General features: G+C 70.6%; 48 protein-coding genes and 2 tRNA genes (1 of these 50 running past the window's edge). 43 read left to right on the forward strand and 7 right to left on the reverse strand.

Annotated features, from left to right (window positions below; genetic code table 11):
* Positions 1–838 precede the first annotated feature (838 nt).
* The gene (locus tag IF46_RS32515; RefSeq protein WP_084597899.1) at positions 839–2611 is read right to left on the reverse strand and encodes a beta-N-acetylhexosaminidase; all 1773 of its coding nucleotides are present in this window, start codon (positions 2609–2611) and stop codon (positions 839–841) included.
* Positions 2612–2835: 224 nt separating this feature from the next.
* Here IF46_RS32515 and ppdK point away from each other — a divergent pair, with 224 nt between their 5' ends.
* A complete protein-coding gene (ppdK, locus tag IF46_RS0113460; protein WP_030488663.1) occupies positions 2836–5544 on the forward strand; it encodes a pyruvate, phosphate dikinase in 2709 nt (902 codons plus the stop codon).
* 42 nt (positions 5545–5586) lie between these two features.
* On the opposite strand, the gene IF46_RS0113465 is transcribed toward ppdK, so the two are convergent.
* On the reverse strand, positions 5587–6087 hold the full coding sequence (locus IF46_RS0113465) for a roadblock/LC7 domain-containing protein (RefSeq protein WP_036392092.1): 501 nt from the start codon (positions 6085–6087) through the stop codon (positions 5587–5589).
* Between the two features lie 250 nt (positions 6088–6337).
* Here IF46_RS0113465 and IF46_RS0113470 point away from each other — a divergent pair, with 250 nt between their 5' ends.
* Genes IF46_RS0113470 through IF46_RS0113480 form a run of 3 tightly spaced genes read left to right on the forward strand, consistent with a single transcriptional unit; the run spans position 6338 to position 8863 of the window.
* On the forward strand, positions 6338–6691 hold the full coding sequence (locus tag IF46_RS0113470) for a VOC family protein (RefSeq protein WP_030488665.1): 354 nt from the start codon (positions 6338–6340) through the stop codon (positions 6689–6691).
* 42 nt (positions 6692–6733) lie between these two features.
* Positions 6734–7999: a deoxyguanosinetriphosphate triphosphohydrolase gene (locus IF46_RS0113475; protein WP_030488666.1), complete on the forward strand. Its 1266-nt coding sequence runs from the start codon at positions 6734–6736 to the stop codon at positions 7997–7999.
* Positions 8000–8014: 15 nt separating this feature from the next.
* Positions 8015–8863 carry a siderophore-interacting protein gene (locus IF46_RS0113480; RefSeq protein WP_030488667.1) on the forward strand — a complete coding sequence of 283 codons (849 nt, stop codon included), beginning with the start codon at positions 8015–8017 and terminating at the stop codon, positions 8861–8863.
* Positions 8864–8870: 7 nt separating this feature from the next.
* Here the strand turns inward: IF46_RS0113480 and IF46_RS0113485 are convergent, their stop codons facing one another.
* Entirely contained in the window at positions 8871–10076 is a 1206-nt protein-coding gene (locus tag IF46_RS0113485) for a low temperature requirement protein A (protein WP_030488668.1), read from the reverse strand.
* Positions 10077–10211: 135 nt separating this feature from the next.
* On the opposite strand from IF46_RS0113485, the gene dnaG reads away from it, so the two are divergent.
* Positions 10212–12092: a DNA primase gene (gene dnaG, locus IF46_RS0113490; protein WP_030488669.1), complete on the forward strand. Its 1881-nt coding sequence runs from the start codon at positions 10212–10214 to the stop codon at positions 12090–12092.
* A complete protein-coding gene (locus IF46_RS0113495; RefSeq protein WP_030488670.1) occupies positions 12093–12629 on the forward strand; it encodes a hypothetical protein in 537 nt (178 codons plus the stop codon).
* Between the two features lie 10 nt (positions 12630–12639).
* On the opposite strand, the gene IF46_RS0113500 is transcribed toward IF46_RS0113495, so the two are convergent.
* Both IF46_RS0113500 and IF46_RS0113505 read right to left on the reverse strand, forming a co-directional pair.
* On the reverse strand, positions 12640–13647 hold the full coding sequence (locus IF46_RS0113500; RefSeq protein ID WP_030488671.1) for a TAXI family TRAP transporter solute-binding subunit: 1008 nt from the start codon (positions 13645–13647) through the stop codon (positions 12640–12642).
* Entirely contained in the window at positions 13644–15905 is a 2262-nt protein-coding gene (locus IF46_RS0113505) for a TRAP transporter fused permease subunit (protein WP_030488672.1), read from the reverse strand. The genes IF46_RS0113500 and IF46_RS0113505 overlap by 4 nt, the downstream gene beginning before the upstream one ends.
* Positions 15906–16046: 141 nt before the next feature.
* On the opposite strand from IF46_RS0113505, the gene IF46_RS0113510 reads away from it, so the two are divergent.
* The 23 genes from IF46_RS0113510 (at position 16047) to IF46_RS0113620 (ending at position 43262) form a co-directional block, all read left to right on the forward strand.
* Positions 16047–16979 carry an ABC transporter ATP-binding protein gene (locus IF46_RS0113510; protein WP_030488673.1) on the forward strand — a complete coding sequence of 311 codons (933 nt, stop codon included), beginning with the start codon at positions 16047–16049 and terminating at the stop codon, positions 16977–16979.
* A gap of 194 nt (positions 16980–17173) precedes the next feature.
* A complete protein-coding gene (locus IF46_RS35165) occupies positions 17174–17533 on the forward strand; it encodes a Scr1 family TA system antitoxin-like transcriptional regulator (RefSeq protein ID WP_232234032.1) in 360 nt (119 codons plus the stop codon).
* Positions 17524–17715: a DUF397 domain-containing protein gene (locus tag IF46_RS0113520; protein WP_030488675.1), complete on the forward strand. Its 192-nt coding sequence runs from the start codon at positions 17524–17526 to the stop codon at positions 17713–17715. The genes IF46_RS35165 and IF46_RS0113520 overlap by 10 nt, the downstream gene beginning before the upstream one ends.
* A gap of 257 nt (positions 17716–17972) precedes the next feature.
* Positions 17973–18761 carry an ABC transporter permease gene (locus tag IF46_RS0113525; protein WP_051723892.1) on the forward strand — a complete coding sequence of 263 codons (789 nt, stop codon included), beginning with the start codon at positions 17973–17975 and terminating at the stop codon, positions 18759–18761.
* A gap of 26 nt (positions 18762–18787) precedes the next feature.
* A complete protein-coding gene (locus IF46_RS0113530) occupies positions 18788–19597 on the forward strand; it encodes an ABC transporter permease (protein ID WP_030488677.1) in 810 nt (269 codons plus the stop codon).
* Positions 19598–19660: 63 nt separating this feature from the next.
* Positions 19661–20680 (forward strand): YihY/virulence factor BrkB family protein, encoded by a 1020-nt coding sequence (locus tag IF46_RS0113535; protein ID WP_030488678.1) that lies wholly within the window; start codon positions 19661–19663, stop codon positions 20678–20680.
* A gap of 265 nt (positions 20681–20945) precedes the next feature.
* On the forward strand, positions 20946–22124 hold the full coding sequence (locus tag IF46_RS0113540) for an ROK family protein (protein ID WP_030488679.1): 1179 nt from the start codon (positions 20946–20948) through the stop codon (positions 22122–22124).
* A 133-nt stretch (positions 22125–22257) separates the two neighbouring features.
* Positions 22258–23766 carry a sugar ABC transporter ATP-binding protein gene (locus IF46_RS0113545; RefSeq protein ID WP_030488680.1) on the forward strand — a complete coding sequence of 503 codons (1509 nt, stop codon included), beginning with the start codon at positions 22258–22260 and terminating at the stop codon, positions 23764–23766.
* Positions 23763–24890, forward strand: coding sequence for an ABC transporter permease (locus tag IF46_RS0113550; protein WP_030488681.1), 1128 nt, complete (start codon positions 23763–23765; stop codon positions 24888–24890). Before IF46_RS0113545 ends, IF46_RS0113550 begins: the two co-directional genes overlap by 4 nt.
* Positions 24891–24987: 97 nt before the next feature.
* Positions 24988–26040 (forward strand): substrate-binding domain-containing protein, encoded by a 1053-nt coding sequence (locus tag IF46_RS0113555; protein WP_030488682.1) that lies wholly within the window; start codon positions 24988–24990, stop codon positions 26038–26040.
* 54 nt (positions 26041–26094) lie between these two features.
* Positions 26095–27270, forward strand: a complete 1176-nt coding sequence (locus tag IF46_RS0113560; protein WP_420063565.1) for a Gfo/Idh/MocA family protein — start codon at positions 26095–26097, stop codon at positions 27268–27270.
* A 573-nt stretch (positions 27271–27843) separates the two neighbouring features.
* Positions 27844–29010 carry an inositol-3-phosphate synthase gene (locus IF46_RS0113565; RefSeq protein WP_030488684.1) on the forward strand — a complete coding sequence of 389 codons (1167 nt, stop codon included), beginning with the start codon at positions 27844–27846 and terminating at the stop codon, positions 29008–29010.
* Positions 28994–29848, forward strand: a complete 855-nt coding sequence (locus tag IF46_RS0113570) for an SCO3242 family prenyltransferase (RefSeq protein ID WP_030488685.1) — start codon at positions 28994–28996, stop codon at positions 29846–29848. The genes IF46_RS0113565 and IF46_RS0113570 overlap by 17 nt, the downstream gene beginning before the upstream one ends.
* A complete protein-coding gene (locus IF46_RS0113575; RefSeq protein ID WP_051723893.1) occupies positions 29845–30789 on the forward strand; it encodes a sugar phosphate isomerase/epimerase family protein in 945 nt (314 codons plus the stop codon). Before IF46_RS0113570 ends, IF46_RS0113575 begins: the two co-directional genes overlap by 4 nt.
* A 55-nt stretch (positions 30790–30844) precedes the next feature.
* On the forward strand, positions 30845–31453 hold the full coding sequence (locus IF46_RS0113580; RefSeq protein WP_030488687.1) for an EboA domain-containing protein: 609 nt from the start codon (positions 30845–30847) through the stop codon (positions 31451–31453).
* Positions 31454–32311: a TatD family hydrolase gene (locus IF46_RS0113585; RefSeq protein WP_030488688.1), complete on the forward strand. Its 858-nt coding sequence runs from the start codon at positions 31454–31456 to the stop codon at positions 32309–32311.
* A complete protein-coding gene (gene eboE / locus IF46_RS0113590) occupies positions 32311–33510 on the forward strand; it encodes a metabolite traffic protein EboE (protein ID WP_030488689.1) in 1200 nt (399 codons plus the stop codon). The genes IF46_RS0113585 and eboE overlap by 1 nt, the downstream gene beginning before the upstream one ends.
* A complete protein-coding gene (locus tag IF46_RS0113595; protein WP_030488690.1) occupies positions 33507–34922 on the forward strand; it encodes an alkaline phosphatase family protein in 1416 nt (471 codons plus the stop codon). Before eboE ends, IF46_RS0113595 begins: the two co-directional genes overlap by 4 nt.
* Positions 34919–35986, forward strand: a complete 1068-nt coding sequence (locus IF46_RS0113600; protein WP_030488691.1) for a polyprenyl synthetase family protein — start codon at positions 34919–34921, stop codon at positions 35984–35986. Before IF46_RS0113595 ends, IF46_RS0113600 begins: the two co-directional genes overlap by 4 nt.
* Before the next feature lie 219 nt (positions 35987–36205).
* Positions 36206–39061: a PQQ-dependent sugar dehydrogenase gene (locus tag IF46_RS0113605; RefSeq protein ID WP_030488692.1), complete on the forward strand. Its 2856-nt coding sequence runs from the start codon at positions 36206–36208 to the stop codon at positions 39059–39061.
* A 75-nt stretch (positions 39062–39136) separates the two neighbouring features.
* Positions 39137–41242, forward strand: a complete 2106-nt coding sequence (locus IF46_RS0113610) for a ThuA domain-containing protein (protein ID WP_030488693.1) — start codon at positions 39137–39139, stop codon at positions 41240–41242.
* 294 nt (positions 41243–41536) lie between these two features.
* Entirely contained in the window at positions 41537–42043 is a 507-nt protein-coding gene (locus tag IF46_RS0113615) for a sensor histidine kinase (protein WP_051723894.1), read from the forward strand.
* Between the two features lie 211 nt (positions 42044–42254).
* On the forward strand, positions 42255–43262 hold the full coding sequence (locus tag IF46_RS0113620) for a sugar phosphate isomerase/epimerase family protein (RefSeq protein ID WP_030488695.1): 1008 nt from the start codon (positions 42255–42257) through the stop codon (positions 43260–43262).
* Positions 43263–43326: 64 nt separating this feature from the next.
* Here IF46_RS0113620 and IF46_RS0113625 read toward each other — a convergent pair whose 3' ends face one another.
* Complete coding sequence (locus IF46_RS0113625; protein WP_030488696.1) at positions 43327–43731, reverse strand: hypothetical protein; 405 nt, start codon at positions 43729–43731, stop codon at positions 43327–43329.
* A 262-nt stretch (positions 43732–43993) separates the two neighbouring features.
* Between IF46_RS0113625 and IF46_RS0113630 the strand changes: the two genes are divergently transcribed.
* From IF46_RS0113630 to IF46_RS0113645, 4 genes are all read left to right on the forward strand, one after another.
* Positions 43994–44066, forward strand: a tRNA-Asn gene (locus tag IF46_RS0113630).
* Positions 44067–44225: 159 nt separating this feature from the next.
* Positions 44226–46343, forward strand: a complete 2118-nt coding sequence (locus IF46_RS0113635) for an MMPL family transporter (RefSeq protein WP_030488697.1) — start codon at positions 44226–44228, stop codon at positions 46341–46343.
* Entirely contained in the window at positions 46333–47571 is a 1239-nt protein-coding gene (locus IF46_RS0113640; protein ID WP_157562974.1) for an FAD-dependent oxidoreductase, read from the forward strand. The genes IF46_RS0113635 and IF46_RS0113640 overlap by 11 nt, the downstream gene beginning before the upstream one ends.
* A gap of 122 nt (positions 47572–47693) precedes the next feature.
* Positions 47694–47770 (forward strand) — tRNA-Ile (locus tag IF46_RS0113645).
* A gap of 540 nt (positions 47771–48310) precedes the next feature.
* Here the strand turns inward: IF46_RS0113645 and IF46_RS0113655 are convergent.
* Positions 48311–48745, reverse strand: coding sequence for an NUDIX hydrolase (locus IF46_RS0113655; protein ID WP_030488700.1), 435 nt, complete (start codon positions 48743–48745; stop codon positions 48311–48313).
* 96 nt (positions 48746–48841) lie between these two features.
* On the opposite strand from IF46_RS0113655, the gene IF46_RS0113660 reads away from it, so the two are divergent.
* The 10 genes from IF46_RS0113660 to IF46_RS0113710 all read left to right on the forward strand — a co-directional run.
* Positions 48842–49348 (forward strand): DUF402 domain-containing protein, encoded by a 507-nt coding sequence (locus tag IF46_RS0113660; RefSeq protein WP_084597900.1) that lies wholly within the window; start codon positions 48842–48844, stop codon positions 49346–49348.
* Between the two features lie 171 nt (positions 49349–49519).
* Entirely contained in the window at positions 49520–50083 is a 564-nt protein-coding gene (locus IF46_RS0113665) for a hypothetical protein (protein WP_030488702.1), read from the forward strand.
* A gap of 295 nt (positions 50084–50378) precedes the next feature.
* Positions 50379–50567 (forward strand): DUF397 domain-containing protein, encoded by a 189-nt coding sequence (locus IF46_RS0113675; RefSeq protein ID WP_030488703.1) that lies wholly within the window; start codon positions 50379–50381, stop codon positions 50565–50567.
* Positions 50568–50584: 17 nt separating this feature from the next.
* A complete protein-coding gene (locus IF46_RS0113680; protein ID WP_232234033.1) occupies positions 50585–51349 on the forward strand; it encodes a cytidylate kinase family protein in 765 nt (254 codons plus the stop codon).
* A gap of 129 nt (positions 51350–51478) precedes the next feature.
* On the forward strand, positions 51479–52027 hold the full coding sequence (locus tag IF46_RS0113685) for a hypothetical protein (protein ID WP_157562977.1): 549 nt from the start codon (positions 51479–51481) through the stop codon (positions 52025–52027).
* Positions 52017–52571, forward strand: coding sequence for a hypothetical protein (locus IF46_RS0113690; protein ID WP_157562980.1), 555 nt, complete (start codon positions 52017–52019; stop codon positions 52569–52571). The genes IF46_RS0113685 and IF46_RS0113690 overlap by 11 nt, the downstream gene beginning before the upstream one ends.
* A 78-nt stretch (positions 52572–52649) precedes the next feature.
* On the forward strand, positions 52650–55424 hold the full coding sequence (locus IF46_RS0113695; RefSeq protein WP_030488707.1) for an AfsR/SARP family transcriptional regulator: 2775 nt from the start codon (positions 52650–52652) through the stop codon (positions 55422–55424).
* 94 nt (positions 55425–55518) lie between these two features.
* Positions 55519–56238 carry a hypothetical protein gene (locus tag IF46_RS0113700; protein ID WP_157562983.1) on the forward strand — a complete coding sequence of 240 codons (720 nt, stop codon included), beginning with the start codon at positions 55519–55521 and terminating at the stop codon, positions 56236–56238.
* Between the two features lie 43 nt (positions 56239–56281).
* Positions 56282–57166, forward strand: a complete 885-nt coding sequence (locus tag IF46_RS0113705) for a hypothetical protein (protein WP_030488709.1) — start codon at positions 56282–56284, stop codon at positions 57164–57166.
* A gap of 234 nt (positions 57167–57400) precedes the next feature.
* A protein-coding gene (locus tag IF46_RS0113710; protein WP_157562985.1) for a hypothetical protein crosses the window boundary here: on the forward strand, positions 57401–57671 show its 5' portion. 38 nt of this gene lie beyond the right edge of the window; the window shows 271 of its 309 coding nt (coding positions 1–271); the start codon lies at positions 57401–57403; its stop codon lies beyond the right edge, outside the window.

Consider the following 57671-nt stretch of genomic DNA (forward strand, 5'->3'; position numbering starts at 1 on the left):
ATGGCGCCGCCGGTGAACGCGAGGCCAGCAGCGGTCAGTGCGGTCTTACGGATCAGATCGGTACGCATGATGGCGTGCTCCTCTGCATCGGGGGTGCCCGCGACGGCATCCGGGGGGTGGCCGTGCGGGGGAAAGTTCGAGGGGTGCCCGGCGACCCGTGAAGGGGGGTCGGCGTCGGGTCAGGGTGTAACGGTCTCGGCCGGCGGATCATTCCGCGTCCGGCGGGAGCGGTACTCGGTGGTGCGGGGTGTGTAACCGGGGCGGGCCAGCGGATCATTCGGCCGTGCGGGGTGTGTAACCGGCCGAGCCAGCGGATCATTCCGTGGCGGGAGCCGGTGTGGTGCTTGGCGGTGCGGGGGAGGTAACCGGGGCGGGCTGCCGGATGTTCCCGGCGGCTGCCACGCACCCGACCACCCCACACCAACGCTCAAACCGGACAACCCACCCCACCCGCGGCCCTCCGCCCCGCATGATCCACCCCGGTTCCAGGAAGTCGCGGTGTCCCACGGTCGAGGATGCCCCGACTTCATGAAACCCGAGCCGATCATGCCCAGCTGGGCTGATTGCGCCCACAGACCAGTCCCGGCCCAAGGGCAGCGCACCCGGGCTCCCCCGCAAGCCGCCAAACCGGACAGCCGGCCGGCGAGCACCGAGCACCGGACCGCGCACCAGGCAGGACCGCGTATCGGCCCGTGTACCGGACCGCGCACTGGCCCCAACGAGCACCGAACCCCTCCAAGATCGTGCTCGATCCAGGAAAGAGGCCCCTCACTGCGCGGACGAGGCCACTACAACAGGATCGAGCACGATCATGGGGCCGCGCGACCGGGTTGGAGGTCTAGCGCGTGGCGGGGTCGGTCTGTGGCACATTGCGCTGTGCCGGCACGGTTGGGGCGGTCGGCCAGGGGATCTCGGGCGCGTGGTGGAAGGTGACCCCGGCCGTGGCCCAGCGCGGGCCCTGGCCGGCCAGCCGGTCGCGGAAGGCGGCCCAGTCGTGGGTCGCCCGGGGCGACCAGCCAAGCTCGGCGATGGCCGGGAGGCGGGGCAGGAGCAAGAGTTCGATGTCGGCCAGGCTGGTGACCGATTCGGTCCAGAGCGGGGCCTCCACCCCGAGCACGGCCTCGGCGGGTACGCCGGCGACGTGCGTGCCCGGATCCCAGTCGTAGGCCTTTCGCACGTCGATGAGGCCGGCCCAGTCGTGCCCGATCGGGGTGTCCGGGGCGTACTTCATGTCCAGGTAGGCGTGGTTGCCGGGGGAGAGGATCAGTCGGGCGCCCCGGCGTACGGCGTCGACGGTGCTGGGGTCTTCGCCGTTCGTGCCCCACCACTGCAGGACCCGCCCGTCGAGGTGGGCGGCCGGTGCGAGTTGGTGCCAGCCGACGATGGTCTTGCCGAGGTCGGCAACGATGCGTTGGACCCGCTCGACGAAACCGGTGTAGACCTCGCCCTTCACCTTGAACGCCTCATCACCGCCGATGTGCAGCCAGGGACCGGGGGTGAGCGCGGCCACCTCGCCCAACACGTCGGCGACGAAGTCGTACGTCCGCTCATCGGTCGGGTCGACGTAGCTGAAGCCGACCTCGGTGCCGGTGTACGGCGGTGGCGCGACCTTGTCCGGTGCCAGCTCGGGGTAGGCGACAAGCGCCGAGTTGGTGTGTCCCGGCAGGTCGATCTCCGGGACGACGGTGATGTGGCGGGCGGCCGCGTAGGAGACGATCCGCGCGTAGTCGGCCTTCGTGTAGTGCCCGCCGGGGCCGCCGCCGACCTCGGTCGCTGCGCCGATGGTGGTCAGCTTCGGCCAGGAGTCGACCGCGATCCGCCAGCCCTGGTCGTCGGTGAGGTGCAGGTGCAGGTGGTTGAGCTTGTAGCGGGCCAGGTGGTCGACCACCCGCAGCACGTCCTCGACGGCGAAGAAGTGCCGCGCGACGTCGAGCATCGCGCCTCGGTAGGGGAACCGGGGTGCGTCGGTGATGGTCCCGCCGGGCAGCGCCCAGTGTGCGGTGACCGGTACGGGGCTTTCGATCGCCGCCGGCAGTAGCTGGCGCAGCGTCTGGACACCGTAGAAGAGGCCGGTGGCGGTGGCGGCGGTGACGCGTACCCCGGTGGTGGAGATTGCGAGCCGGTAGCCCTCCGCGCCCAGGTCGGCGGCCTGGTCCAGGACCAGCGCGATGCCGCCGGCGGGCTCCGGCGCGGTGGCGTCGGTGACCGGCAGCGGGTAACCGGTGGCCGGACGTAGGAGCTGGGCGAGCTGCTCGGCGACCGCCAGCGCGGCGGGGTCGGCGCTGACCACGATGACCGCTTCGGCCGGCAGCGCCCAGTTTTCCGCCGGGGCCGGCTGGACCTGCTGCGGTGCGGGGACCACGTCGGCCAGTAGGTGCGGGGCCGGCGGGGTGAGCACCTCGCCCGCCGCCCGCTCGGCGGCCCGGGCCAGCGTTGCCGCGTCTGGTTCCCGCGCCGGCAGCGGCACCGGGGCGGCAGCGGGGACGGCGGTGGGGCCGGGGGAGGGGGTGGTCGACACGGCGGCGACTCCGGGGGTGTATTCGCGTCGGTTATGGCAAAAGTGAGGTTCACCAGCTGGCGTGCCGTCAAGCGTACGGCGCTTGGCGGGCATGCGTGATGGTGCGCATGGAAGCGTTCCCAAAAACCGGTACGAACACGGATAGTCGTGATGGCTGTGCCAATTGTCACCGAACGGGCTCAGGTCGCTCGATGTTGGCTTAACCTTCGCCCACCGATCGGCGTCGACCCCGGGATTACCGGTGGTCCGTCCCGGGGAAGAAGAAAACTGAACCTTCGTTAAGTGTCCGTCCCGGCGCGCGTGTTGTGGAGGCTCTGGTGGCAGCGCAAGAGACCGTCGATCACAAGTACGTCTACGACTTCTCCGAGGGCAACAAGGATCTCAAGGAGCTGCTCGGCGGCAAGGGAGCCAACCTCGCCGAGATGACCAACCTGGGCCTGCCTGTCCCGCCCGGCTTCACCATCACCACCGAGGCCTGTCAGGCGTACCTCGCGACGGGACGGGAGCCGGACGGGCTCGCCGGTCAGATCGAGGCGCACCTGGAGGCGTTGGAGCGCGCGATGGGCAAGCGCCTCGGTGACCCGCAGGACCCGTTGCTGGTCTCCGTCCGCTCCGGTGCCAAGTTCTCCATGCCCGGCATGATGGAGACCGTCCTCAACGTCGGCCTCAACGACCAGAGCGTGGTCGGGCTCTCCGCGCAGGCGGGGGGCAACGACAGGTTCGCCTGGGACTCCTACCGGCGACTCATCCAGATGTTCGGCAAGACGGTCTGCGAGGTGCCGGGCGAGGAGTTCGAGCACGCGCTCGACGAGGCCAAGCACGCCAAGGGCACCCAGAACGACCTGGATCTGGACGCGGACGACCTGCGTGGGCTTGTCGACGCGTACAAGAAGATCTTCTTGAAGCACACCGGTCGGGAGTTCCCGCAGCAGCCGCGCGAACAGCTCGACCTGGCCATCCGCGCGGTCTTCGAGTCGTGGAACGCCGAGCGCGCGGTGCTCTACCGCCGCCAGGAGCGCATCCCGGCCGACCTCGGCACCGCGGTCAACGTGGTGACCATGGTCTTCGGCAACCTCGGCCCGGACTCCGGCACCGGCGTCGCGTTCACCCGTGACCCGGCCAGTGGCGCGCAGGGCATCTACGGCGACTACCTGGCCAATGCCCAGGGTGAAGACGTGGTCGCCGGCATCCGCAACACCGTGCCGTTACAGGAGCTGGAGCAGCTCGACAAGTCCTCCTACGACGAGCTGCTCGGCATCATGGCCCGGCTGGAGGAGCACTACAAGGACCTCTGCGACATCGAGTTCACCATCGAGCGCGGCAAGCTGTGGATGTTGCAGACCCGGGTCGGCAAGCGCACCGCCGCCGCCGCGTTCGTCATCGCCGGGCAGCTCGTCGACGAGGGCCTGATCGACCTGGACGAGGCGCTGCACCGGGTCAACGGCGCGCAACTGGCCCAGCTGATGTTCCCGCGCTTTCAGCTCGACCACGAGTTCCAGCCGGTCGCCAAGGGCATCGGCGCCTCGCCCGGCGCGGCGTCCGGCACTGTGGTCTTCACCTCCGCGCGGGCCGTCGAGCTGGCCGCCGAGGGTGAGTCGGTGATCCTGGTGCGCCGGGAGACCAACCCGGACGACCTGAACGGCATGATCGCCGCGCAGGGCATCCTCACCTCGCGCGGCGGCAAGACCAGCCACGCCGCCGTGGTGGCCCGGGGCATGGGCAAGACCTGCGTCACCGGCGCGGACGAGATCGAGGTGAACGTGCCGGCGAAGCGGTTCACCGTGGCCGGGCAGACCGTCAACGAGGGCGACGTCGTCTCGATCGACGGCACCACCGGCAAGGTCTACCTCGGCGAGGTGCCGGTGATGCCCTCCGAGGTCGTGCAGTACTTCGAGGGCAGCCTCGACCCCGAGCACATCGACAACGCGCTGGTTCGGGCCGTACACCGGATCATGACGCACGCCGACGGAAAGCGGCGGCTCGCGGTCCGCACGAACGCCGACACCGGCGCGGACGCGGCCCGGGCCCGGCGCTTCGGCGCCGAGGGCATCGGGCTGTGCCGCACCGAGCACATGTTCCTCGGTGACCGGCGGGAGCTGGTCGAGCGGCTGATCCTGGCCCGGGCCGAGGGCGAGCGGGAGGCGGCCCTGGCGGCGCTGCTGCCGTTGCAGCGGGCGGACTTCGAGGAGATCTTCCGCGAGATGGACGGCCTGCCGGTCACCGTCCGGCTCATCGACCCGCCGCTGCACGAGTTCCTGCCGCCGTTGGAGCAACTCGCCGTCAACGTGGCGGTCGCTCAGGAACGCGGCGAGGACGTGGCCAAGGAGGAGGCGCTGCTCGCCGCTGTCCGGCGGATGCACGAAGAGAACCCGATGCTCGGGCTGCGGGGCGTGCGCCTCGGCCTGGTCATCCCCGGCCTGTTCGCGATGCAGGTCCGGGCCATCGCCGAGGCGGCGGTGAGCTGCACCCGTAACGGTGGCGTGGCGAAGCCGGAGATCATGGTGCCGCTGGTCGGGGCCGTGCAGGAGCTGGAGACGGTCCGCGCCGAGGCCGAGAAGATCATTGCCGAGGTGGTCGGGGACAGCGGCGTCGAGGTGCTGATCGGCACCATGATCGAGGTGCCCCGGGCGGCGCTGACCGCCGGGCAGATCGCCGAGGCGGCCGAGTTCTTCTCCTTCGGCACCAACGACCTGACCCAGATGGGCTGGGGCTTCTCCCGCGACGACGTGGAGGGCGCGTTCTTCTGGCGGTACCTGGAACTGGGTATCTTCGGCATCTCGCCGTTCGAGTCGATCGACCGCGACGGCGTCGGCCGGCTGGTGCGGATCGCCACCGAGGAGGGCCGGGCCGCCCGGCCCGGTCTGAAGCTCGGCATCTGCGGTGAGCACGGCGGCGACCCGGACTCGGTGCACTTCTTCCACGAGGTCGGCTTGGACTACGTGTCGTGCTCGCCGTTCCGGGTGCCGGTGGCCCGGCTGGAGGCCGGTCGGGCGGTCGTGGAGAGCGGCGGGTCGGACAGCCGCTGACGCGCGCCGGCGGCGGCCCGGTCACCCGGCCGCCGCCGGTGCTCAGATCGGTGGACGACGCCAGGTAGGTCGGGACGAGCGGCGCAACTGCGCCGGCAGGGTCGCCATCGGGGTACGCGTGGCCAGCGGGGCGTGCGCGTCCGGCACCGAGGTTGCGCCCATGCTCGTGCCGCGAACGTCCAAGAAGGAGCCTGCCCGACGGGCCACGGCACGCGCCTCCTCGTGCAGCGCCTCCAGATCCCCCGGCGCCGAGACGGTGACAAGGGTCAGCAGGGCACTGCGCCCGACCGGGTAGGTCACCACGCAGCCGGCGGTCGTGCAGACGACCGACTCGCGGAACTCGCCTCGGCCGACCGTGTCGGACACCCGCTTACCGAGCCCGAAACTGGCCGCGGCGAGCGCGGCGAGATGGGTGGCGTCGGTGCTGGGCAGGTCGCTGGAGATGAGTAGCCCGTCGGTGCCGGCCAACACCGTTCCGGCGATCTCCGGTCGGCGTTGGCGCAGCCTGCGTAGCTCCGTCTCCACCACCGTGTCTGCGTCCACGAGGAGCACCCCTAACCGGTTGGGCTCTGCCTGTCAGTCGGCTGGTCACGTTCCGCGCTGGGAACGCTACCGGCGGCCACTTCCGTCCGCGAGCCCGTAACCCTCGGCAATCGGTTGACAACTGCGGGCCAATCGGTGGTTGTGTGCTTCTCGTCGATGCGTCGTGGGCGGGTCGAGTAGGGGCGGGCGTAATCTTGGCTCGCTCGCGCACGGCCGATTGGGCACGGCGCCGAACGGGAAGGGTGACTGCATGACAAGCGTCTGGGAGAGCCTGACTGTCGACGCCCTCGATCCGGCCCGACTCGCCCGCTGGTGGGCCGAGGCGCTCGGCTACCAGATCGTCACCGAGAGCCCGGACGAGGTGGAGATCCGCCAGTCCGCGGATCGCCTGCCCGGCCTGGTCTTCGTGCCCGTGACCGAAGCCAAGGAACGCAAGAACCGGCTGCACCTCGACCTGCGCCCCGCCAACCAGGAGGCCGAGGTCGAGCGCCTGGTCGACATGGGCGCCCGGCACGTCGACATCGGTCAGGGCGACGTCGAGTGGACGGTGCTGGCCGACCCGGAGGGCAACGAGTTCTGCGTCTTGCGTGAGCGCGAGGAGTGAGCCGGTTCTGCGAGCCCCGCAGTCGCGAACAACGGCGGCTGCGTGGAGAGTGAGCCGGGGGCGGCGGACGCCCGGTTGGTCGAGGAGCCGCCCAAGGGCACCGGGCATCGCCGGTCGCCGTACGAGCGCGACCGGGCCCGGGTGCTTCATTCGGCGGCGTTTCGCCGGCTGGCCACCAAGACCCAGGTGCACACCGCCGGCTCCGACGACTTCCTGCGTACGCGACTGACCCACTCGCTTGAGGTGGCGCAGATCGCCCGGGAGATGGGTGCCCGGCTGGGCTGCGACCCGGACGTGGTGGACGTGGCGGGGCTGGCGCACGACCTCGGGCACCCGCCGTTCGGGCACAACGGTGAGGCTGCCCTGGACCTGCTCGCCTCGCCGTGCGGCGGCTTCGAGGGCAACGCGCAGACCCTGCGGGTGTTGACTCGCCTGGAGGCGAAGGTGCTCGCCCCGGATGGCTCGTCGGCTGGGCTGAACCTGACCCGGGCGTCGCTCGACGCGATCGGCAAGTACCCCTGGCCGCGCCGGCCCGGGGAGCGCAAGTTCGGGGTGTACGCCGACGACAGAGCCGTCTTCGACTGGATCCGGGCCGGTGCGCCCGGTGACCGGCGCTGCCTGGAGGCCCAGGTGATGGACTGGGCCGACGACGTCGCGTACTCGGTGCACGACGTGGAGGACGGCATCCACGGCGGGTACGTCACGCTGCTACCGCTGCTCAGCGACGCGGACGAGCGGGCCGCGCTCTGCGCCGACGTGGCCGCCGTTTACTCCGGGGAGTCGGCGGACGACCTGGCCGAGGTGCTGGTCGATCTGCTGGCCGGCCCGCTGCTCGCCCCGCTTGCCGGGTACGACGGCAGTCATCGCGCGCAGGTCGCGTTGAAGGCCACCACCAGTGGGGTGACCGGGCTGTTCGTGTCCGCGGCGGTGGATGCCACCCAGGAGCGCTTCGGTCCCGGCCCGCACCGCCGCTATGCCGCCGACCTGGTGGTGCCCCGACTGGTCCGGGCGCAGTGCGCCCTGCTCAAGGGCATCGCGCTGCGGTACGTGATGCGGCGCAGCGGCTTCCAAGGGCGCTATGAGCGGCAGCGGACGATGCTGGCCGAGCTGGTCGCGGCGCTGGTCCGGCGTGCTCCGGAAGGGCTCGACCCGATCTTCGCCCCGCTGTGGCGGGCCGCCCCGGACGACACGGCCAGACTGCGGGTGGTGATCGACCAGGTCGCCTCTCTCACCGACCCGGCGGCGGTGACCTGGCACACCCGGCTGGTCGGCGCGGGTGCACCGCCGAGCGATCACGGGCCAGCTTAGGCTAGCCTAACTGGCATGACGGAACGCCCCAGGAACGTCACCTCGGCCCGGGTGCTGCGCACCGAGCGGCCCACCCCGCACCTGATCCGGCTCGTCCTCGGCGGGGACGACCTGGTGGGCCTGCCGGTGGGCGAGTTCACCGACCACTACATCAAGGTGGTGTTCCCGCAGCCGGGTGTCGCGTACCCGCAGCCGTTGGACCTCGCCGCGATCCGCCGGGACCTGCCCCGGGAGCAGTGGCCCCGGCTGCGCGCGTACACGGTGCGGCGCTGGGATGCGGCGGCCGCGGAGCTGACCGTCGACGTGGTGCACCACGGCGACGAGGGGTTGGCCGGGCCGTGGGCTGCCGCGCTGCGCCCCGGCGATCCGGTGCACTTCGTCGGCCCCGGCGGGGCGTACGCCCCGAGCCCGGAGGCGGACTGGCATCTGCTGGTCGGTGACGAGAGCGCCCTGCCGGCGATCGCCGCCGCGCTGGAGCGGCTGCCCCTGGGCGCCCCAGCCCACGTCTTCGTGGAGATCGGCGACCCGGCGGAGGAGCAGAAGCTGCTCAGCCCCGGAGCGGTCGAGCTGACCTGGCTGCATCGCGGCGCACGGCCGGTGGGCGAGGCGCTCGTCGCGGCGGTGCGGGCGTTGGAGTTCCCGGCCGGTCAGGTGCACGCGTTCGTGCACGGCGAGGCCGCCTTCGTTCGGGAGTTGCGCCGGCTGCTGCGCGGCGAGCGGGGCATACCCCTCGACCGGCTCTCCATCTCCGGCTACTGGCGGCGCGGCATGGACGACGAGGGCTGGCGCTCCACCAAGGCCGACTGGAACCGGCAGGTGACGGCCGATGACGAGGCCGTCGCGGAGGTTGTCGCGGCGGCCTGAGGGTCGTTCATCCCTCGGGTGGCCGGCTGGTCTCGCCGGCCCGGACCAGTCGCCGGCTGAGCAGTACGGCGTACCCGACGATTGCCGCGGAGAGCAGCCACAGCATCAGCCTCGGTTGGTGCACGGTCGCGCTGATCACGCTGACCGAGGCTGCCCCGTAGGCGGCGATCGCCAACCGGGCGGCGCTCGGGCGGGTCCACAGCCAGTACAGGGCGAGCCCGCAGGCTGTCCACAGCACCATCGAGGCGCCCAGCAGCAGCCGCAACTCCAGCGGCAGCCGGGTCGCGTTGTCGTCGACCAGCCGGACCACCTGCCCGAGCGCCCAGCCGAGCAGCAGCAGCGCGCCGCCGAGCGGAATGTGCAGGTAGCTGTATGCCTGGCCCCCGCGCAGCCGACTCTGGATCAGGCGGGTGGTGACGAAGGTGGTGTAGACCCACCAGACGGCCGCCGGGATCAGGAAGGCCATCGCGGCCGTGAGGATCATGTATGGCCTGGGGTGGTCCGGCACGGCGAAGAGCAGGCTGGCCAGCGAGCTACCCAGCACGATGATGGTGAACTGCCCGATCCGTTCCGGCAGGTGCCGGTTGTCCACCGGCCAGCGGTTGAGCCAGCGCACACCGACCCAGGGCGTGGCCAGCTCGACGACCATCGCGACGATCCACAGGACCGGGCGCAGCTCGGTGTGCACGGCCAGTGACACCAGCCAGATCAGCCAGCCCGACCCGAAGCCGATCAGGTAGACCGTCGTCACCATCCGGGCCATCGGGCTGGTCGGACGGGCCCGCAGGTACAGCAGGAGCAGCACGCCCCGCACGATCAGGTACCCGACCGGCAGGAGCACGCTCTCCGGAACCTCGTCGACCCCGAGGGTCATCGCACCCGCGCCGACCAACGCGACTAGCACCAGCAGTCGGTGCAGCGCGTCGTCCGGGTCGAACCGGGTGTCGTAGTAGACCTGCCCCAGCCAGGCCCACTGGATGACCACGAAGAGCCCGATCACGGCCAGCACGGCGCTCGGCGACGGGGTCGGGTCGTTGCCCAGCCGGCCCACCACCGCCGCCAGCGCGTACACGAAGATGAGGTCGAGGAAGAGTTCCAGCCAGGTGGCGTGGCGTTGGCCGGACTCGTCGGTCTGCGGGGCCTGCCCGGGTAGCCCTACCCGGCCGGTCAGCCATCTCGGCAGGCGGGGAGCTTCGGTCCGTACCCGGCGCATCTGGTCATGGTCCCCGGGCAAAGCCGGCCTGCGGGCCGGAACCGCCCAGCCGGCAGCGGTGGCCGCCACACCGGCGTCCCCCGGCCGGCGTGTCGTCGGTCCGGCAGGGCAGGATGTACGGCGAGGGGGTGGCGCATGGCTGGGCGGATCCGGGACGAGGACATCGCACTGGTCCGGGAACGCACCTCGATCGGGGATGTGATCTCCGAGACCGTCACCCTGAAGTCCGCTGGCGGCGGCAACCTCAAGGGCCTGTGCCCGTTCCACGACGAGAAGTCTCCGTCGTTCAACGTCTCCCCGGCCCGCAACGTCTGGTACTGCTTCGGCTGCGGGGCCGGCGGCGACGCGATCAAGTTCCTGATGGACGCCGACCACCTCAGCTTCGTGGAGTCCGTCGAGCGGCTGGCCGGCCGCGCCGGCATCCAGTTGCGCTACATCGAGGACGACAAGGGCACCCCGCGTCCCCGCCCGCAGCAGGGTCAGCGGCAGCGCCTGGTCGCCGCGCACGCCGCCGCCGTCGAGTTCTACCGGGCGCAGCTCGGCACCGCTGGCGCCCGACCGGCCCGGGAGTTCCTGGCCCGACGGGGCTTCGACCGGGCCGCCGCCGAGCGCTACGGCTGTGGCTTCGCGCCGGAGGGTTGGGACCCGCTCACCAAGCACCTGCGCCAGCAGGGCTTCACCCACCAGGAGCTGGTCACCGCGGGGCTGTCCCGGGAGTCCCGCTCCGGCACCCTGATCGACAGGTTCCGCCGCCGGCTGCTCTGGCCGATCCGCGACCTCGCCGGGGACGTGATCGGCTTCGGCGCGCGCAAGCTCTTCGATGACGACGACGGCCCGAAATACCTGAACACCCCCGAGACGCCGATCTACAAGAAGTCGCACGTGCTCTACGGCATCGACCAGGCAAAGCGGGAGATCGCCAAGCAGGGCCGAGCGGTGATCGTCGAGGGTTACACCGACGTGATGGCCTGCCACCTCGCCGGGGTGACCACAGCGGTGGCGACCTGCGGCACGGCCTTCGCGGCGGACCACATCTCGGTGCTGCGTCGGCTCCTGTTCGACAGCGACGAGGTGGCCGGCGAGATCATCTTCACCTTCGACGGTGACGCCGCCGGGCAGAAGGCCGCGCTGCGCGCCTTCGAAGACGATCAGCGCTTCGTCGGGCGCACCTTCATCGCGGTCAGCCCGGACAACATGGACCCGTGCGATCTGCGGCTGGCCAAGGGCGACCTGGCGGTGCGTGACCTGGTCGCCCGCCGCGAGCCGCTCGTCGACTTCGCGCTGCGGCACGTGATCGGCCGCTTCGACCTGGACACCGTCGACGGCCGGGTCGAGGCGATGCGCCACGCCGCGCCACTTGTCGCGCGACTGAAAGACCGGGAAAAGCGCCCCGAGTACGTCCGCAAGCTCGCCATGGACCTTGGCATGGAGATCGAGCCGGTGCAGCGGGCGGTGCTCGCCGCCGCCAACACCCCGCCGCCCGGTGCCCGCGACGCCGCGCCTGCCGCCCGGCCCGCTTCTGCTCGCCCTGAGCCGGTCCTGGACAACCCGCAATCGATGGTCGAGCGGGAGGCGCTGAAGCTCGCCCTCCAGCAGCCGGTCCTGGCCGGGCCGATGTTCGATGCGGTCGAGGCCACCGAATACCGCCACCCGGTGCACGTCGCGGTGCGTACGGCCATCGCGGTGGCCGGCGGGGCCGTGTCGGCGACCGGCGGCGCGGTCTGGATCGAGTCGGTCCGCGACGCCTGCGAGGATCTGGCCGCGGCGGCGCTGGTCGGCGAGTTGGCCGTCGAGCCGCTGCGGATCGACGGCGAAGCGGACCCGCGCTACGTGTCGATCACCATGGCCCGGGTGCAGTTCGGGTCGGTGACCTCCCGGATCCGGGACCTCAAGTCACGCATCCAGCGGATCAACCCGGTCAACAACAAGGACGAGTACTTCGCCGCCTTCGGCGAGTTGCTCTCCCTGGAGCAGCACGCCCGGGCGCTGCGCGAGCAGGCTGCGGGAGGCCTCTAGATGGGACTGTTCAGCCGCAAGCCCAAGCTGCCGCCGGCCGACCGGCCGCCGCTGACCGCCGACGAGCGGGTGTTGGCCTGGGCGGCCGCCGGCAACGGCGAGGGCGACGGGGTGGTGGTCGCCACCAACCTCGGGTTGTGGCTGCCCGGTCGAGGGCACCGGCTCGGCTGGCACCTCATCCTCAAGGCGGTCTGGTCCGGCCGCGAGCTGGCCGTCACCCCCGCCGAGCCCGTCGTCGAGCGGGACGGCTACACGCTGGTCGCCGACTGTCCGGCCGAGACGTACCTGCTGCTCGACCCGGGGGAGCTGCCGCACCAGGTGCGGGCACGGGTGACCCGCTCGGTCGCGTACACCGAGCACCAGCCGGTGCCCGGCGGCGCGGCGCGGGTCGCGGCCCGGCGCGTGGCCGGGGTCGACGGTCTGACCTGGACGGTCCGACTCGACCCCGGCACGCCGACAGACGACGAGGCGGTGCTCGCCGAGACCGACCGCCTGGTCGGCGTGGCCCGCGCCGCCACCGCGCCGGCCGACGGCTGACTCGGCCGGGTCAGTTGGCGCCGAGGTCCTTCAGCGCCTTTTCGGCGCCGCGATGCAGCGGCACCGGCTCGGTCTTGCGGGCGGTCTCCAGCGAGATGCCCCGGGCGGCGGGATTCGCCTGGGCCAGCGAATCCCGCTTGTCGAAGACCGTCTTGGTGATCGCGCAGGCGACGTTGGCGTCGAGGTCCTTGCGGACCAGCAGCACGTTGGGTACGACGATGGTCGGGGTGTCGGTGGCCGTCCGGTACGCGTCCCGTCCGATCGTCCCGGCCTGGTAGGCGGGGCTCAGCTCGGTCATCTTCGGCAGCAACGGCGAGATGTCGACGAACTTCACCGCGTCGCCGGCGGTGGTGAACAGGTCGGTGACGCCCCCGGTGGGCAGACCACCGGACCAGAAGAAGCCGTCGACGCTGCCGTCCTTGACCCCCTCGACCGTCTTGGTCAGGTCCAGTCGCTGCGCCCGGACGTCCTTGGCCGGGTCGAGGCCGGCGGCCTCCAACAGTCGGTTGGCGATCACCTCGGTGCCGGACTTCGGTGAGCCGGTGGAGATCCGCTTGCCGCGCATGTCGGCCACCGAGGTGATCCCGGAGTCCTTACGGACCACCACCTGGGTGTAGTTGTCGTAGATGCGGGCCAGCGCCTGCACCGGCTGCGCAGCGGTGAAGCTGCCCTTGCCCTGGACCGCGTTGACCGCCGTGTCGAAGAGCGAGAACGCCACGTCGTACTGGCCGCCGACCAGCTGCTCGACGTTCTGCACCGAGGCGCCGGTCTCGGCGGCGGTGCCGGTGAGCTTGCCGCCGGTCGCCCCGGACAACTGCCCGGCCAGGGCGTTGCCGACCACGTAGTAGACGCCCGTCGCATTGCCGGTGGCGATGCCGACGCGGGTCGCCTGGGCCACCTCGCAGGTGACCTCGCTGGCCGTGTCGTCAGTGGCCGCGCCGCCCTGCTGACCTCCGCAGCCGGTGACGAGGGCGAGCACGCCCAGGCCCGCCGCGAGCCGTACGTCGATTCGTCTCACAGTTGTTCCTCCACAGGATTGGCTGGTGATCCGGACGATGGCCGAGCGGCGGTTGCGCGTCGGATGAACACGCCCACCGCCGCCACGGCGGCCAGCGCCGCGCCGACCGTGACCGGCACGGGTTCGAGCCAGAGCAGGGTGACTCCGGCGACGGCACCGATGACGCGTTCCGGTGCGCCGGCCGGGCCCACACCGGGCAGCCAGCCGCCGGCGGCGACGGCCAGCACCGCCACGCTGAGCGCGGTGACCACGGCGGCGAAGGCGATCCGCTGGACGCCGCCGATGCCGAGCAGACCGAGCCCGGCCGGCGTGATGACGAACGCGATCGGGGTCAGGTACGCCGGCAGCGCGTACCGCAGGGTCTGCCACATGGTCGGCACCAGCCGGCCGCCGGTGACCGCGGCGGCGGCCACCGCGGCGAGCGCGGTCGGTGGGGACACCTCGGACAGGACCGCGAAGTAGAAGACGAACATCGCCGCCGCCGGTGCGGTCACGCCCAGGTCGAGCAGGGCCGGGCCGACGATCACCCAACCGATCACGAACGAGGCGGTGACCGGCACGGCCAGCCCCAGCAGGGTGAGTGCGGCGGCGGCGAGCAGCGCGGTGAGCACCAGCACCAGCGTCGGGTCCGAGGTGGCCGCCTTCGCCCCGCCGATCAGCAGCGCCGCCGCCTGCGGCCCGAGGCCGGTCTTCGTGGTGGTCGCCGTGATGATGCCGGCGGCGGCGCAGACCGCGGTGACGGCGAGGACGCCGCGTACGCCGGTGCCGAGCGCGGTCACCAGCCGGGCCGGGGTGAGCCAGTGCGCACGGCCCTTCGTGCTGTCCAGGAACGACAACGCGACGGTGAGCACAATGGCGAAGACGACCGCCTTCGTCGCGGACACACCGACCGCGAGGAAGACGATGATGGCGACCAGCGAGGCGAAGTGGTAGCCGAGCCGGGCCAGCAGACGCCAGGGTGAGCCGACGTCGATCACGACGGGGCGTACCCCGGAGCGGCGCGCATCGATCTCCACGGCGAGCAGGATGCCGAGGTAGTAGAGCACCGTCGGGACGGTGGCCCAGCCCAGCACCTGGAGGTACGAGACGCCCAGGTACTCGGCGATGATGAACGCCGCCGCACCCAGGGTGGGTGGGGACAGGATCGCGCCCACCCCGGCCGCGGCGAGCATGCCGCCGGCCCGCTCCGGGGGGTAGCCGGCGCGACGTAGCAGCGGCCAGGTGACCGCGCCGATGCTCACCGTCGTCGCCGCGCCGGAGCCGGAGACGGTGCCGAGCAGGAAGCCGGAGGCCACCGCCGTCCGGCCGGCGGCGGTCCGTGAGCGCCGGAACGCCGCAGCCGACAGCTCGACGAAGAACCGCCCGGCCCCGGACAGCTCCAGCGCTGCGCCGTAGATGGTGAACAGCACGATGTACGACGCGGCCACGTCGAGCGGCGTGCCGTAGAAGCCGCTGTCGGAGTTGTAGAACGCGTCGACAAGTTGACTGAAGTCGAGCCCGGCGTGGGCGACCGGCCAGGACTGCGGCAACAGCCCGCCGTAGTAGCCGTAGCCGAGGAACAGCAGGCAGACCGCGGGCAGGACCCAACCGGTCGTACGCCGGCAGGCTTCGAGCAGCAGGAGCAGGAGCACCGTGCCCAGCACCAGATCGGTCGGTGCCAGCAGGCCCTGCCGATCGAGGAACGCGTTGTAGCCGCCCCCACCGCTGCCGATCCGCACCGGCAGGACGGGGTAGAGGCAGGCCGCCACCGCCAGGGCGACCAGGACCCAGTCGGTCACGGTGGGTCGCGTCGACGCGGGCGTCTCGCTGGCGCGGCGACGCCGGCTGCGCAGGCGGGCGGGGAGCCGCAGGTCGGCCGGGTAGGCGAGGAAGACCAGCGGGAGTACGCCGGCCAAGAAGATGATCAAATAATATTTGCTGCCCTGCGACAGGGGTCGGAACACCTGCCAGAGGGCGAGGGTGCCGACCGCCAGCGCCGCCGTGGTGAGGAGCAGGCCCGCCGGCCCGGACAGGACCCGGCCGGGCTTCTCCTCCTCGAACTGTGCGGCCAGGTCGCGGGTCGCCCGCTCGGCGTCGCCAGGTGCTACCGGGTCGGCTGCTGTACGCGGTCGGGGCGGCCTGCCGTCGGGGCCTGCGGTAGGCCCGCCGTCGGGGCTCGTTGGGGGCCTGGCGTCGGGGCTCGTTGGGGGCCTGGCGTCGGAAGAGTTGGCTGGTCGGGCGGGTGATGGCGAACCATCGGGCGAGCTGATGGACGACACGAAAGGACGATACACGTCGATTGGCTGACGGGTAGGGCATCGACCGGCGTTTCGCCGTCGCTGGTCCGGACGCCGACGGCGGCCGGTCGTACGCGCGTATTTGCGTGGAGGGCTGTCGGACCTGGCGGCTAGGGTCGGGCGGTGACTTCGGGGCGACCACTGATTCAGGCGCGCGGGTTGGTGAAGCGGTTCGGTGACTTCACCGCCGTGGACGGCATCGATGTCGAGGTGCGCCCGGGTGAGGCGTTCGGCTTCCTCGGGCCCAACGGCGCGGGCAAGTCCTCCACCATGCGGATGGTCGGCTGCGTCTCCCCGCCCAGTGGGGGTGAGCTGCGCATCCTCGACATGGATCCGGTAACTGACGGGCCGGCGATCAGGGCGCGTCTCGGTGTCTGCCCCCAGCTGGACAATCTCGACCCGGAGCTGACCGTCCGGGAAAACCTGACCGTCTACGCCCGCTACTTCGGCATCTCGCGGCGGGCGGCCCGGGAGCGGGCCGCCGAGCTGCTCGACTTCGTTCAGCTCACCGAGCGGGCCGACAGCAAGGTCGAGCCGCTGTCCGGTGGGATGAAGCGTCGGCTGACCATTGCCCGCGCTCTGGTCAACGATCCGGAGATCGTGCTGCTCGACGAGCCGACCACCGGGCTCGACCCGCAGGCCCGGCACCTGGTGTGGGAGCGGCTGTTCCGGCTCAAGCAGCAGGGCGTCACGCTGGTGCTCACCACCCACTACATGGACGAGGCCGAGCAGCTCTGCGACCGGCTGGTGGTGATGGACGGCGGGCGGATCGTCGCGGAGGGCTCGCCCCGGGCGTTGATCGAGCAGCACTCGACCCGCGAGGTGGTCGAGCTGCGCTTCGCCGCCGAGTCGCAGGAGCCGTTCGCCGGCAAGCTCGACGGGCTGGGGGAGCGGGTCGAGGTGCTGCCCGACCGGGTCCTGCTCTACGTGGCCAACGGCGACGCGGCGGTCGCCGAGGTCGCCGCGTTGGGGCTCCAGCCGGCTAACGTGCTGGTCCGGCGCAGCGGCCTGGAGGACGTCTTCCTGCACCTGACCGGCCGCACCCTGGTCGACTGACGGGCACCGGCTGATCGTCGGCAGTGTCGCACCGCTGATCTGCCGGCGGTCGCCGCTCAACGGGCTCTGGCCCAGGTGCGGTTTCGCCACATGGTGAAGCTGGTGGACCCGTGCGCCTCGACCGTTCATAGGCGGCGGCGCGTGAGCGGTTCGCCGGGTCGGCCCCAACGTGCCGGTGCCTGAGTCCGCTGCTCATGTCGCGCGCGATCTGCAGGGGACCGACTCGGTTTTCTGTGCGCCGGGGTAGCCCGGCGCTGCGGAGACCTCCGAGTCGATCAACAGGGCGGCTGCGGCACGGCCACGGCACGGTCCGAATCCAGGTAGTTCCGATCCCCGCCGGTGCTTACGCTGGGCTCGGGGGACCGTTCGTGATCGCTAGTTCGTCACAGGGAGAAGATCTTGTCTATCTCGCTGGCCAGCGTCACGGGCAGGTCATCGACCGCGCCGACTACGTCCGTCAGATGGTCGAGGTGTGGGAGTCGATCCGGGGTGAGGCACTATCGCAGCAGCAGTCCCTCGACCTGATCGCGGAAGTGGCGGAGACATGGAGCTGAGCGGAGCCCGGTGGCGCAAGAGCACCCGCAGCAACGGCAGCGGCGGTGCCTGTGTGGAGGTCGCTGCCAACCTGGCTGGGCTGGTGGCCGTTCGTGACTCCAAGGACCCGACCGGCCCCGTGTTGGTCTTCCCGCCCGACGCGTGGCGCGTGTTCGTCGGTTCCGACGCGTTGTCCAGGTAGATAGCGGCCGCACTGTCTAGATCCACTCGGCTTCCAGGAAGTCGCGGCATCCGGGCGGCTCTGACACCGCGACTTCCTGAAAACCGAGTCGATCAACGAGCGGGGCCGGGTCGATCAACGAGCGGGGCCGGGTCGATCAACGAACGGGGCCTAGGGCTGCGCGGCGAAACCCGGGCGACACGGCGACGAGGTCGTCGTAGGGTGACCGGCGTTCTGTCGTACCCCAGGGGTAGGAAGGTCGGGACGGGGGTGGTCGTGTGAGTGTGGCGAGATCGGCGCGGTTGCCGTGGGTGCCGGCGTCTGCGGTGTTCGAGCACTACCTGGTGGGTCTGCGGCGCACCTGGCGGGCCGGGGTGTTCTCCTCGTTCCTGCTGCCGGTGCTGACCGTGCTCGGCTTCGGGTTCGGCGTCGGCGCCTACATCGACCAGGGCGTCGGCGGGGTGCGTTACCTCGACTGGCTGGTCCCCGGGCTGATCGCCTCGACCGCGCTCCAGGTGACCGTCGGTGACTCGACCTGGCCGGTCTTCAGCAACTTCCAATGGATCAAGACGTACTTCGCGCAGGGCGCGTCGCCGCTGCGGGTGGGTGACATCGTGGCCGGGCACCTGGCCTTCGTGCTGTTCCGGGTGCTCACCACGATCGCGGCGTTCCTGCTGGTCACCGGGGTGTTCGGGGCGTTGCGGTCGCCGTGGGCGGTGCTCACCCTGCCGGTGGTGGCGTTGTTGGGGCTGGCCGTCGCCGCGCCGACCTTCGCGTACGCGGCGTCGGTGTCGAGCGACAGTTGGCTCGGGATGCTGTTCCGGTTTGCGGTCATTCCGATGACGCTCTTCGCCGGGGTGTTCTTCCCGGTCGAGTCGTTGCCGGACGCGCTGCGGTGGCTGGCGTACGCGACGCCGCTGTGGCACGCCGTGGACCTGTGCCGCGCGGCCACGCTCGGCGTCGCCCCCGAGTGGTCGATCGTCGGGCACCTGCTCTACCTGACCGCCTGGGCGGTCGCTGGCTGGTTCCTGGCGCTGCGCGCGTTCCGTCGCAAGCTCGTCGTCTAGCGAGCCAGAGATCTAGAGAGGCTGTCGTGGTCACGCTGATCCTGCCCCGGCTGGTCGATGTCGCCGCCGCGTCCCGGCGGTCGGCGTCGGTGGTCGGGCGCAACGTCGCGGCGTTGAAGTCGGTCTACTGGCTGCTGCTGATCTCCGGCTTCGTGGAGCCGCTGCTCTACCTGTTCTCCATCGGGGTGGGCGTCGGTGCGCTCGTCGGTGACCTGCCGCTGCCCGATGGGCGGCTGGTCTCGTACGCCGCGTTCGTGGCCCCGGCGATGCTCGCCTCGTCGGCGATGACCGGGGCGCTCGCAGAGAGCACCTTCAACTTCTTCGGCAAGATGAAATACATGAAGCTGTACGACGGGATGCTCGCTACCCCGGTACGGCCGTTCGAGATCGCCATGGGCGAGTTGAGCTGGGCGATGCTGCGGGGCAGCGCCTACTCGGCGGCGTTCCTCGGGGTGATGGTCGCGCTGGATCTGACCAGCGTCGCGCGTGCGTTGACCGCCCTTCCGGCCGCAGTGCTTGTCGGCTTCGCGTTCGGGGCGCTCGGCATGGCGATCTCCACCTTGATGCGCAGCTGGCAAGATTTCGACCTGGTGGGCTCCGCGCAGTTCACGCTCTTCCTCTTCTCCGGCACCTTCGTGCCGGCGCAGGCCTATCCGACCCTGCTGCACTGGCTGGTCGAGATCACCCCGCTCTACCGCTCGGTGCACCTGGTCCGCGGCCTCGCGCTGGGTGACGGTGGGTGGGTCTGGCTGCTCGACGTGCTCTACCTACTGGCGATGATGGCCCTCGGCCTGCTGGTGGCCTCGCGCCGAATGGGCAGGTTGCTCTACAAATAGGGGTTATCGGCGCCCGCCAACGGGGCATGTCGGAGGTGAGACCACCGACGATGAGGAGGGGCGATGACCTCTGACGAGTCTGCCGCCCGCCGGGAGCGTGCCGATGCCAGCGTGCCGGTCGGGCCCGACGCCGGGCCGGACAGCCCCACCGATCTGCCCGGCAGCGGCTGGAAGGCGGCGTTGCGGCGCACGGTCACCGAATTCCAGGACGACAGCCTGACCGACTGGGCGGCGGCGCTGACCTACTACGGGGTGCTCTCCATCTTCCCCGGCGTGCTGGTGCTGATCTCGATCCTCGGGCTGCTCGGTGAGAGTGCCACGAACGGCGTCCGGGACACTGTCAACCAGGCGGTGCCCAACGACAGCGTCCAGCAGATCATCAACGATGCGATCCGCACGGCCCAGGAGAACGGCGGGCTGGCCAGCCTCGCGGCGATCATCGGTGTGCTGGCCGCGTTCTGGTCCGCGTCCGGCTACATCGGCGCGTTCATGCGGGCCTCGAACACCATCTATGACGTGCCGGAGGGTCGGCCGATCTGGAAGACGCTGCCGATCCGCCTCGGCGTGACCGCGGTGATCGGGGTGCTGTTGCTGGCCAGCGCGGTGATCGTGGTCTTCACCGGCCGCCTGGCCGAGGCGGTGGGTGACGTGGTCGGCCTCGGCTCGACGGCGGTCACGGTGTGGGGCATCGCCAAGTGGCCGGTGCTGCTGATCCTGGTCAGCCTGATGTTCGCGATCCTCTACTGGGCCTCACCGAACGCCCGGCACGGCGGTTTCCGCTGGGTCAGCCCGGGTGGGGTGCTGGCCGTGGTGATCTGGCTGGCGATCTCCGGCCTCTTCGCCTTCTACGTGAGCAACTTCGGCTCGTACGACAAGACCTACGGGGCGCTCGCCGGCGTGATCATCTTTCTGGTGTGGCTCTGGCTGAGCAACATCGCGATCCTGCTAGGGGCCGAGCTAGACGCCGAGTTGGAGCGGGGTCGGGCCATCGCGGCCGGGCACGCCGTCGACGACGAGCCGTACGTCGAGCTGCGCGACGATCGCAAGCTCCGCAAGAAGCGCAACTCCGCCGGCCGCCGCTGATCGCGCCGCGCCGTACCGACCGCCCCACCACCGAGGACCGGCTGGTGGGGCGGTTTTGTGTCCGTCGATGGAACTGCCGGCGAGCGGACGCGGGCGGCCCGTAATCCTTTTCTTGATCGACTAGTAGCTTTTGTTCTTTCGGACAAAAGTTCATCTCGGAACGGTTGAAGCTCTGGACACGCGGTGCAGAGCGCTCCTACTGTGTCGGACACAACACCTCGACGTTGCGTCGATGTGAACGTTGCCAATGAATAGGGGCCTCCTGGTGCGCACCGTCGACCCTCTGCACGTGCGACTGTTGCGGTTGCTCCGCGACGAGGGCGCCGTGTCCCGGGCCGAGCTGGGCGACCGCCTCCAGATGCCGCGCCCGCGCATGCTGGCCGAGCTGGATCGCCTGGTAGCGCTGGGTTACGTCGCCGAGGCGGGGCTCGCCGCGTCCCGGGGTGGGCGTCGCTCGACGCTTGTCGAGCTGAACCCGAAGCTGCGCTTCGCCGCCGTCGACCTCGGTGCCAGTTCGATGGATGTCGAGGTGGTTAACGGCCGTCTCGAACCGGTGGCCCACTACGCCGAGACGGCCGACATTCGCAACGGCCCGAAGGTGACCCTGCAACGGGTCAACGAGCTGCTGCACAAGGCCCGGGTCGACGGCGCGTACGAGCGGCTGGACGCGGTGGGCATCGGCGTACCCGGGCCGGTCAGTTTCCGCGACGGCACACCGGTGTCTCCGCCGATCATGCCGGGCTGGGACCGGTTCCCGGTGCGCGAGCTGCTCAGCCGGGAGCATGGCTGCCCGGCGGTGGTCGACAACGACGTCAACATCATGGCGATCGGTGAGCGGCACGGCGGGGTCGCGCACTCGGTGGACGACTTCCTCTTCATCAAGATCGGCACCGGCATCGGGTGCGGCATCTACCTCACCGGCGAGGTCTACCGGGGCACCGACGGCTGCGCTGGCGACATCGGCCACATCCAGGTCGACTCGCACGGTCCGATGTGTTCCTGTGGCAACGTCGGCTGCCTGGAGGCGCTGTTCAGCGGTGCCGCGTTGGCCAAGGACGCGGCGGCCGCCGCCCGCAGTGGGACGTCGCCGGCGCTGGCCGAGCGGCTGGCCCTGCGTGGGGTGGTCACCGCACTGGACGTCGCCGAGGGTGCCGTCGAGGGCGACGTGACCTGCATCCAGTTGATCCGTGACGGCGGCCGGCGCGTCGGCGGGGTCCTCGCCGGCCTGGTCAGCTTCACCAACCCGTCGATGATCGTGATCGGCGGCGGGCTGGCCCAGCTCGGGCACATCCTGCTCGCCGAGATCCGCAGTGTGGTCTACCGCCGGTCACTGCCACTGGCCACCGGCAACCTTCCCGTCGTCCTGTCCGAGCTGGGCGGCCGTGCCGGTGTCACCGGCGCTGCGGTGCTCGCGAGCGACGTCGCCTTCGGGGAAGCCGCATGAAGCTGTTCGGAATTCCGTCGTGAGCGAGGAGGAGACTGTGGCCCTGCCCGAGGATGACCCCGCCACCGCGTCGGCCGAGGCCGTCGCCGAGGCGCCGCTGGTCGAGGCTCCCGCCGACACCGTCGCGGGCGAGGTGGTCCTGCGCCTCACCGATGTGGTCAAGACCTTCCCCGGCGTACGCGCGCTCGACGGCGTGCAGCTGGAGGTGCGTGCCGGCGAGGTGCACTGCCTGCTCGGGCAGAACGGCGCGGGCAAGTCCACCCTCATCAAGGTGCTCGCCGGGGTGCACCAACCGGACTCCGGGCAGGTGGAGTGGCGCGGCGAGCCGGCCACGTTCGCCAACCCGCAGGCCGCCATGAAAGCCGGTATCGCCACGATCTACCAGGAACTCGACCTCGTCGAGGATCTGTCGGTGGCGGAGAACGCGTTCCTCGGGCACGAGTACCGCAGCTTCGGGTTCGTTCGGCGCGGCCGGATGGCCCGACACACCCGGCAGATCCTCAGCCGGCTCGGCCACGGTGAGATCCCGCCCGGGCGGATGGTCCGGTCGCTGCCGGCAGCCGGTAAGCAGATCGTCAGCATGGCGCGGGCGCTGTCGCACGAGGCCCGACTGATCATCATGGACGAGCCGAGCGCGGTGCTGGCCCACGACGAGGTCGGCAACCTGTTCCGGATCATCCGGGAGCTGACCGCGCAGGGCATCGCCGTCATCTACATCTCGCACCGGCTCGAGGAGATCCGCGAGATCGGCGACCGGGTCACCGTACTCAAGGACGGCCGGACCACGGCGGCGAACCTGCCAGCGCGGGACACCCCGACCCGCGACCTGGTGAGCCGGATGACCGGCCGCACCATCGAGTACGTCTTCCCGGACCGGCCGACCGACGACTCGGTCGGTGCTGACCTGCTCCAGGTGGAGGGGTTGACCCGGGCGGGTGAGTTCGCCGACGTCTCGCTGAACGTGCGGGCCGGGGAGATCGTCGGCATCGCGGGGCTGGTCGGCTCCGGTCGTTCCGAGCTGTTGGAGACGATCTACGGTGCCCGCCTCGCGGAGGCCGGCACGGTGCGGATGGACGGGAAGGCGCTCCGCGCCGGCGTCGGCGCGGCGGTGCGGGCCGGGATGGGGATGGCCCCGGAGGAACGCAAGAGCCAGGCGCTGCTGCTCGGCGAGCCGATCTACCGCAACGTCACGCTGGCCACCTTCGGCCGGTACGCGCGGCTCGGCTTCACCAATGCCGCCAAGGAACGCGCCGAGGCGGACCGGATCGCCGAGACCCTGGAGCTGCGGCCCCGGGACGTCGACCGGCCGGTACGCACGCTGTCCGGCGGCAACCAGCAGAAGGTGGTGGTCGGGCGTTGGCTGCTCGGCGGCACCAAGTTGCTGCTTCTCGACGAGCCGACCCGAGGCGTGGACGTGGGTGCCAGGGCTGAGCTCTACCAGGTCATCCGGGCATTGGCCGCTCAGGGCGTGGGGGTGCTGCTGGTCTCCAGCGAGGTGCCCGAGGTGCTGGGTCTGGCCGACCGGGTGCTGGTCATGCGGGAAGGGCGGGTCGTCCGCGAAGCCGCGGCCGGCGAACTCGATGAGAACACTGTGCTTGACCTCGTTATGGCGGGGTCCTTGATGGAAGGCGCACCGGCATGAGCGACGCGACTCCCACTCCCACCGCGACACCGGAGCGCCCGCAGCTTCCGGCGCAGTCGCCGCCGGTGGACCCGGCGGAGACGGCGGTGGCCAGCGATAAAGCAGCATCCACGGGCAAGCTCTCCTGGTGGCGGGGTGACGGTGGCGACGGCGCCAAGCGCAACCTCGGTCTGGTCGGGGTGCTGGCTGCGCTCATCCTGGTCGGCGCGGTCACCAAGCCCGACCTGTACGGCGACCCGAACTGGGTCTGGAACAACGTCCTGGCCATCCTTCAGTTGGCCTCGGTCGTCGGTGTGGTCACGGTCGGCATGACCTTCGTGATCATCGGCGGCGGCATCGACCTGTCGGTCGGTGCGATCCTCGCGCTGGCCGGGGTCTGGTGCACCACGGTGGCCACCCAGAGCTACGGCGCCGCCGGCATGATCTTCACCGCTCTCGTGGTCGGCATCTGCGTCGGCCTCGTCAACGGGGTGCTCATCTCGTACGGGCGGTTGGTCCCCTTCATCGCGACGCTCGCGATGCTGGTGGCCGCACGTGGTCTCGCGGCGTCGATCTCCAACAAGCAGACCCAGGTGTCGAGCAGCACCTTCATCAATGACATCGCGGCACGCAAGGTGATCGGGATCCCGATCCTCGTCTACATCCTCGGCGCGGTCGTGCTGGCCGGGTGGGTCGTGCTCAACCGCACGACCTTCGGCCGGCGGACCATCGCCGTCGGTGGCAACCCGGAGGCGGCCCGGCTGGCCGGCATCAACGTCCGCCGGCACACCATGCTTCTCTACGCGCTCTCCGGTCTCTGCTGCGGCATCGCCGCCATCATGCTCACCTCGCAGGCCACCTCGGCGCAGGCGGCGATGGCCAACCTGTACGAGTTGGACGCGATCGCCGCGGCGATCATCGGCGGGACGTTGCTCAGCGGTGGTCGCGGCACGATCGTCGGCTCGCTGCTCGGCGTCATCATCTTCGCCACGATCACGAATCTCTTCGCCATCAACGGCCTCTCCATCGAGGCACAGAACATGGTCAAGGGCGGCATCATCGTCGCCGCCGTCCTGGTCCAGCAGTTCCAGTTCAAGTCAGTCACTCGGCTCCTCGCGCGGAACAGGGTCACCACCGCAACCTGACGCACCGCACCGTTGTCCTGGCAACGTCGAGAAATTCGACGGTGGCCGGGTCGCGCACACCCTCATTAAGGCAAATCCCGCTCCCAGGAGGTCATTCATGACCCAGCACAGTCGCGACCTGTCGCGCCGCCGGTTGCTCTTCGGTGGAGCCGCAGTGGGCGCTGCCACCCTCCTCACCGCCTGCACCAGCAACGAGACCCCGGCCGCCAGCACCCAGACCAAGGCCGCCGGAAACAGCGAAGGCAACAACGCCCCGGGCAAGAAGGTCGTCATCGGCTTTTCCGCGCCGGCCGCCGACCACGGCTGGATGGGCGCCATCCACGCCAACGCCAAGGCTCAGGCCGCGGCCTACTCGGACGTGGAGTTCAAGGAGGTCGACGGCGGGTCGAACTCCGAGGCCCAGCGCTCCACGCTCGGCACGCTGATCGCCCAGAAGCCGGACATCATCGTCGTCCTGCCGCACGACGGCAAGGAGGTCAACGCCGTTGCCCTCCAGGCGATGCAGGCGGGCATCCCGATCGTGAACCTCGACCGGGCGTTCCCCGACGCGCTGGCCTCGCGGCTGGTCATCAAGGGCGACAACTACGGCATGGGCGTCTCGGCCGGGCACTTCATCGGCAAGATGCTCAAGGACAAGGGCGTCGCCAACCCGGTCATCGGTGAGATCGCCGGTCTGGAGATCCCGCTGACCGTCGAGCGCAGCGCCGGCTTCAAGGCCGCCCTGGCGACCTACGGGTTCACGGTGCGGAACCGTCGTTCGGCCGAGTTCACCTCGGACAGCGGTCAGCGCGAGGCGGCCCAGCTGCTCCAGGCGCTGCCGAAGATCGACGCTATCTGGAACCACGACGACGACCAGGGCATCGGCGTGCTCGCGGCCATCAAGCAGGCCAACCGGTCGGAGTTCTTCATGGTCGGCGGCGCGGGCTCCAAGCTCGCGATCGACGCGATCAAGGCCGACAACTCCGTGCTGAAGGCCACCGTCACCTACAACCCGTCGATGGCCTCGTCGGCGGTTTCCCTCGCGCGGCTCATCGCGCAGGGTCGGGGTCTGGGCGACCTGACGGAGCTGCAGGTGCCCAAGGAAGTGACCCTGGCCTCGGAGACGATCACCAAGGAGAACGCGAGCAGCTACGACAAGCTCGGGTTCTGACATACCGGGGGGAGACCCACCTTGTCCACGAAAGACAAAGAACTGCGGGTCGGCATGGTCGGCTACGCCTTCATGGGCGCCGCGCACTCACAGGCGTGGCGCACCGTGAACCGCGTGTACGACCTGCCGGCGCGGGCGCGGATGTCGCTGATCTGCGGTCGAGACACAGCGAAGGTGGCTGACGCCGCCGACACGCTCGGCTGGGACGCGTACACCACGGACTGGCGTGACCTGATCAACTCCGACGACATCGACGTGGTCGATATCTGCACCCCGGGCGACAGTCACGCCGAGATCGCCCTCGCCGCGTTGGCTGCCGGCAAGCACGTCCTGTGCGAGAAGCCGCTGGCCAACACGGTGGAGGAGGCACGGGCGATGACCGCTGCGGCGGATGTCGCCCGGGCCGCCGGAGTGCGGTCGATGTGCGGGTTCAACTACCGCCGGGTCCCCGCGGTCGCGATGATGCGCCAATTGGTCGCCGACGGACGACTCGGGGTGATTCGACACGTCCGTGCGACGTACCTGCAGGATTGGATCGTCGACCCGCAGTTCCCGCTGGTCTGGCGGCTGCAGAAGGACAGGGCGGGCTCCGGCGCGCTCGGTGACATCGGTGCGCACATCATCGATCTCACCCAGTTCGTCACGGGTCAGCGGATCAGCGGGGTCAGCGGGGTCACCGAGACCTTCGTCAAGGAGCGGCCGTTGCCGGCCGAGTCGAGCGGCCTGGCGGCCACGGTGGACGGCGGCACGTCGCCCACCGGGCTGGTCACCGTCGACGACGCCGCGGTCTTCGTGGCGCGGCTCGACGGTGGCGCCCTGGCCACGTACGAGGCGAGCCGGTTTGCGACCGGTCGCAAGAACGCGCTGCGTGTCGAGATCAACGGCTCGCTGGGCAGTCTGGTCTTCGACCTGGAGCGCCTCAACGAGCTGGAGTTCTACGACGCGACCCGGCCGAGCGTGGAGCAGGGCTTCAGCCGCATCCTGGTGACCGAGAGCGAGCACCCGTACATGTCGGCGTGGTGGCCTCCGGGCCACATCATCGGCTACGAGCACTCGTTCACGCACGAGATGCGCGACTTCATCGAGGCGGTCGCCACCGGCGTCGACCCGACTCCCTCCTTCGCCGACGCGTTGCAGGTCCAGTTGGTGCTGGACGCGGTGACCCGCTCGGCGGAACTCGGCTCCTCCTGGACCGAGGTCGAACCGACGCTGACCGCGGCGGCTGTCTGACCATTGACCATCCGCGATGGCGGTGTTCGTGCCGCCATCGCCCGACCGGCTCTCCGAAGCCGACCGGCGAGGGACCAGCCGCGGATTGCGCCCCGTGGCCGGGACAGAGGTCGGCATCGGGAAGCGTGCAGCCGGGCCGTACGGCCCGGTGGCGCACGAGCAGGACGGTCGTCCGGTGCGACCGGACCGGGATTCCCCGGCCGCACCGGAGGACCGCCACCACCGGGAAAGTTCCGGAGCACGTGATAGCACCGCCCGCTGCGGCGGCCTGAGACGCCCAGCCGGGGCATGCCAACGCCCCGGTTGGACGGATGCGGGGGAGGCAGGGTCGAGACGCCGACCCGACCCTGCCTACCAGCCCCGTCTGCTCGCACCCGTACTGGGAACCGGTCCGGCGTCGTCGCCGCCGACGCCGACGTCGGAAGCCGGTGCCGTTCTGGTGTGGGGCGGGCGGACGGGGCCCATCCACCCGGCCGAAACTTTCCGAAACCTGGCCGTATCTTTCCGAAACATATTCTGATATTCCTATATTTAGCGGTACCGACGGTTCCTCGTGAATGGGGAAGGAGCACCATGCGAACAGGTGTCTGGCTGGTAGGAGCGCGCGGTTCAGTCGCGACCACCAGCATCGTCGGGGGGCTCGCGCTGCGGGCCGGCCTGGCCGGGCCCACCGGCTGCGTCACCGAGCTTCCCGAGCTGCGCGGCCCGGCCCTGCCGGCCTTCGCCGACCTGGTCTTCGGCGGGCACGACGTGGCGACCACCCCACTGTGCAAGCGCGCCGAGGCCCTCGCCGACGCCGGTGTCATCCCCTGGCGTCTGGTCGCCGCGCTCCGCGACGAGCTGGGCGTGGTCGATCAGGAGCTGCGCCCCGCGCCGGCCGGCACCACCCAGGCCGATCGGGCCGCCGCCGTGGTCCGCGACCTCACCAGCTTCCGCGAGCGGCACGAGCTGGACCGGGTGGTGGTGGTCAACGTCTCCGCCACCGAGCCAGCCCCTGCACCGCACCCCGGGCACGCCGACCCGGCCGCGCTGCGCGTCGCCCTCGACGGTCCGGACGAGGTGCTGCCGGTCAGCTCCCTCTACGCGTACGCGGCACTGCTTGCCGGCTGCCCGTACGTCGACTTCACCCCGTCCACCGGGCTGCGGCTGCCGGCGCTGGCCGCGCTGGCCGACGAGGCCCGACTGCCGTACGCCGGGCACGACGGCAAGACCGGGGAGACCCTGGTCAAGTCGGTGCTCGCGCCGATGTTCGCGATGCGCAACCTGGCCGTGGGCTCCTGGTCCGGGGTCAACCTGCTCGGCGGTGGCGACGGCGCCACCCTCGCCGACCCGGCCGCGAACGCGGCGAAGGTGCAGAGCAAGCAGCGGGTGCTCGGCGAGACGCTGGGCTACGTCCCGCAGGGCGGCACCCGCATCGAGTACGTCGAGGACCTGGGCGACTTCAAGACCGCCTGGGATCTGATCACCTTCACCGGCTTCCTCGGCACCGGCATGCGGATGGAGTTCACCTGGCACGGCTGCGACTCCGCGCTGGCCGCGCCGCTGGTGCTCGACCTGGCCCGGCTCACCGCCGCCGCGCACGCCGCCGGGCTGGTGGGGCCGCTGGCCGACCTGGGCTTCTTCTTCAAGGACCCGCTCGGCTCGCCCACCCACTCGCTGGGCGAGCAGTGGGCCCAGCTGGTCACCTTCACCCGGCAACTGCACGACGGCGCGGACGGTGCCCATGACAACGTTGGCTGATCTCGCCGAGCTGGTTCGGGCGCCGGCCGCGCTCTCGGTGCCCGGTGACGTGATCGCCGGGGCTGCGGCGTCCGGCGCGTTGAGCCCGCGTACCCCTGCCCTGGCCGGCGCTTCGGTGCTGCTCTACTGGGCCGGCATGGCCGCCAACGACTGGGCCGACCGACGCCTGGACGCCGAGGAACGGCCCGAGCGGCCGATCCCCAGCGGTCGGGTCACCCCGGCCGCCGCGGTCGGTCTCGCGGCTGGCCTCACGGCCGCCGGCGTGGGCCTGGCCGCCGCCGTGGGCGGTCGCCGCGCCGCCGCGCTCGCCGTGCCGCTGGCCGCCACCATCTGGGGGTACGACCTGCTGGCGAAGAACACCGCCGCCGGCCCGGCCGTGATGGCCGCCTGCCGAGGGCTGGACGTGCTGCTCGGCGCGTCCGGCGGCCGGTTGACCCGGGCGTTGCCGGCGGCGGCAACAGTCGCCGCGCACACCTGGACGGTCACCGCGCTGTCCCGCCGCGAGGTCACCGGCGCCGACGCCGCCCTGCCGATGCGCACCCTCGCCGGCACCGCCGTGGTCGCCGCCAGCGCGGCCGTCACCGCCCCTCGGCGGGTTGGGGCGCTGCCCGCCGTGCTGGCCGGTTGGTACGCCGCTCGGTACGGCGCGGCCCAGGTCGAGGTTGTCCGGGACCCGTCTGCCGGGCGGGTCCGTGCCGCCGTCGGCGCCGGGATCACCGGGTTGCCCGCCCTGCAGGGGGCGCTCACCGCGCGAGGTGGAGCAGGTCTGCTCGGGGTGGCCGTCGCGGCGGCCGCGCCGCTGGGGCGACTGCTGGCCCGGAAGGTCTCGCCGACATGAGCGTCCCCGCCCCCCGGTCGGCCGCCGACTCCACGACGCTGCGCTTCGGGTACGGCACCAACGGCTTCGCCAACCACCGGCTCGACGACGCGCTCGCCGTCATCGCCGATCTCGGCTACGACGGGGTGGCGCTCACCCTGGACCACGACCACCTGGACCCGTTCGCGCCTGGGCTGACCCGCCGGGTCGCTGCGGTCGGTAAACGGTTGGCATCGCTGGGCCTGGCGGTGGTCATCGAGACCGGGGCCCGTTACCTGCTCGACCCGTGGCAGAAGCACGCCCCGACGTTGCTGCACGACGACCCGACCCGGCGGATCGAGTTCCTGCGCCGGGCCGTGCGGATCGGGGCCGACCTGGGCGCGGAGGCGGTGTCGTTCTGGGCCGGTGTCCGTCCCGAGGCGGTGTCACCGCAGTGCGCCTGGGACCGGCTGGTGGCCGGCTGCGCCACAGTGGTCGACGCGGCCGAGGCTGCCGGCGTCACCCTCGGCTTCGAGCCGGAGCCGGGGATGCTGGTGCAGGACATCGCCGACTGGCGTCGGCTGCACGCCGCACTCGGCAACCCGGCCCGGTTCGGCATCACCCTCGACATCGGCCACTGTCGGTGCCTGGAGCCCTGGCCGGTGCCGCAGTGCGTCGCCGAGGTGGCCGGGCACCTGGTCAACGTGCAGATCGACGACATGCGCCGAGGCGTGCACGAGCACCTGGAGTTCGGCGTCGGCGAGATCGACTTCCCGCCGGTGCTGGCCGCGCTGCGCGACGCCGGCTACCGCGGCCTGGTCGCCGTCGAGCTGCCCCGGGACTCGCACGCCGCGCCTGCCGTGGCCGCCCGGTCGATCGAGTTCCTGCGCGCCGCCGCGACCACCGATTGCCACCCTGCCAGCACCCTTTGCTCTGCACCCGCCGAGGCGACACCCGCCGAAGGGGCCCCGGTGCAGATATAGGTGCAGAGCAAAGGGTGGCGGGGCACCGGCGAGCAGCACAAGGGGAGGAGACGGGATGACACCGGATTCACTACGGGCCGCGCTGCGAGGCGTACCCGATCCCGATTGGCTGGACACGGCGCTGCGCCGGGTCGCGGCCGAGCCCACCGCGATCACCCGGCTCTTCCCCACCGTCGGCCGGCGCTGCGGTCGGGCCGCGCTGCCCGACGCCCCTGGCTGGACCGCCGACGACGCGGCCCGGGTGCTGCTGCTCACCAGCCTGCCCGACGAGCACGCGACATACGCCGAGCGCCTCTACCAGCACGGTGACGCGGCCGAACGACGAGCCGTGCTGCGGGCCCTGCCGCTGCTGCCGATCGGCGCCGCCGGGGTTCCGTTGCTGCACGACGCGATCCGCACCAACGACACCCGGCTGGTCGCCGCCGCACTCGGGCCGTACGCCCGGCACCTCGACCCGGCCGCCTGGCGACAGGCGGTGCTCAAGTGCGTGTTCAGCGGCGTACCCCTGGCCGCCGTCGCCGACCTGGACGCCCGGGCCGACGGCGAGCTGGCCGCGATGCTGGCCGCGCTGGCCGCCGAACGGCACGCTGCCGGCCGGGATCTGCCCGCCGACGCCACCGACCTGCTCCACCGGCTCACCGCCGCACTGCCCCGGGAGGCGTGAATGCGCATCTTCGACCCCCACATCCACATGACCTCACGCACCACCGACGACTACGAACGGATGGCCGCCGCCGGAGTACGCGCGGTGGTGGAGCCGGCGTTCTGGCTGGGCCAGCCGCGCACCAGCGCCGCCTCGTTCACCGACTACTTCGACTCGCTGATCGGCTGGGAGCCGTTTCGGGCCGGGCAGTTCGGGGTGCGGCACTTCGCCACCGTGGCGCTGAACCCGAAGGAGGCCAACGACCCGCGCTGCCGCCCGGTCCTCGACCTGCTGCCCCGCTATCTGGACAAGGACGCGGTGGTGGCGGTCGGCGAGATCGGGTACGACTCGATGACGCCCGAGGAGGACGAGGCGTTCGCGGCGCAGCTCGCCCTCGCGGTGGCGTACGACCTGCCGGCACTCGTGCACACCCCGCACCGGGACAAGGCGCGCGGCTGCGAGCGGACCCTCGCCGTGGTCGCCGAATCGGGCATCGACGCGGGCCGGGTGGTCGTCGACCATCTCAACGAGGTGACCGTCAAGCTGGTCCGCGACAGCGGCTGCTGGCTGGGCTTCTCCATCTACCCGGACACCAAGATGACCCCGCAGCGGATGGTGGAGCTGCTGCGCGAGTACGGCACCGAACGGATGCTTGTCAACTCGGCGGCCGACTGGGGGCGCTCCGACCCGCTGCTGACCCGGGCCACCGGCGAGGCGATGCTGCTGGCCGGCTTCAGCGACGACGACGTCGACAAGGTGCTGTGGCGAAACCCGGTGGAGTTCTACGGGCAGTCCGGGCGGCTCGACCTCAGCGACCTGGACGTCGCCGTCGCCGTGGACCCGCAGACCGGCAACTCGATCCTGCGCGGCGGCAGCTGATGCGGCTGCGACATCCCGGCGGCGACACCGTCCACCTCGGCTACTGCACAAACGTGCACCCGGCCGAGGACCTCGCCGGCATCCTTGGTCAACTGGACACCTACGCCGTGCCGGTCCGCGAGGCGCTCGGCAGCGACCTGCTCGGGCTGGGCCTGTGGTTGGCCGCCCCGGTCGCCGCCGAGTTGGCCGCCGACCCGACGCTGCGCCGCCGGTTGCGCACCGAGCTGGACGCGCGCGGGCTGGAGGTGGTCACCCTCAACGGCTTCCCGTACGCGGCCTTCCAGGCGCCCGTGGTCAAGCAGGACGTGTACCACCCGGACTGGACCACCGAGCAGCGCCTGACGTACACCCTTGATCTGGCCCGGATCCTCGCCGACCTGCTGCCCGACGACGCCGCCCGGGGTTCGATCTCGACCCTGCCGCTGGCCTGGCGTCAACCGTGGGACGCCGGCCGGGCCGACGCGGCCCGCCGCCGGCTGGACCAGTTGGCCGCCGGCCTGGCCACGGTGCAGAGCGACACCGGCCGCGAGGTGCGCATCGCCTTCGAGCCGGAGCCCGGCTGTGTCGTGGAGAGCACCGGTCAGGCCGCCGAACTGCTCTCCGGGATGGACACCGATCGCCTCGGCGTCTGCCTCGACCTGGCCCACCTGGCCTGCGCGTGGGAGGAGCCGGCCGAGGCGCTGCACCGACTGCGGGCGGCCGGGCTGCCGGTGGTGAAGGTGCAGGTCTCGGCCGCCGTCGAGGCCGCCGACCCGGAGGGTGGGGCGGAGGCGTTGCGCCGCTGGGTGGAGCCCCGTTTCCTGCACCAGACCCGGGGCGCCGGCTGCGCCGGTCTGGCCGACCCGGCCGACCCGGCGTACGCGGCCGACGACCTGGACGAGGCGCTGGACCGGGCGTTGCCCGGCCCGTGGCGGGTGCACTACCACGTGCCGCTGCACGCCCCACCCGAGGAACCGCTCGGCTCGACTCTGCCGGTGCTCCGCGCGGCCCTGAGAGCGCTCTTCGACGGGCCGACCGCCGGCTGCGACCACCTCGACGTCGAGACGTACACCTGGGGGGTGCTGCCGGCCGCACGACGGCCCGGCACCGACGCGGAGCTGGCCGCCGGCATCGCCGCGGAGCTGGCCTTCGCCCGAGACGAACTGGTCGGCCTCGGCCTGACCGCGCAGCGATCCGCGACGATGGGGGTGACCCGATGAGCCGGCGACTGGTGGTGCTCGACGTGGTGGGGTTGACGCCCCGACTACTGGCGCACATGCCGCGACTGCGAGGGGTCGCCGACGGCGGCTTCCGGGCCGAGCTGGGCACCGTGCTGCCCGCCGTGACCTGCTCGGTGCAGTCCACCTTCCTCACCGGCGAGCCGCCCAGCGGGCACGGGATCGTCGGCAACGGGTGGTATTTCCGGGAGTTGGGTGAGGTGTTGCTGTGGCGGCAGCACAACGCGCTGGTCGGCGGGGAGAAGCTCTGGCAGGCGGCCCGCAAGGCCGAGCCGGGCTACACCGTCGCCAACGTCTGCTGGTGGTACGCCATGGGAGCGGACGTCGACTGGACGGTCACCCCCCGCCCGGTCTACTACGCCGACGGGCGTAAGGAACCGGACTGCTACACCGACCCGCCGGAGCTGCACGACGCGCTCACCGGGCGGCTCGGCACGTTCCCGCTCTTCACCTACTGGGGGCCGACGGCCGGGTTGCCGTCGTCTCGGTGGATCTGCCAGGCGGCCGAGCAGCTCCTCGCCGACGTGTCGCCCGACCTGACGTTGGTCTACGTTCCGCACCTGGACTACGACCTGCAACGCTTCGGTCCCTCGTCGGCCCAGGCCGCTGCCGCCGCCGCCGAGCTGGACGTGGTGCTCGGCCCGCTGCTGGACGCCGCTCGGGCGCGGGACGCCACGGTGGTGGTGCTCTCCGAGTACGGCATCACCGACGTGTCCCGGCCGGTCGACGTCAACCGGCTGCTGCGCGCCGAAGGGCTGCTGCGGGTGCACACCCAGGCGGGCATGGAATACCTCGACCCGTGGACGTCGAAGGCGTTCGCGGTCGCCGACCACCAGATCGCGCACGTCTACGTCAAGGATCCGGCCGACGTGCCGGCGGTGGCGAAGCTCTGCGCCGGTCTGCCCGGGGTGGCCGAGGTGCTCGACGCCGACGGCAAGGCCGCGTACGGGCTGGACCATCCGCGCGCCGGTGAGCTGGTGTTGGTGGCCGAGCCGGATGCCTGGTTCACCTACTACTACTGGCTGGACGACGCCCGGGCACCGGACTTCGCCCGGCTCGTGGAAATTCACCGCAAACCCGGTTACGACCCGGCCGAGCTGTTCTTCGATCCGGCCAATCCCGGTGCCGCGAAAGCTCGGGCCGGGGTGGCCCTGGCCCGCAAGAAGCTCGGCATGCGCTACCTGATGAGCGCGGTCGGCCTGGACGCCGGCGCGCAGGCGGTGCGGGGCTCGCACGGGCGGCTGCCGGACGATCCGGCGGACGCGCCGGTGCTGCTCTGCTCCGACCCGGCGGCGGCCCGGGACAAGATTGCGGCCACCGAGGTCAAGGCGCTGTTACTGGAGCTGGCCGGGCTGAGCCCCGGTGGCGCGGGCGGGTCGGGGGAGGTGGCATGACGGTCGTCGTCGCGCCCACCGACGCCAGCGAGCTGCGGGCGCGCTTCGACGCGGAGCTGGCCGGGTTTCTCGACCGGCAGGGCCCGGACTGGCCGGACGGTGCGCCGCGCGGGGTGTTCACCGCGCTGCAACGATTCGTGCTGGCCGGTGGGAAGCGACTACGACCGCTCTTCTGCTACTGGGGCTGGCGCGGCGCGGGGGCGGCCGACGGCACCCCGATCGTGGTGGCGGCGGCGGCCCTGGAGCTGTTCCACGCGTTCGCGCTGATCCACGACGACATCCTGGACGGCAGTGACCGCCGTCGGGGTGAGCCGTCGGTGCACCGGCTCTTCGCCGACCTGCACGCCCGCTCGTCGTGGCGCGGTGACCCCGAGGCGTACGGCCGCAACACCGCGCTGCTCTGCGGGGATCTCTGCGCCGCCTGGTCGGATCAGATGTTCCACGAGTGCGGGCTGAGCACCGAGGAGGTGCACCGGGGGTACAGCGTGTTCGCGCTGATGCGTACCGAGGTGATCGCGGGGGAGTACCTGGACCTGGTCTCGGGCGTGGGTGACGGCTCGGTGGCCAGCGCGCTCACCGTGATCCGGATGAAGGCTGCCAGGTACACGGTCACCCGGCCGTTGCAGATCGGCGCGGCCCTGGCCGGCGCGGAGCCGGAGCTGATCGCCGCGCTGGGCGAGTTCGGTGACCCGCTGGGCGACGCGTTCCAGCTCCGCGACGACGTTCTGGGCGTGTTCGGCGACCCGGCGGTCACCGGCAAGTCTGTCCTCGACGACCTGCGTGAGGGCAAGCCCACGGTCATGATGGCGCTGGCCCGCAGCGCCGCCGACCGGCCGCAGACCGTCCGGTTGCGGGAGCTGTTCGGCAACCCGGCGTTGGACGCCGAGGGCGCGGCGGAGCTGCGCGACATCATCGAGACGACCGGCGCTCGGGACCGGATCGAGCAGATGATCCGGGTCCGGACCGAGGCCGCGCTCTCCGCCCTGCAGAGCGCGATGGTGGGCGACGAGGCGCGCGCGGCCCTGGTTGCGCTGGCCGGGCAGGCCATCGACCGCCGCGCCTGACCGGCGACTTTCGATCAGATCGACAAAAGTTGATGCTGAACCACCGGAAGGTATGGACACATCGACACATGCGACTTAGTGTCGTGACCAACACGACAATGTTTCGTCGAGGTGAACCGGCGGCGCGGTAACCCATCGACCCCCACCATCACCGCTACGGCATCCGGCGCGACGGCGCGCGCCCGCCTGGCAGTCATTCGTCAGGAAGGGGCAGCAACGATGTCCATGAAGGACGCTCCCACACATCGATCCCGACGATGGTTTTCGGCCGGATCAGCGCTGCTGCTGGCGGTCGCCGCCGGCACTGTCGCACTCGCCGCCGGCTCTGCTCCCGCACAGGCGCACACGATCGTCGCCACCGACTTCCAGCAGGTCGAGCTGGCTCGTGGCGTGTCCGACATGGGTGAGCCGATGTCGCTGGCGGTGCTGCCGGACCGCTCGGTCCTGCACACCGCCCGCAACGGCACCCTGCGCCGCACCGACGCGAACGGCACCACCTCCGTGATCGGCACCCTGTCGGTCTACACGCACGACGAGGAGGGGTTGCAGGGCGTCGGCGTCGACCCGGGCTTCGCCACCAACCGCTACATCTACCTCTACTACGCCCCGCCGCTCTCCACCCCCGGCGGCGACGCGCCGGCTACCGGCACCGACTTCTCGGCCTGGAACGGGGTGAACCGCCTCTCCCGGTTCACCCTCAACTCCGACTTCACCATCAACCAGGCCAGCAAGGTCGACGTGCTCGACGTCCCGGCCAACCGCGGCCTCTGCTGCCACGTCGGCGGGGACATCGACTTCGACGCCGCCGGCAACCTCTACCTCTCCACCGGCGACGACACCAACCCGTTCGAGTCGGCCGGCTACTCACCGCTGGACGAGCGGACCAACCGCAACCCCGCGTACGACGCGCAGCGCAGCGCCGGCAACACCAACGACCTGCGCGGCAAGATCCTGCGGATCAAGGTGAACGCCAACGGCACGTACTCCATCCCGTCGGGCAACCTGTTCGCGCCCGGCACGGCCCAGACGCGCCCGGAGATCTACGCGATGGGGTTCCGCAACCCGTTCCGGATCAGCGTGGACAAGGCCACCGGGGTCGTCTACGTCGGTGACTACGGGCCGGACGCCGGCTCCACCAGCTCCACCCGTGGGCCGTCCGGCCAGGTCGAGTTCAACCGGGTCGCCGCGCCGGGCAACTACGGCTGGCCGTACTGCACCGGCACGAACACCTCCACCGAGACGTACAACGAGTGGGACTTCGCCAACAACAGCAGCGGCGCGAAGTACAACTGCACCGGCGGGCCGACAAACAACTCGTTCCGCAACACCGGCCGTGCCACTCTGCCGCCGGCCCAGCCGGCCTGGATCCGGTACGCCGGCGACGCCGGCACCCCGACCGAGTTCGGCGGCGGTTCCGAGTCCCCGATGGGCGGCCCGGTCTACCGGTACAACGCCTCGTCGACCTCCACCACGAAGTTCCCGCAGTCCTTCGACGGGCAGTTCTTCGCCACCGAGTTCGGCCGAGGCTGGATCAAGCCGATCCACGTCAACTCCGACGGCTCCCGGGGCGCCATCGACACCTTCCCCTGGGTCGGTAAGCAGGTGATGGACTCGGCGTTCGGCCCGGACGGCGCGTACTACGTGCTCGACTACGGCACCGGCTACTTCAACGGGGACGCCAACTCGGCGCTCTACCGCTTCGACTACGTCGGCGGCGGCAACCGGGCGCCAACCGCGGTGGCCAGCGCCAACCGCACCTCCGGCGCTGCCCCGCTCGCGGTGACCTTCTCCTCGGCCGGCTCGTCCGACCCTGAGGGCGGCACGCTGACGTACTCGTGGGCCTTCGGCGACGGGACCACCTCGACGGCGGCCAACCCGACGAAGACCTACAGCACCAACGGCACCTACACGGCCACGCTGACGGTTCGCGACCCGCAGGGCGCCACCGGCAGCAGCAGCGTGCAGATCAGCGTCGGCAACACGGCGCCCACGGTGACCATCAACAACCCCGGCAACGGTCAGCTGTTCAGCTTCGGCGACACGGTGCCGTTCAGCATCACGGTCACCGACCCGGAGGACGGCACGATCGACTGCACGAAGGTCAAGATGACCTACGTGCTCGGGCACGACCAGCACGGGCACCAGATCACCTCGCAGACCGGCTGCTCGGGCTCGATCACCATCCCGGTCGACGGTGAGCACGACGACGCGGCGAACATCTTCGCGATCTTCGACGCCGAGTACACCGACGCCGGTGGGCTGACCACGCACACCCAGCACACGCTGCCGCCGCGGCACCGCCAGGCCGAGTTCTACGGCACCTCGTCCGGGATCAACGTGTTCAGCAAGACCCCGGCCGAGGGCGGCAAGACCGTCGGCGACATCAACAACGGTGACTGGATCGCGTTCCAGCCGTACCGGCTGGGCAACGTGACCTCGTTCAACGCCCGGGTCTCCTCGGCGGGCGCCGGCGGCACCCTCCAGGTGCGGGCCGGCTCGGCCACCGGCACGGTGCTCGGCTCGGCGACGGTCCCGGTGACCGGTGGTTGGGAAACCTTCACCACGGTGACCGGAACGATCAGCAACCCGCCGACCGGCACGACCACGCTCTACCTGACCTTCGCCGGGTCGGGCACCGGGGCGCTCTACGACCTGGACGCCTTCACCTTCGTCACCGGGACGCCCCCGGCCGGTGGGGCTGGGCCGATCAAGGGCCTCGGCGGCAAGTGCCTGGACGTGCGCAGTGCCGCCACCGCCGACGGCACGCAGATCCAGATCTACACCTGCAACGCCAGCGCCGCGCAGACCTGGGCGGTCACCCCCAACTCCACGATCAAGTCGTTGGGCAAGTGCCTGGACGTGTCGGGTGGTGGCACGGCCGACGGCACCAAGATCCAGCTCTGGACCTGCAACGGGACCGCAGCGCAGAACTGGGCCGCCCAAGCCGACGGCACGCTCCGTAACACGTCGTCGGGTAAGTGCCTCGATGTCTCCGGCAACAGCTCCGCCGACAGCACGGTGGTCCATCTCTGGACCTGCACCGCCGCCGCCAACCAAAAGTGGATCCTGCCCTGAGCTGGCGGGAGGGGCCTCTCGGCAACGCCTAGTGTGATGCGAGGGGCCCCTCCTAACCGCAATTAGGAGAGCGATATGCGCAGACGCCTGCGACCCGTCCTCGGTGCGGCCATGGCCGCACTCGCCGTCATCGCCTGCACCACCCCGGCCACCCCGGCCAGCGCCGCCGACGCCCCGTACGACGTGTTGGTCTTCTCCAAGACCGCCGGTTTCCGGCACGACGCGATTCCGGTCGGCATCCAGACCATCCGCGACCTGGGCGCGGCGAACAACTTCACAGTCACCGCCACCGAGGACGCCGCCGCGTTCACCACGAGCAACCTCGCCCAGTACGAGGCGGTCGTCTTCCTCAACACCACCGGCGACGTGCTGAACGCCAGCCAGCAGACCGCCTTCGAGTCGTACATCGGCTCCGGTCGTGGGTACGTGGGTGTGCACGCGGCCGCAGACACCGAGTACGACTGGCCGTTCTACGGCAACCTCGTGGGCGCGTGGTTCGCCTCGCACCCCGCGATCCAGCAGGCCAACATGAAGGTGGAGGACCGGGGCCACGCGGCGACCGGCCACCTGCCGCAGACCTGGACCCGCACCGACGAGTGGTACAACTACCGGACCAACCCCCGCTCGACCGCCCACGTGCTGGCCACGCTTGACGAGTCGTCGTACTCCGGCGGCGGGATGGGCGCCGACCACCCGCTGAGCTGGTGTAAGAGCTACAGCGGTGGCCGGTCCTTCTACACCGGCGCGGGGCACACCCAGGCGTCGTACGCGGAGTCGGGTTTCCGGAACCACCTGCTCGGCGGCATCCGGTACGCCTCCGGTCGGAGCAAGGCCGACTGCCGGCCCGAGACCGGCTACACGCCGATCTTCAACGGCTCGACGGCCGGCTGGTCGCAGGCGGGCCCGGGCAGCTTCACCAACTCCGACGCCACCCTGACCTCGGTCGGCGGCATGGGGCTGTTCTGGTACAACACGAAGCAGTTCACCAACTACTCGTTGAAGCTGGACTGGAAGCTGGCCGGCGACGACAACTCCGGCATCTTCATCGGGTTCCCACCGTCGAGTGACCCGTGGTCGGCGGTCGACAACGGTTACGAGATCCAGATCGACGCCACCGACGCGGCCGACCGCACCACCGGCGCGGTCTACACGTACAAGTCCGCCGACATCGCCGCTCGCGACGCGGCGTTGAACGCGCCGGGGGAGTGGAACACGTACGAGCTGCTGGTTGAGGGTGAGCGGCTACAGATCTTCCTCAACGGGGTGAAGATCAACGACTTCACCAACACCGACCCGGTCCGCTCGCTCGCCGGCCACATCGGCATCCAGAACCACGGCACCGGTGACGACGCCCTCTTCCGCAACATCCGGATCAAGGAGCTGGGCACCACCCCGCCGCCGACCGGGACGATCCAGGCCGAGGCCTTCAGCTCGGCCAGCGGCGTCTCCGCGTTCACCAAGGCGGGCGCCAACGGTGGGCAGACCCTCGGCTACATCGAGCCGGGTGACTGGGCCGCCTACAACGGGGTCAACCTGGCCGGCGTCACCTCGTTCACGGCGCGGGTCGTCTCCGGCGGCGCGGGTGGTGCCATCCAGGTGCGCACCGGTTCGGCCACCGGCCCGGTGCTCGGCACGGTCGCCGTGCCCAACACCGGTAGCTGGACGACCTACGCCAACGTCACCACCGCGCTGTCCAACGTCCCGTCCAGCACCCAGAACCTCTACCTCACCTTCACCGGTAGCGGCACTGGGCTCTTCGACCTGGACGACTTCACCCTGGTCAAGGGCGGCGGCAGCACCGGGGTCGGCCCGATCAAGGGTCTCGCCGGCAAGTGCCTGGACGTGCGCAGCGGCGCCACCGCCGACGGCACCCAGATCCAGATCTACACCTGCAACAGCAGTGCGGCGCAGACCTGGACCGTGACGCCGAACTCGACGATCAAGGCGCTCGGCAAGTGCCTGGACGTCTCCGGCAGCGGCACCGCCGACGGCACCAAGATCCAGCTCTGGACCTGCAACGGCAGCGGCGCCCAGAACTGGGCGGCCAATTCCGACGGCACCCTGCGCAACCCGTCGTCGGGCAAGTGCCTGGACGTCTCCGGCAACAACTCCGCCGACAGCACCATCGTGCACCTCTGGACCTGCCTCAACGCGGCCAACCAGAAGTGGACCCTGCCCTGACCGACTGAGCCGGGAGAGGCCCGCGGCTCTGGCCGCCGGCCCCTCCCGGCCCTCTGGCCTGAGCGCCGACGAAGTCCGGCCGATCTGCCCGGCCGACCGGTCGGAACGGCAAAGCGCTACGAGCGGTATCTCCAACGAGCGTGATGTCTCTGAGTCATCTTGATGACTCAGAGACATCACGCTCGCACCAGGTCATCGGCTGTGCCGCCGCGCCGCGCTGCTGCCGTGAACATGCCGGCGTATTGCGTGGACGCCGTGGACCGGTGCACAGCCGGCTGCCGTACCTTGACCTGCATGGAGCGGTTCGCGCAGTGGCGCGGGATGGTGCTGGCGCGAGGCCACCAACTGCTTGGTGGGCTGGGCGGGGCCCAGGAGCCTGACGACCCGGCCGACGGCCCGACGCCCAGCCTCAACCGTCTCGACGCCCTGGTGGAGGGCTTCGCCGCCGGCCAGCCGGTGCGATGGACCGTGGCCGGGCAACCCCGGCCGCTGCCCGGCCCGGTCGACGTGGTGGCGTACCGGATCATCGAGGAAGCACTTACCAACGCCGACCGGCACGCCCCGGGCGCCGCGGTCGGGGTCCGCCTGCGCTACGACGCCAAGGGCATCACCATCGAGGTCCGCGACGAGGGCGGTGGTCCCACGCCGTCAGGCGGGGGCGCCCAGGGTGCCGGGCGGGGTCTGCTCGGGGTACGCAGACGCGCCGAGCGGCTCGGCGGCACGCTCTCCGCCGGCCCACGCGCCGGTGGCGGCTTCACCGTCCGGGCCGTCCTGCCCGCGCCGGAGGAGATGGCCGAATGATCAGACGACTGCGGGGCTTCCCCGATGGGGTGCCACGGAAATAAGGTGGGGGCGGCGACCGTGCTGGTGGCCGGTGACCCGGTGGGAGGCGCAACCCGTCGGGCCCAGGTGTGTTCCGCACCCACCGGTGACCGCTCCGGTGCCGCGTACGTCCGATCACCCTCGCCTCGGTCCGCACATGGAATCCCCATCACAACAGGGGAGAAGGACAATGGCGCGACCCATCACGCTCTTCACCGGCCAGTGGGCCGATCTTCCGTTCGAGGAGGTCTGCCGGCTCGCCTCCGAGTGGGGCTACGACGGTCTGGAGATCGCCTGCTGGGGCGACCACTTCGAGGTCGACAAGGCGCTCGCCGACGACTCGTACGTCGAGCGCAAGCGGGAGACTCTCGCGAAGCACAACCTTGAGGTCTTCACGATCTCCAACCACCTGGTCGGTCAGGCGGTCTGCGACCACCCGATCGACGAGCGGCACCAGGACATCCTGCCCGGCCGCATCTGGGGCGACGGGGAGCCCGAGGGGGTTCGTCAGCGGGCCGCCGAGGAGATCAAGGACACCGCGCGGGCGGCGGCGAAGCTCGGGGTGAAGACGGTCGTCGGCTTCACCGGTTCGTCGATCTGGCACACCCTCGCGATGTTCCCGCCGGTGCCGCCGTCGATGATCGAGCGCGGCTACCAGGACTTCGCCGACCGGTGGAACCCGATCCTCGACGTGTTCGACGAGGTGGGGGTCCGGTTCGCGCACGAGGTGCACCCGAGTGAGATCGCGTACGACTACTGGACGACGAAGCGGACGCTGGAGGCGATCGGCAACCGGCCCGCGTTCGGGCTGAACTGGGACCCGTCGCACTTCGTCTGGCAGGAGCTGGACCCGGTGAACTTCATCTTCGACTTCGCCGACCGGATCTACCACGTGGACTGCAAGGACGCGAAGGTGCGTACCGGGGATGGCCGGCGTGGCCGGCTCGCCTCGCACCTGCCCTGGGCCGACCTGCGTCGCGGGTGGGACTTCGTCTCCACCGGCCACGGCGACGTGCCCTGGGAGGACTGCTTCCGCGCGTTGAACGCGATCGGCTACACCGGCCCGATCTCGGTCGAGTGGGAGGACGCCGGAATGGATCGGCTGGTTGGCGCCCCGGAGGCGCTGCAGTTCGTCCGTCGGCTCGCCTTCGACGCACCGAGCGCCGCCTTCGACGCGGCGTTCAGCAGCAAGGACTGACCGCAGCGCGGACAGACCACGGGCCGGTCGCCCTGCGGCGACCGGCCCGTCGACGTGCGATGGGTCAGAGCGTGCTGGCGTTCGTGCCCGAGCCGGACGGCTTGGTGCGGGGGCTGGTGGACGACGGCGACCCGGAGGTCGTGCCGACCGTGCTGGTGCCTGCCTTGGCGCCCACGGTGGCGGGCGTGCCGGCGAACGCGTCGTCGGCGGCGGTCAGCTCCTGCTTGCCGGTGCTGCCGTTGCCGTTGCCCAGCTTCTCGCCCAGTTTGGTCTGGCCGAGCTTGTCCTTGCCCTCGCTGTAGAGCTTGTTGGCCTGGGCCTGCGCGACCCCGGCCGCCTCCTGGACGGTCGGGTGGTCGAGCACCTTGCGGCCTCGGACCACGAGCTCTTCGTACTTCTCCCGGCCGGCACGGGCGCCCAGGACGAATCCCGCAGCCAGCCCGCCAAGAAACATGATCTTTCCGCGCATGGCGGCTCCTTCCGTTCCTGACGCGCCGTCACCCCGGCGAGTTGCCCCGTCGGAAGGCGACCAATTCGCGCCTGCGTCCTCTGTCCGCAGCTAACTACCCATCCTGCTCTTCACTCAAGCATGCTTGTGCCAGGATGGCGATTTACCCGAATTGTGAATGCGGCGATGGGGGAGGGAACCCACTGGACCACCACCCCCGGAAGTCCTGTACTCTTGTCCCGTCGCACGGCGTCGGGGAAATCCGAAGCCGAGCGGAGCACGATCCCCTGTAGCTCAATTGGCAGAGCAGCCGGCTGTTAACCGGCAGGTTATTGGTTCGAGTCCAATCGGGGGAGCTTCTCCACCCAACGCCCGTCGGCGCACTACGCCGACGGGCGTTTTCGTGTGCGTGGCCCGGTTTCGCCCTCCCTCGACCTGCTTGCCCGGCAGGATGGCCGATGTTGACTCGGGTTCAGCTGCGTCGACTTTCGCGTCGACTCTTGGGGTGAGTGCGGATGTCCGGACGAGGCGGCAAGGCCACGCTGATCGCGGTGGCGGTCGTCCTGGCCTGGTTGGTGATCGGCGGCGTGGCCGGACCGTACGCGGGGCGTCTCAGCGAGGTCGCCACCAACGACAACGCCGCCTTCCTGCCCACCGACGCCGAGGCGACCCGCGCCCAGGACCTCGCCGGTGAGTTCGTCGACCGGGAGACCATCCCGGCCCTGGTCGTCTACGAACGGCCCGCCGGGATCACCGACGCGGATCGGCAACGGGTCAGCGCCGACGCCGCCCGATTCGCCAAGATCCCCGGAGTGGTCACCCCACTGCCCCCGCCCATCCCGAGCGAGGACGGCCAGGCACTCCAGATCGTCGTACCGGTGGACGACGCCGAAGGCGAGGAGATCGGCACGGTCGTCGAGCAACTCCGCGACATCACCGGCGGTGACCGGGACGGGCTCACCGTGGACGTCGCCGGCCCGGCCGGGCTGCTCGCCGACCTGATCAAGGTCTTCTCCGCCATCGACGGGCCACTGCTGCTGGTCACCCTGGTCGTGGTGCTGATCATCCTGCTGGTCGTCTACCGCAGCCCGGTCCTCTGGATCTTCCCGCTGCTCGCCGCCGGCATGTCGTACGCGCTTGCCTCCGTCTTCGTCTACCTGCTCGCCGACGCGGACGTGGTCAAGCTCAACGGGCAGGCCCAGGGCATCCTCACCGTGCTGGTCTTCGGCGCCGGCACCGACTACGCGCTGCTGATGATCGCCCGCTACCGGGAGGAGCTGCACCGGCACGACCGCCCCTGGGCCGCCATGAAGACCGCCTGGAAAGGCGCCGCGCCGGCCATCATCGCGTCCGGCGGCACGGTCATCGTCAGCCTGCTCTGCCTGCTGCTGTCCAGCCTCAACTCCAACCGCGCGCTCGGCCCGGTCGCCGCCATCGGCATCGCCGCCACCCTGCTGGTGATGCTCACCTTCCTGCCCGCGCTGCTGGTGCTCGGCGGCCGGTGGGCGTTCTGGCCCCGACGGCCCCGAGCCGACCAGGCCGACCCCCGGGCCGAACACGGCATCTGGAGCCGCGTCGCCGGCTTCGTGGCCCGGCACGCCCGGCCGATCTGGCTGAGCACCGCCGTCGTGCTGGCCCTGTTGACACTCGGCCTCACCCAGCTCGGCGCCACCACCCTCGGCCAGTCCGACCTGTTCACCCAGCGCACCGACTCGGTCGCCGGCCAGGAGGTGATCTCCCGGCACTACCCGGCCGGCACCGGCAGCCCGGCCACCATCTTCACCACCGAGCAGACCGCCCGGCAGGTCGCCCAGGCGGCGAAGGACGTGCCCGGCGTCGCCGACGTCCGCCCGCTCACCACCGGCCCACAGACCGGCCCACCCGAGGGGAACGCCGCCCCGAAGGTCGTCGACGGGCGGGTGCAACTGGAGGCGACCCTGGCCGACCCGCCGGACAGCAAAGGCGCCGAGCGGACCATCCGTGAGCTGCGGGTGGCCGTACACCAGGTGCCCGGCGCGGACGCGGTGGTCGGCGGCTTCACCGCGATCAACGTGGACACCTCGGACGCCGCGAAGCGCGACCAGAACGTCATCATCCCGGTGGTGCTGGTGGTCATCGCGGTGATCCTGGCCCTGCTGCTGCGCGCACTGCTCGCCCCGGTGCTGCTGATCGCCACCGTGCTGCTCAGCTTCGCGGCGACCCTCGGCCTCTGCGCGCTGCTGTTCCGGCACGTCTTCGACTTCCCCGGCGTGGACTCGTCGTTCCCACTGTTCGCCTTCGTCTTCCTGGTCGCGCTCGGCATCGACTACAACATCTTCCTGATGAGCCGGGTCCGCGAGGAGTCGGTCAAGCGCGGCACCCGCGCCGGAGTGCTCACCGGCCTCGCCGTCACCGGCGGGGTGATCACCTCCGCCGGCATCGTGCTCGCCGCGACCTTCTCCGCCCTTGCCGTCCTGCCACTCGTGGTGCTTGTCGAGTTGGGTACCGCGGTCGCGATCGGGGTACTTATCGACACCATCATCGTCCGGTCGTTGCTGGTGCCCGCACTCGCGTACGACATCGGGCCGAAGATCTGGTGGCCGGGCCGGTTGTCCCGGGCGAACGGTGAGCGGGAGGCGCGCGGTGCTGGCTGAGACCGATGTGGTCATCGTCGGCGGTGGCCTGGCCGGCCTCGCCGCCGCCCGCCGGCTGCACCGCGCCGGCGTGCCCTGGCGACTGGTGGAGGCCGGCGACCGGCTCGGCGGCCGGGTCGCCACCGACATGGTCGACGGCTACCTCATCGACCGGGGCTTCCAGGTGCTCAACACCGCCTACCCCCGGCTCGGCACGTTGCTCGACACCAACCGGCTCAACCTCGGGTACTTCACCTCCGGGGTGCTGGTTCGCAAAGGCGACAAGCTGCTGCGGATGGTCAACCCGCTGCGCGAGCCGACCGGCGGCCCCGGCACCGCGCTCGCCGGGGTCGGCTCGCTGCTCGACCGGCTGCGCTTCGCCGCGCTCGCCACCGGCTGCGCGACCCTGCCACCGTCGCGGCTGCTCGCCGCGCCGGAGACCAGCACCGAGACCGCGCTGCGCCGCGCGGGCCTCTCCGACGCGATCATCGAGGAACTGCTGCGACCGTTCCTGTCCGGTGTGCTCCTCGACCGGGAACTCGCCACCTCCAGTCACGTCCTGGCGATGGTGCTGCGCTCGTTCGCCCGCGGCCGGATCGGCCTGCCCGCCGAGGGGATGGCCGCGCTGCCCCGGGCCATCGCCGCGCCGCTGCCGGCCGACCTGCTCGACCTGGACACCCCGGTCGCCGAGGTCGCCCCGGGCCGGGTCCGCACCCAGGCCGGCGACATCCGCTGCCGGGCCGTCGTGGTCGCCGTCGACCCACCCGCCGCGTCCGCGCTGCTGCCGGCCCTGGCGACGGTACGCATGCACAGCTACACCACCTACTACCACAGCGCAGCCGAGCCGCCGCTTGCCGAGCCGATCCTGCTGATCGACGGCGATCGACGGGAGATCGTCGCGAACACGGTGGTGCTCAGCAACGCCACCGCGACGTACGCACCCGCCGGCCGGCACCTGATCGCCACCTCGGTGGTCGGCCCGACGGCCCCGCCCGAGCCGACCATCCGGGCCGAATTGACCCGGCTGTACGGCCGCTCCACCGCCGACTGGACCCACCTCACCACAGTGGCCGTGCCGCAGGCGCTACCCGCCGCACCGCCACCGCAGGGCCGACTGCGCAAGCCGGTGGCGCTGGGGGAGTGCCTGTTCGTAGCCGGTGACCACCGGGACAGCCCATCGATCCAGGGTGCTCTCACCAGCGGCTGGCGCGCGGCCGGCGCGGTGCTCGACGAGCTGCGCGCCGGCTGACCGGCGTACCCGAGCACGCTGTTATATTCCTGTTGCCCATCGTGCTGGCGTAGGCGGCGGGCACCGGCCGGCTCAGTGCTGGCTGCTGATCGCCGAGCGGGATAAGATCCGGCGCGGTGTGAGGGGCGGTAGCTCAGCCGGTTAGAGCAGGGGACTCATAATCCCTCGGTCGCGGGTTCGAGCCCCGCCCGCCCCACCAACCGTTTGCCCTGGTCAGCGCCAGCCGCCATCGCGAGACTGGCCGCCGTGAGTGTGGCTACGTCAGGTCCGAAGATCCGCCACGTCTGCCATCACGTGGCCGATGCCTGACGAGGCCGAGTGCGAGGAACACGAGCGCCAAGCCCGCAAGCGTCCACGTCGTTGCGGGTCCGAACGCGCCGATGAGCCGGCCGAGGTACCCCACTGCGAGCAACAAGAAGGCGAGCCCAGCGCAGAGGAACCACATCCCTGCATCGACCGGCCGCCTCCACCTTCTCCGGGTGAAAGGCGACATGCGGCCAGTCAGCAGGAGACGAACACCGTAGCCGGCAAGGACCAAACCGCCGACGCCCAACAGCATTTGGAACAAGGTTCGGGGGTCCATAGATCTGCCTCTACCCGGGGGGCCTGGTCAGCAACCAGGTCGACGCAAGGCCAGGCCGTCCTGGCCGCAGCGCAGTCCGCAAGAGGTCGACGGGTGATGGGGATGCGACTCTCCGGTCGGTGAGGCCTCCTCGTGGTGGCTGTGACCGGGTAGGGATCAGTCGTACAGGCGTCCCAGCAGGGCACCCTGGCCGGATTGGAGGATGTGGGCGCCCTCCAGCGGGATCCAGAAGCATTCGAAGTGCGTTGGCTCCTGCTCGCCGTCGTGGTCTTCCTGGCTCATCCACCGCTCCGACGTCGGCTCGGTCAGTTCCAGGTGGAAGACGTGCCGGCGCTGCAACTCGAACCGGTACGGGCTGATGTCGTACTCGGTCTCGCCGAGCTTTCGCACGATCTTGAAGTCGTTCAGGCCGGTCTCCTCGCGGGCCTCGCGCAGCGCCGCCGCCTCCGGCGTCTCGCCGACGCGGATGCTGCCGGCCGGAACCTGGATGCCGACTTCCTCGTAGCTGTAGTTGGTGTGCCGGAAGACCAGCAGTTTGCCGTCACGTACGACGTAGCAGAGAACCTTGTCTTTGATGACCCGCTCCGGCATGCCGAACCCCTCTTCAACCGACGCCCTCGGTCCGCTCGCCGAAGCGCCGTAGTGCGTCGGACCGCGGCCTACTCCGTCTGCCCCTAGCCTGTTTTCATGAGCGAGAGGCGGAACAGCCGGAGCGTACGTCTATCCAAGATCAAACGCCCCGGCGGTGTCTTCTGGTTCGATCTCGAACTGGTCGGTCAGGACCGTGACGGGACCTGGCTGCGAGGCCCCGTTGGTTCACCGCGAGGTGCTCCGCATGACAGCGGCACTCTTTCGATGCCGGTCATAGTTCTCCTCACCGCGGGTCGCCCCTGGGTGGCGTGGTGGGTCGGCGACCCCACTGATCGGCGCCTTGAGATCGACGTGTGCCTCCCGCCGGAGCGGACCGAGGCAGGGTGGCGGTATATCGATCTCGAACTGGACCCAGTGCTCCACGAGCGAGATTTGCGTGTCGAGATCGAGGATTGGGACGAATACGAGCAGGCGCTCCGCGACGGCTGGATGAGCCCGGATGACGCCAAGCTCGCGCAGTCCACGGCCGAAGATCGGGCCGAGGCGCTGCGGTGCCGGGACGAGCCTTGGCAAGAGCGCGGATGGCAACTGCTCTCCCAATAGGCCTGCGGCCCCGATCCCACACGCTCGCCTCCTCCGCCGAACATCGGTAGCCGATCGGCGCTCGTCCGGCCCTGACCAGCCAGACCCGCAGTCTCCAACCCGACAGAACCTGGCCCGGCCGCTCTGGCCCGGCCAACATCAACACGCCAGAATCCACGTGGGGAGCACACCTTGACCGACCCGTACCAAGCCCAGCAGCCGCAGCAGCCCTACCAGGAGGGCGGCCCTGTCTACCCGCCGCAGCAGTACCAGCCCCACCTGGCCGGGCAGCGGGACCCTGGGTTCGGCCAGCCTGAGCAGGCGCCACCCCCGCCGGCGGCCGCGCCAAGCCGTAAGCCGCTGCTGTTCGCAGCCCTGGCATTCGTTGCCCTCCTGGTGCTCGCGACCGGCGGGTACGCCGTGTACGACGGGTTCATCAAAGAGGACTCAGGGGTTGCCGCGTGCAAGGCCATGGCCGATGGCAAGAAAGCTGACGGTACGGCCAAGGACTCTGGTGACGACAAGCTGACTGAAGCGGAGTATCGGAAGGCGCGGAAACTATTCGAAGACTCCCGGCATGAGGACCTTCGCAAGCACGGCACCGCGCTGATCGATATCGCGTGGCAGATGTCGCAACTGCCGGAGGGTCAGGAGATGGGTGCGTTTGCGTTCATTGCCCCGATGGGGACCGCGATTGCGGGTTTCCAAACGGCATGCGCTGACCAGGGTGTGATCGTCAACCTGAGCACCAACTAGCGTTGGCTCAGTCCGACGGCCGCTGTCAGCCGGGTCACGTCGGCGGCCGTCGGTCCGGCGCGGAACACCGCCGTCAGCGCTGCCCGGGCGACGGGCGAATGCGCGTCTCCCAGGTGGTGATCCGGTCGGCGGCGAGAAGCGCCCGGCCGGCGGCGTGGGCGTCGCCGAGGTCCAAACAGGCGTTTCCTTGAGTCGAGCCGTGACCTGGCGCGGCTGTCGGCGGCGTACGACAATCTGAAGACGTTGGCGCGGTCACCCGTCGAGTCGATCAGGTTCATCAAGGAGCTGAGTAAGCATGGAACGTAGCGCCTGGCGCACGTCGAGCCGTTCCGGCAGCAACGGCCAGTGCGTTGAGGTGCGCGACCGGCGCGTCCAGGTCGACGTTCGCAACTCCAAGGCGCCCGACGCCGGGATGCTGAGCTTCGCACCCGCCGCCTGGGACGCGTTCGTCGACACGATCAAGACGAACACCTGCCGCCCCTGACCTGGCAGGACGGTGGCATGGTTCAAGGCACCCGCGATGAGCTGCTCGTACGCCTGGCTGAGGCAGTTGGGTCCGTCACGGTCGCTCACCCGACGCGGGTTGCCGTCGACGGAGCGCCCGCCGCCGGCAAGACCACCCTCGCCGACGAGTTGGCCGTCGTCTTGCGCCAACAGGGCCGCGACGTCATCCGCGCCACGATCGACGACTTCCTCTTCCCCCGGGCGCAGCGTTATCCACGCGGCGAGTACTCGGCGGAAGGCTGCTACCACGACGCCCACGACCACGAAGCGCTGAACCGGGTTCTGCTCGATCCGCTCGGGCCGGGCGGAGATCGACGATTCCAATCCGCGGTCTACGACCGCACTGTGGATGCCGCCCTGTCTCCGCCGGTCGCGACAGCTCCGGCCGACGCCGTGCTCGTCTTCGACGGCGTCTTCCTCCTGCGCCCGGAACTGATTGACCGGTGGGACCTGCGCATCTTCGTTTCGACGGCACTGGAGAAGACTGTGGAGCGTGCCGTGACCCGAGAGCAACGGGTGTCAACTCGGGCCGACGTCGAACGGCGCTGGCGCGAGCGATACATCCCCTCGCAGCAGCTCTACTTCGCTACGGCCCGCCCAACCCAGCACGCCAACATCGTCGTACACAACGACGAGCCCCAGCGGCCGGTCTGGGAGACCAACGCAACTGTCGCAGTCGATGAAGGAGCCACGCCTATGGGTGGTGCGTCCGCACCCAGGGCGAGCTGCATGTCGCCTTCGTCGAGTTCATCGAGTCCATGAGCGCTGGTTGGAAGATTCGTGTGACGGTCTGGCCGGGCACGGCGAGCTGACCGGGTGGGCGGTCCGGTCTCCCCGACAGGTGGTGCGTCGCCGCTACCTTGAGTGCGTCACACCATCGAGGAGCGCCGCATGATCGCCGCATCCCGAAAGGCTCTACGCCGTAGCCTCATCGTTCTTCTCGTTCTGCTGGCGGTCTCCGGCTGGACCTATCTTGCGATCGGTGACCGGTGGAAGAGCAACGTCGCCTTCTTCACCCTTGACGAGGGCGACAACTATCGGCTCCGGGTTACCGGATCGTTCGATGTCCGCTGCGCCAAACTTGAGCGGGAGACGTTCTCCGACCCGTACGTCAACTGGCGAGAGGCAGGCAAGGACTGCGTCTGGCCCCGAGTGGCCGACGGCGACGGCTGGCTGGCCGGTGGGCGGGTCGAGCAGGTCAATTCGGAGCGTCTGGGCAGGCGCCTGCCGGAGGTGATCCTCTATGGCATCGTGCCGGCCGCCGCCACGTCGATTGAGATCATCCTTGACGATGGGACGCCGCGCGAGGCGGCCACCATCGCGTCGGGGCACGACGACTACCGGGTCTACGCCGTGTACGTACCCGATGTCGGCGACCGGGTCGAGGTTGTGTCGCTACGGCTGCACGACGAGCAAGGCGGTGATCTGGTTGTCTACTAGCCGTATCCGTACCTTGGTGGCCGTCGTGGTGGTGTTCGGTGGGCTCGCCGTGGTCGGCGGCCTCAACTGGGAGGGCTGGGACGGGCGGCGGCCCAGCGTCACCGGCCCCCGGCTACTCACCGAAGGCACGACCGGTGGCGTGAAATGGTCGGTGGTCCAGGTTCGGGAAGACACCTGGGGCGAGTGTCTCTACCTGCGTCAGGACGGCGCGACCGTGGAACGCACCTGCACCGAGTCCGGAGTTCTGCAGAACTACGAGATCAGCGTCCGTACGCTCCGCGGCGCCACCGCCCCGATCCTCTTCGGTGTACTTCCCGCGGCGGCGGCCCGAGCCGAGGTGGCCGCGGACGGCGGCGATGTCCAGGCCCGGTTCCGCAAAGCCGACCTGGTGCCCCTCGAGGTCCGCGGCTTCGACGGGTCCGGGCGCTTCGTGGTGCAGGCCGCACCACCTGGCCCGGGCTGGGCTGGCAAAAATACCGTGCCAGTCGCCGTCCACGACGCGGCCGGTCGGCCGCTCACCCCCCGCGACAGACGGCCCCGGTAGTCGGCGGGCAGCCGGGACGTTTGTCCAGTGCGCGACGAACAGATCGAGCTTGCCGTGCTGCGGATTTAGCCTGATTCGGTGATATCGACGGCTGGTACGGGCGTGCGCGTCAGGCTGCTCGGGCCGGTGGAGGTGGTTGTCGCCGACGGCCCACAGCTGGTCAACGGCGTACGCCGCAAGGCTGTCCTGGCGACGTTGGCTCTGCAATTGGGCCGGGTCGTGAGCGTCGATCGGCTCATCGATGTGGTCTGGGGCGAGGCTCCACCGGCCACCGCGACGAACACGCTTCAGCGCCACATCTCCTACCTCCGCGGAGTGCTCGGCGAGCCCGGATCGATAGTGGTGCGCCCGCCCGGTTATGTGCTCAACACCGGGCCGGAGTCCACCGACGTCCAGGCCGCCGAGCGCCTCCTCGAACTGGCCCGGCGAACGGCCGACCGGAACGAGCAGGTGGATCACCTGACAGCGGCGCTGGCACTGTGGCGCGGGCCGCCGCTGGCCGACGTGGGCGGGTCCGCCTGGCTTGAGGAGCAGGCCGAACACCTGACCCGCCTGCGGTTGGAGGCCGAACGAGCGCTCGCCGACGCCCGGTTGTCCGTCGGCGAGCACGCGCGGCTCGTCCCCGGGTTGGAACGGCTTGTCCGACAGCACCCCTTCGACGAACACCTGCACGCACAGCTGATGCTCGCCCTTTACCGCGACGGCCGACAGGGCGAGGCGGTCGCCACGTACCGGCGGCTGCGCGACAGCCTGCGGGAGAACCTCGGCATCGACCCGAGTCTGCGGTTGCGGGATCTGGAGCGCGCCATCCTGCGCCAGGACACCGCGATCGCCGCACCCGCCCCGGCTGCGCGCGCACAGGTGGCGGCGCAGCTGCCTCCCTGCGTACCCACCTTCACCGGGCGCGATGCGGAGCTCGCCGCCCTCGACGCGCTCGTCGACCGGGGCGGCGCCGTGGTGGTGTCCGGGACCGCCGGCGTCGGCAAGACCGCGCTCGCCGTGCACTGGGCCCACCGCGCGGCCGAGCGTTTCCCCGACGGGCAGCTCTACGTCAACCTACGCGGCTTCGACCCGGCCACCACCCCGACCGAGCCGGCGCGGGCGCTGCACGGGTTCCTGGAGGCGCTCGGCGTTCCGGCCGCACGGATGCCCAGCGAACCAGACCTGATGGTGAGCCTGTATCGCACGACGGTGGCCGGTAAACGGCTGCTGGTGGTGCTGGACAACGCGCGCGACGCGGAGCAGGTCCGGCCGCTGCTGCCCGGGTCACCCGACTGCCTCGCGATCGTCACCAGCCGCGACCAGCTCATCCCGCTTGTCGTCACCGAGAGCGCCCAACCGGTGCCCCTCGACCTGCTGAGCCCCGACGAAGCCCGCGACATGCTGGTCCGCCGGCTCGGGGCGCGTCAGGTTGCCGCCGAACCCGCAGCGGCCGACGACATCGCCGACAGGTGCGCGCGGCTGCCTATCGCCCTGGCCATCGTCGCGGCCAGAGCCGCCAGCAACCGGCGCTTCTCGTTGGCTGCGGTCGCTGGCGAGCTGGGCGATCTGGATGCCTTCCGCGGCGGCGACGAGGCCACCGACGTCCGGGCGGTCTTCTCCTGGTCGTGTCGAACACTCAGCCCAGCCGCGACCCGGCTGTTCCGGCTGCTGAGCCTGCACCCCGGCCCGGACGTCTCCGCCCCGGCCGTGGCCAGCCTGGCCGGCGACACCGCGCAGGCGATCGGCCCCCTGCTCACCGAGTTGACCCGGGCGAACCTCTTCACCGAGCACACCTACGGGCGCTATGCGTTCCACGATCTGCTGCGCGCGTACGCGGCCAGCCTCGCCGACGAGGCTGAGCCGCCGGCCGAGCGCCGTGCCGCCGTCCACCGGCTGCTCGATCACTGCCTGCACACCGCGTACGCTGCCGACCTCGCGCTGCACCCGCACTTCAGCGCGATCAGCCTTCCGTCACTTGCGGGCGGCGTGACGCCGGAGAGCCCCAAGAACCGGTCGGCCGCCACGGCGTGGTTCGCTGCCGAGGTCCCCGTCCTGCTCGCTGCAGTACCACTCGCGGCGCGGTTCGGGTTCGAGGGACACGCCTGGCGGCTCGCCTGGGCCATGGGCGGCTTCCTGCACCGGCAGGGGCACTGGCAGGACTGGCTCGGCACGCAACAGATCGCGCTGGCCGCCGCGTCCCGGATCGGGGACCAGGCTGGGCAGGCCCACGCGCACCGCAGCCTCGGACTCGCCTGCTCCCGGCTGCGCCGCTACGAGGAGGCAGATGACCACCTACGGCGGGCGCTCGACCTGTTCACCGACGTCGGCGACGACGCCGGGCAGGCACACACCTGCCTGAACCTTGGTCAGCTTGCCGAGCGGCGGCGGGACTACCACCAGGCACTCGACCACTCCCGGCGAGCGTTGGCGCTGTTCGGGAGGGCTGGCAACCGGGCCGGGCAGGGGTACACCCTCAACGCGGTCGGTTGGCAGGAAGCGCTGCTCGGCAACTATCAACGTGCCCTCGAATCGTGCGGCGAGGCGCTGAAGATGTTGCAGGAGGTGGACGACGTTCAGGGGCAGGCCGACACGTGGGACAGTCTCGGCCACGCGCATCACCAACTCGGGGACGACCGGCGCGCGATCGCCTGCTACGAGCACGCACTCGAACTCTTCAGGCAGGTCAACGACCGGTACGCCGAAGCGAGCACGTACGTCAATCTCGGCGGCAGCCACCGGGCCCTCGCCGACCTCGGTGCCACCCGGGCCGCCTGGCGTCGAGCCCTGACCATCCTCGACGAGCTCGGCGACGCCGACGCCGACTCGATCCGCGCCGATCTCGAACAGCTCGACGCCATGCGGTTGCACTGACGGACCCGGCTTTCAGCGCCGTTTCCGGGCCGCTTCAGCGCGGCCCGGCACTCTTCGGACACCAGTCTCTTCCGCATCAGGAATGGAGCGTTCGATGAGTCGTTTGGCACACCGCCTCGCGGTGATCGGGGTGGTCAGCGGGACGGTGCTGGCCATGTCCTCCGCCGCCGTGGCCCAGACCGACAAGCCGCCGCAGAAGGGCGTCGACTGCGTGGTCCAGCACGTCGACGACCGCGGCAAAGTCGTCCGGACCGAGACCGAGCCCGAAGGCCGGGAGTACGGCCAGTTCCGCTGCGTCGCCGGGCAGTGGGCGTTCGCCTGGGCCCCCTTCGTAGCGGACGACATGATCAGGGCCAACGAGATCCAGATCAACCCGGCGGGTGCCGTGTCGGTCCGGCGGTTCACCGGCCCCGCGCTCGGCAACGACCTCACGGTGGGCGAGATGGCCGGCATCGCCCAAGCCGTCAGCGGCAGCCGAGAGGTGCTGATCGACCGCGCGATCGTGGCGGTCGACGACGGCAAGGAGCGGACCCCGGAGCAGGTCGAGGCGCTGCTGGCCGGCAAGGACAACACCGGCGTACGGGTGCTGGACATCATCGAGAAGCCCCATGCCGCCATGTCGACGAAGGATGTCATCGACGAGGCCGGCGGCACCCCGGAAACGACAGTCGTCTACTTCAGCATCTGGGGTGCGATCAAGTCGGCGATCGCCTGGATCGTGGACACGATCGGCGACATCGGTGAGTGGATCGACGACCACTGCGACCTGGGGTCACCCAACGACGTGGGCGACATCGTCACGTGTCGCTGGTAGCCCGCCCGAACCCGCCGACACCGATCACCGAGATGAGGACAGGATGACAACTCTGCGGGACATCACCAGGCGCGTCACTATCGTCGCCGCCGCCCTGATCGTCGGGCTGACCGCTTCGTACGCCCCGTCGCAGGCCGCCGAGGGGGAGGCCCGAACGACGATCACCGACCACCCCGGTGCCCCGGGCGTGATGCTTCAACGACTCGAGGACCTGACCGGCCGGCCCGTCGGCGACCTGGACAAGGTGCTGGCCGTCGACACTGGCGGCCGCAATCTCACCGGCGACCAGCTCGAAGCGCTCGCCGCCGGTAAGGACGTCGACGGTGTCAAGGTCGTCGGCACGATTCCGGGCAGCCGGGAGGTCCTCGGCACGACCATGGCCGACCTCGCCGACGGGGCGTACGACGGCAAGGGCGACAACGCGACGGCGACATCCCTGCTCTTTGCCTCGTCCACCCGCGACGGCCGCGAGTGGTGCCTGACCATGTGCGTCGCCTCAGGCAAGTCCATCTGGGAATGCCTGCTGTCGAGCCGGACGGGTGAACTGATCCTCACCCTCGACCTCGCCGGCGGCACCACGGTGGGCGCAACGAAGGCGGCCTTCGAGAAGGCCAACGGCGTCGCCGTCGACGGCCCGTACTCGGTGGAGACGCTGATCGGCGACGGCGAGCCGTCGGCAGACGAGATCAAGACGCTGCTCGACGGCAAGGACATCGAGTCGCTGCGCCGGGTGGCGACAGTGGATGGGCCGGACCCTGGATGGGCGCTGGCCGACATCGCCGATAAGTCAGGCGTTGTCTACGCGAAGACCAAGGCCCACATCTTCACCCTCAGCCTCCCGTTCCTCGGCAAGCTCCTCGTGGTCTGCATCTCGCAGGATGGCGGGAAGACCTGGAAATGCTCGGCCCGCCAATGGGATGGGTTCTAGCGGGTAGGCAGCAACCGTCGACGGTCCCGCTCCGCATCGACCTCCCCGGTCGGTGCGGAGCGGGATTCCACGCTTGCTGCCAGGACTACGAAGTGCCGTCCTTCGCGCATCCGCGTTCGGCAGCGTCGACAGGTGCGCCGAGACGGTAGCGCAGGACGCGCGCTTGGCCGATGGACAACACCATTTGGTCAGACGCCGATAGCTCTGGCGGAACGCGTCCCTGATACTCGTCAGGTGATCAGCAGCGACCCTCGCGTCCCTTGGCCGCCTCGTGCGTCCCACCCGACAGACAGTTCAACACTGCCGCTCTACATGGTCTTCTTTTTTCTTCTGGGCGTCGTCGGCTTCGCGACCTACGGACTGAGCGACGGCGAGGGAGCGCTCGTTCTCGCGAGCATCATCTCGGGAGTGTTCTTCGCGTGCTTCCTGATCCTTTTCGCGATCTACTGGATCGGATATCTGCTCAAAGGACACGCCATCTGGCAGGCCGAGCGCCAGGCTGAGT

It is taken from the genome of Micromonospora chokoriensis (genome assembly GCF_000718555.1).
GTDB lineage: Bacteria > Actinomycetota > Actinomycetes > Mycobacteriales > Micromonosporaceae > Micromonospora > Micromonospora chokoriensis_B.

What these genes read in the sequence shown, in the direction of transcription:
- dnaG (WP_030488669.1), top strand. Translation starts at nt 10,212, where the DNA reads ATGGCTGGGCGGATCCGGGACGAGGACATCGCACTGGTCCGGGAACGC.
- IF46_RS0113520 (WP_030488675.1), top strand. Translation starts at nt 17,524, where the DNA reads ATGGAGCTGAGCGGAGCCCGGTGGCGCAAGAGCACCCGCAGCAACGGC.
- IF46_RS0113605 (WP_030488692.1), top strand. Translation starts at nt 36,206, where the DNA reads ATGTCCATGAAGGACGCTCCCACACATCGATCCCGACGATGGTTTTCG.
- IF46_RS0113625 (WP_030488696.1), bottom strand. Translation starts at nt 43,731, where the DNA reads ATGCGCGGAAAGATCATGTTTCTTGGCGGGCTGGCTGCGGGATTCGTC.
- IF46_RS0113575 (WP_051723893.1), top strand. Translation starts at nt 29,845, where the DNA reads ATGAGCGTCCCCGCCCCCCGGTCGGCCGCCGACTCCACGACGCTGCGC.
- IF46_RS0113620 (WP_030488695.1), top strand. Translation starts at nt 42,255, where the DNA reads ATGGCGCGACCCATCACGCTCTTCACCGGCCAGTGGGCCGATCTTCCG.
- IF46_RS0113565 (WP_030488684.1), top strand. Translation starts at nt 27,844, where the DNA reads ATGCGAACAGGTGTCTGGCTGGTAGGAGCGCGCGGTTCAGTCGCGACC.
- IF46_RS0113610 (WP_030488693.1), top strand. Translation starts at nt 39,137, where the DNA reads ATGCGCAGACGCCTGCGACCCGTCCTCGGTGCGGCCATGGCCGCACTC.
- IF46_RS0113570 (WP_030488685.1), top strand. Translation starts at nt 28,994, where the DNA reads ATGACAACGTTGGCTGATCTCGCCGAGCTGGTTCGGGCGCCGGCCGCG.
- IF46_RS0113480 (WP_030488667.1), top strand. Translation starts at nt 8,015, where the DNA reads ATGACGGAACGCCCCAGGAACGTCACCTCGGCCCGGGTGCTGCGCACC.
- IF46_RS0113675 (WP_030488703.1), top strand. Translation starts at nt 50,379, where the DNA reads ATGGAACGTAGCGCCTGGCGCACGTCGAGCCGTTCCGGCAGCAACGGC.
- IF46_RS0113470 (WP_030488665.1), top strand. Translation starts at nt 6,338, where the DNA reads ATGACAAGCGTCTGGGAGAGCCTGACTGTCGACGCCCTCGATCCGGCC.
- IF46_RS0113660 (WP_084597900.1), top strand. Translation starts at nt 48,842, where the DNA reads ATGAGCGAGAGGCGGAACAGCCGGAGCGTACGTCTATCCAAGATCAAA.
- IF46_RS0113700 (WP_157562983.1), top strand. Translation starts at nt 55,519, where the DNA reads ATGAGTCGTTTGGCACACCGCCTCGCGGTGATCGGGGTGGTCAGCGGG.
- IF46_RS0113705 (WP_030488709.1), top strand. Translation starts at nt 56,282, where the DNA reads ATGACAACTCTGCGGGACATCACCAGGCGCGTCACTATCGTCGCCGCC.
- IF46_RS0113580 (WP_030488687.1), top strand. Translation starts at nt 30,845, where the DNA reads ATGACACCGGATTCACTACGGGCCGCGCTGCGAGGCGTACCCGATCCC.
- eboE (WP_030488689.1), top strand. Translation starts at nt 32,311, where the DNA reads ATGCGGCTGCGACATCCCGGCGGCGACACCGTCCACCTCGGCTACTGC.
- IF46_RS0113685 (WP_157562977.1), top strand. Translation starts at nt 51,479, where the DNA reads ATGATCGCCGCATCCCGAAAGGCTCTACGCCGTAGCCTCATCGTTCTT.
- IF46_RS0113485 (WP_030488668.1), bottom strand. Translation starts at nt 10,076, where the DNA reads ATGCGCCGGGTACGGACCGAAGCTCCCCGCCTGCCGAGATGGCTGACC.
- IF46_RS0113680 (WP_232234033.1), top strand. Translation starts at nt 50,585, where the DNA reads ATGGTTCAAGGCACCCGCGATGAGCTGCTCGTACGCCTGGCTGAGGCA.
- IF46_RS0113495 (WP_030488670.1), top strand. Translation starts at nt 12,093, where the DNA reads ATGGGACTGTTCAGCCGCAAGCCCAAGCTGCCGCCGGCCGACCGGCCG.
- IF46_RS0113655 (WP_030488700.1), bottom strand. Translation starts at nt 48,745, where the DNA reads ATGCCGGAGCGGGTCATCAAAGACAAGGTTCTCTGCTACGTCGTACGT.
- IF46_RS0113595 (WP_030488690.1), top strand. Translation starts at nt 33,507, where the DNA reads ATGAGCCGGCGACTGGTGGTGCTCGACGTGGTGGGGTTGACGCCCCGA.
- IF46_RS35165 (WP_232234032.1), top strand. Translation starts at nt 17,174, where the DNA reads ATGTCGCGCGCGATCTGCAGGGGACCGACTCGGTTTTCTGTGCGCCGG.
- IF46_RS0113555 (WP_030488682.1), top strand. Translation starts at nt 24,988, where the DNA reads ATGACCCAGCACAGTCGCGACCTGTCGCGCCGCCGGTTGCTCTTCGGT.
- IF46_RS32515 (WP_084597899.1), bottom strand. Translation starts at nt 2,611, where the DNA reads ATGCCCGCCAAGCGCCGTACGCTTGACGGCACGCCAGCTGGTGAACCT.
- IF46_RS0113535 (WP_030488678.1), top strand. Translation starts at nt 19,661, where the DNA reads ATGACCTCTGACGAGTCTGCCGCCCGCCGGGAGCGTGCCGATGCCAGC.
- IF46_RS0113550 (WP_030488681.1), top strand. Translation starts at nt 23,763, where the DNA reads ATGAGCGACGCGACTCCCACTCCCACCGCGACACCGGAGCGCCCGCAG.
- IF46_RS0113600 (WP_030488691.1), top strand. Translation starts at nt 34,919, where the DNA reads ATGACGGTCGTCGTCGCGCCCACCGACGCCAGCGAGCTGCGGGCGCGC.
- IF46_RS0113585 (WP_030488688.1), top strand. Translation starts at nt 31,454, where the DNA reads ATGCGCATCTTCGACCCCCACATCCACATGACCTCACGCACCACCGAC.
- IF46_RS0113635 (WP_030488697.1), top strand. Translation starts at nt 44,226, where the DNA reads ATGTCCGGACGAGGCGGCAAGGCCACGCTGATCGCGGTGGCGGTCGTC.
- IF46_RS0113560 (WP_420063565.1), top strand. Translation starts at nt 26,095, where the DNA reads ATGGTCGGCTACGCCTTCATGGGCGCCGCGCACTCACAGGCGTGGCGC.
- IF46_RS0113615 (WP_051723894.1), top strand. Translation starts at nt 41,537, where the DNA reads ATGGAGCGGTTCGCGCAGTGGCGCGGGATGGTGCTGGCGCGAGGCCAC.